Below are 57,671 nucleotides of genomic sequence, written 5' to 3'. Positions count from 1 at the left end.
TAAAGTGTTCAGGCTTAGTCCAATTTCTTTCAGCTGATTTTCGATGTTTTCTTTACCTGCATCACTTAAAGGGTAAGGAACAAAAACAAGAGTTCGTAACGTCTTGAGGACGTTATCAATTCTTATTTTTTCTTCGTCTCTTAAGCCTTTGTTCAGCATTTTTTTAGTTTTTGGTCTCAGTCTCTATGCCTGTTTTCGGTCTCAGTCCCAGTTTTCAGTTTGCTGTTGGGCAACTGAAAACTGGGACTGCTAAACTGAAAACTAGTTTCCGTATTCTTTAACTGCGTCGATAAACGCTTTAGCATGATCTACAGGGATGTTTGGTAAAATTCCGTGACCTAAATTTACGATATATTTGTCTTTTCCGAATTCATCGATCATTTCATGAACCATTTTTTTGATGGTTGGAATTGGAGAAAGCAATCTCGAAGGGTCAAAATTACCTTGCAAAGTAATATTTCCGCCTGATAAATAACGGGCATTTCTAGGAGTACAAGTCCAGTCTACACCAAGTGCTGAAGCTTTACTTTTACCCATTTCGCCTAAGGCAAACCAGCATCCTTTTCCAAAGACAATGACAGGAGTAACCTCTGCCAACGCATCAACAATCTGGTTGATGTACTTCCATGAGAATTCCTGATAGTCAACCGGAGAAAGCATTCCTCCCCAGGAATCAAAAATCTGAACGGCATTAACACCTGCTTTTACTTTTTCTTTTAAGTATAAAATCGTTGTATCTGTAATTTTTTGTAATAAAGTGTGTGCTGCAACAGGGTTTGAAAAGCAAAATCCTTTAGCGGTATCAAAGCTTTTAGAACCTTTTCCTTCAACTGCATAACAAAAGATAGTCCATGGCGAACCCGCGAAACCAATTAACGGTACTTCGTCGTTCAGCATTTCTTTAGTTAATTTAACAGCATCAAAGACATAGCCTAAAGTTTCATTTACATCCGGAACAAAAACCTGATTGACTTGTTCCATTGTACGGATTGGATCCGGAATAATTGGACCTAAATTGTCTTTCAATTCTACATGAATGCCCATTGCACGTGGAACCACTAAAATATCAGAGAATAAAATAGCAGCATCCGGAGCAATTCTGCGAATAGGCTGAACGGTAATTTCGGCAGCTAATTCAGGAGTTTCACATCTGGTGAAAAAATCATATTTATCACGTAAAGCTCTAAATTCCGGTAAATATCTTCCGGCCTGACGCATCATCCAAACTGGTGGACGTTGAACGGTTTCTCCTTTTAGTGCTTTTAAAAATAGGTCGTTTTTTAACATTGTTTCTTTGCTTTAGGCTTTAAGCTTTAGGCTTTAAGCGATGTTTGTTTTTTATTTTTTGTGTTTGCTTACGGCCTAAAGCTTACAGCATACAGCGATTATTTATATTCTTGTAAAACATCTTCAATTACATCCTCAACGGTAGGCTGATCTGCAATAACGATATTTTTGGTAATTTTTTCTAAAGCCTCCGCAGTAGTTTCACCAATGCAAAAGCAGATTTCTTTTTTAATCGTATTCTCTTTCAGATAACTTTGTACACCTGATGGACTGAAAAACAGAATGGCATCAACAGGAGTCTTTATTTTCTGAGGGGTCAAAGAAGTATTATAAACCTGAATTTCATTGAATTTTAATTCTGCTTCTTTTAAGGCTTTTGGTAAAGTTTCTCTTCGAAGGTTGCCACTAAAAAAAGTATAACTTTCGCTTCGGTATATTAAAGTGATAATTTCGGCTAAATCGGCAGCATACCCGGTGTAAGCTACTACATTAAATCCGTTTTCAGATAGGAGAATCTTGGTTTTTAAGCCAACGCAAAATACATTTTTACTTTTCAGTTCTTCTGATTTGGGATGGGAGAGAACACTATGAACAGCATTCTGACTTGTAAAAATCAAATTGTCGTTGAGGTCTTTTATTTCGAAAGGTTTATTTTCGGTTTGAATAAAATCAGCTTCAATAACTTCAAGATGTGCCCCTATTAAGGCTTGTCTTTGCTCAGTTGAAAGCTTTTTCGTAGATACTATTTGAATTGATTTACTCATTTATTTTTTCAAAGATTCTTTAATGACTTGCATCAATTCTGTCCCACCATTGTTTAGAATTTCCTGAGCAGCGAAGAATCCTAGTTTTTTCCACTCTCCAATTTCGACAGTCTTATTGATTTCCAGTTTTTGTTTTCCATCAACCGAAAGTAAAACACCCTGAAAGTGAAGTGTGTCCTCTTCTTCATTATAGCGAACCAAAGCTCCGATTGGTGCTGTACAGCCTCCTTCAAGAGTTCTTAAAAACTGACGTTCGATATGCGTACAAATTTCAGTTTCGATATCATTTAGTTGTGAAAGAGCTTCTAAAGTGTAGTTGTCATTTTCCATGGCGACAACTACCATAGCCCCTTGTGCCGGTGCGGGAATCATCCAGTCCAAATCGATATAATTTTCCGGTTTTAAGTTGATGCGCTCCAAACCTGCAGCGGCAAAAACTGCCCCATCCCAGTTGTTGTCTTTTAGCTTTTGCATGCGTGTATTTACATTTCCACGTAAATCAACAACAGTATGATTAGGATATTTATTGAACCATTGTGCCTGACGACGTAAACTTCCGGTTGCGATTGTACTTGGATTAGCAAAATCAGGATTTCCTTTATGAACGAGAATATCAAGTACATTGGCTCTTTCTAAAACTGCCGCCTGAACAATACCTTTTGGTAAAGCCGTAGGCACATCCTTCATCGAGTGAACGGCAATATCAACATCACCATTAATCATAGCAACATCTAAGGTTTTGGTGAAAATTCCGGTGATACCAAGTTCGTATAGTGGTTTGTCAAGGATAATATCGCCCGTAGATTTTACAGCAATAATCTCGGTTTTATACCCCAGATCGTTTAGTTTTTTCTCGACAGTGTGTGCTTGCCAAAGTGCCAGTTCGCTATCGCGGGTTCCAATTCTGATTGTTTTTTCTGCCATTTTTATTTTTTAACCATTTAGATATTAAGGTTCATTAAGCTTTGTGTTGATTTTTCAGAAAATTAAGTTATAAAGCTTAATTTTCTTATCATTTAATTCTAAGCGTTCCAACTTAATTAATTTAATATCTTAATGGTTTAATTATTTATATTAATCAATTAATCTTGCAAAATATTCGTTTACAAGTGGTTTCATTGATTCTGTTATATTTAGAGTATTGAAATTAATTAATAGTCCTTGAGGTCTTTGCAATAATTTCATATAAGTTAATAGTTGTGCTTCATGAATTGGTAATAGATTTTCTATTGCTTTCAGTTCAACAACTACACAATCATTAACAAGTAAATCTATTCTTAAATCAGATTCCAGTTCAAGATCATAATATTCTATTTTAACACTCAGCTGCTGTTTAACATCGTATCCATTTTGTTCTAATTCATATTTGAGGCACTTTTCATAAATGCTTTCTAAAAGTCCCGGGCCTAAGGCTTTATGCACTTTTATAGCAAAACCGGTAATTTCATAAGCCAATTGGGTAACCTCCTTTTTTGTCATAGAACTTTTTTTGTAAATCATTATGGTATTAAGCTGTACCCGAAATTAAAAACGTGACGTCCTTAATATTCTTTATTTTTTGAGTAAAAAACTTAATTCTCTTAATGCCTTAATGGTAAAAAAACTAAGATGCTTTTATTTTGAAGACTTTTTCGATCCATTCGATGCTTTCATCAACCATGGTATCGTCGTCTTTTAAGTGATTGGCAAAATGAGTAGTGATTTTCTGAATGATTCGGTTGCTGATAATCTCAGCCTGTTCCTCATTAAAATCAGCAATTTTTCTGCTTTGAAAATCTAATTCCGAGTTTTTAATCGCATTTAGTTTTTCTTTCAAAGCATTAATAGTAGGAGCAAATTTACGGCCTTTAGTCCAGGTTATAAATTCTTCTTTAACTTCCTCTATAATGGCTTCGGCAGCTGGAATATGCAGTTTTCTGTTTTCCAGCGTTTCGTCTGTCAATTGTGATAAATAATCCATGTGAATCAAGGTCACTCCCTCTAACTCCTCAACATTTTCATTAACGTTTTTCGGAATAGATAAATCCAGAATCAATAAAGGTTTTTTAAGATTCAGTATCGCTTTGTCAACGGTTGGATTTTGAGCTCCGGTTGCTACCACAACCACATCGGCTTTTTGAAGCTCAAGATGTAATTCGGAGTAATCTTTAACAATCAGATTCAATTTTCCAGCTAATTTTTCGGCCTTGTCTTTTGTACGGTTGATTAAGGTGATGTGCTCGTTTTTAGTGTGTTTTACTAAATTTTCGCAGGTATTTCTCCCTATTTTTCCCGTTCCGAAAAGCAGTATGTTTTTGTTTCCGATATCTTCTACATTTTTAAGAATGTATTGTACCGATGCAAAAGAAACCGAAGTGGCTCCTGAACTGATTTCTGTTTCGTTTTTGATTTTTTTACTCGCCTGAATTACGGCGTTTACCAGTCTTTCCAAAAAAGCATTGGCTAAACCCATTGATTTCGAATGGGTAAAACTGGTTTTGATTTGAGAGATAATTTCAAAATCACCTAAGATCTGGCTGTCTAAGCCGGTTCCTACGCGAAACATGTGATTGATCGCTTCCTGATTTTTATAAACGAATCCTACTTTTTGAAAAGCATCAACAGATCCGTTACTATTATCGCAAATTAACTTTATTAATTGAAAAGGATGTTCTGCAAAACCGTAGATCTCGGTTCTGTTGCAAGTCGAAGTGACAATTAAACTTTCTATTCCCTCTTTTTTAGCCTGTTCCAGCAAATGTGTTTTGGCAACTGCATCCAGACTAAATTGACCTCTGACCTCAGCATCAGCTTTTTTATAACTCAGACCAACTGAATAAAAATAAAGGTGTTTCGGTACGTTATTGTTTTCCATAAATTCACTTTCATAAAAGTGCAACAAAATTATCATTATAGTGTTTAGAAAAATAACGCTAAAAGTACTTTTTGTATCGCTACATGTTTTTTTGTTTCTAAACAGCTGTTTTTATGCAAAAAGAAGTATTTTTGTAGCAAAATCAAGTTGTTAGAAAAGGTTTGTTTAGAGTGATTCTAAATAACATTTTGCATTTAGGCTAATTTTTGTTTCAAAAAAATATCGCTATGAGTTCTCAGGAAATTATTAAAATCGAAGATGACTTTACGCTGATCCGTTTTCAAAACGACAGTTCAGAGCTCTTTTTGGGGCAGCACGAAGTGGGTAGTGGTCTGATACAGTTTCATTTCGGGATAAAAGGCAATGCTAAATTTTTGTTCAATCAGGGAACTTATGCTCTGGAATTAAAAGAAGAAAAATCGCTCCTTTTGTACAATCCACAAAAAGAATTACCATTGAATTTAGAACTTTCTCCAAATTCCTGGGTGATTTCGGTAATCGTATCCATCAAAAAATTTCACGCGTTGTTTTCTGCCGAAGCAGATTATATTACTTTTTTAAGTCCTGATAATAAGGACAAAAAATATTATAACGAAGGAAATATTAGTCCCTCTATGGCTATTGTGTTGAGTCAGCTGTTTCATTACAACCTGCATCCGTCTATAAAAAACCTTTATTATAAAGGAAAAGGATACGAATTGCTCAGTTTGTATTTTAACAGAACGGAAGACCCAAATGCAGAACAATGTCCATTCCTGATTGATGAAGATAATGTTTTGAAAATAAGAAGAGCCAAAGAAATTATTATTGCCAATATGGCTGAACCTCCGGGTTTGCAGGAACTGGCAGATGAAATTGGTCTGAACCTGAAGAAATTAAAAATGGGCTTCAAACAAATTTATGGTGATACGGTTTACGGATTTCTGTTTGATTACAAAATGGATTTTGCCAGAAAATTGCTTGATAGCGGTTCGTACAACGTGAACGAAGTTGGACTGAAAATTGGTTATAGCACTGGAAGCCACTTTATTGCGGCATTCAAAAAGAAGTTTGCTACAACTCCAAAAAAATATCTGATGTCGATAAATGCTAATGTTTAAGAGGTATTCAATAGTTTTATTACTTTTCGTAATTATATCTTGTAAGTCCAAAGAAGAAAAGACATTTTTTGATTTTGATAATGTTGAGTACTATTCATTAAATAAAAGTAAAGAGGAGGAGATAAGTAGAAACTCCAATATAGGTGTTAGAGATTCTATTTTTGAGAGTGTTTTTTATAAAGATTATCCAGATACATTAAATAGTTCTGTTTTTCTTAAAATGGTCAATTCTGATGGATTCTCTAGGTTTGAATTATCGGAAAAAGACGTTGAATATCTAAGAAATGATGTTTTTATAGAAAAAATCTCTTTAAAGATGTTTGAATTAAATAAAGCTTGTGCCCCCGAGTATAGAGATATTTTAGTTTTTAAAAAGAATAGCAAAATTTCAGGTATAGCTAAAATCTGTCTTTGGTGTGGTCATTTTTATTTTATCAGTTCTAAAAAAAATATTCAAACAGAAGAATTTGGAACAGAGAAAGATTATGAAGCTTTGAAAAAAATATTCAATACATATAAAAAAAAATAAAAATGAAGATGTTAGTTATTATATCAATTTTATAAATCTAAACATAATTAAAAAGTAACATTTATCATATTTCTAAAAAGTTTGAAGTTCTACTTTTGAAGAAATTTTTAAAACAAACATATTAAAAGCTTAAAGCCAAGCGCTTAAAGCCTAAAGCAAAAAAATAATGAAAGGCGTATTATTAGTAAACTTAGGATCTCCGGATAGTCCAACACCAAAAGATGTAAAACCATATTTAGACGAATTTTTAATGGATAAATACGTAATTGACGTTCCGTATTTATTGCGTGCCTTATTGGTTCGAGGTATTATTTTAAGAAAAAGACCGGAAGAATCAGCTCATGCTTATGCGAAAATATGGTGGGATGAAGGTTCTCCTTTGGTCGTGCTTTCTGAAAGAATGCAAAAAAAGGTTCAGCCTTTGGTAAATGTACCGGTTGCTTTAGCAATGCGTTACGGAAGTATGACCATCGAAAAAGGACTTCAAAAGTTGCACGATCAGGGGGTTACAGAGGTATTGCTTTTCCCTTTATACCCGCAATATGCGATGGCATCTACTTTGACTATTTTAGTTAAGGCAGAAGAAATTCGTAAGAAGAAATTTCCACAAATGACTTTTACAGATGTTCCTGCGTTTTACAATAAACCGGATTATATCAAGAATCTGGCTGATTCTATTCAGAAACATTTGGTTGGTTTTGATTATGATCATTTATTGTTCTCGTACCATGGAATCCCGGAACGTCATATTCGTAAAACCGATGTGACGAAATCACACTGTAAAATTGACGGATCTTGTTGCAATACACCTTCACCTGCGCATGATTTTTGTTACCGCCATCAATGTTATGAAACAACCAGACAAGTCGTGAAGTTATTAGGACTTCCTGAAGATAAGTATAGCTTAACATTTCAGTCACGTTTGGCAGGAGACAAATGGCTGGAGCCTTATACTGATGTTGAAATTGATAAGATGCCAGCAAAAGGAATCAAAAATTTGGCGGTTGTAACACCTGCTTTCGTTTCGGATTGTTTAGAAACTTTAGAGGAAATCGCAATGCGTGCCAAAGAAGATTTTGAAGCAAACGGAGGCGAAGAGTTTTTGGCAATACCTTGTTTGAATGACGATGACGAGTGGTGCCAAACGGTAGGTAACTGGATTAACGATTGGGCGAAATAATTTTGTTTCAGGTTTAAGGTTTCAAGTTATAATCAACTTTAGAAAAAACCTTAAACTTGAAACTTGAAACATATAATAATGGAATACTACAATTACTTAAAATCACTGCATCTTATTTTTGTGATTACCTGGTTTGCAGGATTATTTTATATTGTGCGTTTGTTTGTATATCAAATTGAAGCCAGTGAAAAACCGTCTCCCGAAAAAGAGATTTTACAGGCACAGTATAAAATAATGACCTACCGTTTATGGTACATTATTACATGGCCCTCAGCAATATTGGCAAGTATTTTTGCTTTTTGGATGCTGCTTTTTACAGATTTAGGTAATGCCTGGCTTAAAATGCCATGGATGCATGTAAAATTGTGTTTTGTATTTCTATTGTATCTCTATCATTTAAAATGTCATCAGATTTTTAAACAATTACAAAATGATGAGGTGAAATATTCCAATAACTTCATGCGTTTATGGAATGAAGGTGCTACCATTATACTATTTGCAGTAGTTTTTTTAGTAGTTTTAAAAAGTGCTATCAACTGGATTTTTGGTGTGATCGGAATTATTTTATTCTCAGTTTTGATCATGTTAGGATTTCGATTTTATAAAAGAATAAGAGAGAGAAAATAGTTTTTTAGTTTCAGGTTTCAAGTTTCAAGTTGCCAATCGCAAAGAAGCCTGAAACTTGAAACCTGAAACAAACAAAACAAAAACTATGTTTAACAACTTCAAAATGTCAATGCTTTCGCTTCGAACCAGGATTTTCCTGTCGATGATTGTATTGATTGTTGTGGCATCGTTTTTATTAGCGTCTATTTCCATTATTCAGTTTAAGAATGAAGCAAAAGAATACCATCAGGAACGTCTTGAGCGAAAAGAGAATGCAGTAAAAGAACACATCAATTATGTGCTCTCCACTACAACCTATCCTTTAAAAACGGCCAATCTGGATTTAATTTTTAAAGATAAAATACACGAACTGGCTCAGATTCATAAAATCGAAATCAACATTTACAGCCTTGACGGAAAATTGTTGAAATCTTCCAAAGAATCTTTCGCCGTTGATAAAGTTGCTCCGCCAATTCCTGAGTACATCCTGAAATTAGTGCGTTCTTCTATCGAAAAACGTTTTGTAGATATTAAAACGATTGATGGCGTTAAAAACAGATCATCTTATAGTTTGATTAAAGACGAAAAGTTCAAACCTCTTGGGATTCTAAACCTTCCTTATTTAGAAGATGACGGGTACTACGACAATGAGCTCAACACCTTTTTGATTCGGTTGAGTCAGGTATATTCCTTCATGTTGATTGTGGCTTTCGGATTGGCTTATTTTTTATCGACTTATATTACAAAATCACTAAAAACAATTTCTGATAAGTTAGAAGAAACAAACTTAGACCAGAAAAATGAGAAGATCGTTTTAGAAGCCAACAGTAAAGAAGTCAATTTCCTGATCAAGGCTTATAATGGAATGGTGGATAAACTGGAAACCAGTGCTATAAAATTAGCCCAAAGTGAACGTGAAGAGGCATGGCGTGAAATGGCAAAACAGGTAGCCCACGAAATTAAAAATCCACTTACACCGATGCGTTTAACGGTGCAGAGTTTTCAACGTAAGTTTGACCCGACTGCGCCGGATGTTAAGCAAAAACTAAATGATTATTCGGAGACCTTAATTCAGCAAATTGATACCATGACAGCAGTAGCTTCGGCATTCTCGAACTTTGCTTCGATGCCGGCACAACAAAACGAAACCCTAAATGTGGTTGAGGTTGTTGAGCTTGCGTTAGATATTTTCAATGAAGATTATATCGTTTTTGAAAGTGAAGAAGAAGAAATTATCTCCAAAATGGATCGTACACAATTGATACGGGTCATCACCAATCTGGTTAAAAACGCAACTCAGGCAATTCCGGAGAGTCAGTTTCATAAATCGATTGTAGTTACTGTAAAACGCATAGACGACGATGTAGAAATTGCAGTAAAAGACAACGGTGTCGGAATTCAGAAACAGGATATAAGCAGAATTTTCGAGCCAAAATTTACCACAAAAACAAGTGGAATGGGGCTTGGACTCGGAATTATCAAAAACATCATCGAAAATTACAAAGGAACAATTACCTTTGAATCAACTTATGGGAAAGGAACGACATTCAGAGTTTCTTTACCGATAACAAACTCATAAAATTAGCATCATGAACTACGAAAATATTTTAATCTCAATCGAAGAAAAAATTGCGACCGTAACCATCAATAGACCTACCAAATTAAATGCGTTAAATAAAGCTACGATCAGTGACTTAAGTAAAGCAGTGAAGCTGTTAGGCAAAAATGATGATGTTCGTGTTATCATTATCACCGGAAGCGGGGAGAAGGCATTTGTAGCCGGAGCTGATATTTCGGAATTTGCCAATTATACTATTGTCGAGGGGGCGCAATTGGCAGCAGAGGGACAGGAAACCTTATTTGATCTTATTGAGAGTTTGAAAAAACCTGTAATTGCGGCTGTAAATGGTTTTGCTCTTGGAGGAGGACTGGAATTGGCGATGTCTTGTCATTTCAGAGTAGCCTCAGACAATGCTAAAATGGGCTTGCCGGAAGTAACTTTAGGATTGATTCCGGGTTACGGAGGAACACAGCGTTTACCACAATTAGTAGGGAAAGGCCGTGCGATGGAAATGATCATGACCGCTGCTATGATTGGTGCAGAAGAGGCTAAGCAATATGGTTTAGTGAATCATGTAGTACCACAAGCAGAGCTTTTAGAGTTCACCAACGGAATCGCTCAGAAAATCATTAAAAATGCACCATTTGCAATCGCTAAAGCTATAAAAGCGATCAATGCAAACTATACTGATGGTAAAAATGGTTTTGACACCGAGATTAAATCATTCGGAAAATGTTTCGGAACTCAGGATTTCAAAGAAGGAACAACGGCATTTTTAGAAAAACGTAAAGCTGAATTTACAGGAAAATAAATTTTATCTTAACCGCAAAGGTCGCTAAGGATTATGCAAAGCACGCAAAGAAAATTTAAAATCTTTGCAAACCCTGCGTAAATCTTTGCGACCTTTGCGGTTAAATAATCACAACAATATGTCTTACGAACCAATATTTGCGCTCTTTTGTGAGCGTGTCAAAGAAAGTATTCAGGCGGGAACCTTCGCAAAATTGACTTTGGCGAAAACAATGGGCGATACCGAGATTAAAAACATCTATTTTCGCTTGGTTTTGAATGAGAATAATACCTTCTCTGTTTCTTTAACAACCAGATATAAAACCGAAGAAATTGAAAGCATTCATACTTTAGACGAAGCGTTATTGGTATTAGGAAGCTATATTAAAAATCCATTTTTAACTGCTCTTTTGTTTACCACAGACAATGACCTGACTTTTAAAGTGAACAAAAAGAACGCAGGAAGTATTATCGAACAGCCGCCAACGTTTAAAAATGCCTCTCCGGTAATGCTGGAAATGATTGAGAAGGGGATTGTTTAAATTTTTGGACGCTAATTTGTTTTAAAAATTAGGATAAACAATATTTGATATAACGCTCCTCCGGAGCTCATTCGCGGTTCGGGATAATTGTGCTATAAGTATTTTGCTCCGTTGGAGCTCGGTTTGTAATTTTATTTAATGAAATGACTTAAGTTTTATGACAATATATTTCTGACTGTAGGCAGATCCTTTTTTTTAGAAAAAGAAAAAACGAACAGTTCCGCAGGAACGGTATATTTATAGCAACGGATGAAATCCGTTGTAGGATTAGTACAAGAAATAAAGATCCGTAGGATCGGCATATATTTTTTTAAACAAAGAAACAAGCTATACGTGCATGCTTACGGAAAACCTTTGTAAATTCTTAGGAAAGTATTTTTAAACCAGTTTTACAAACAAATTAGAAGCAATTTTATTCGAAATAGACAATTCTTTTCCGTCCACCTTAATTTTGACTGACAGGTCAAACGATTCTTTCGATAAAAGGTCAATTTTAGAACCCAAAGCGATTCCTTGTTTGTCCAGATACTTTAAAAACTCTGAAGAAGTATCTTTTACGCCCACGCAAACCCCGGTTTGATATTCTGTTAATTCAGAAAGCAATTGTTTTTCGATCTTAACGATTCGTCCATTGGCATCGGGAATCGGGTCTCCATGCGGATCTTCGGTTGGATTTCCCAGAAAATCATCCAGGCGGTTAATCAGTTGTTCTGATTTGATGTGTTCCAGCTGTTCGGCGATATCATGAACTTCATCCCAGGAAAAGTTCAGTTTTTCTACTAAAAACACCTCCCATAAACGATGTTTTCTGACAATCATTTTGGCAGCCAGTTTTCCGTTTTCAGTCAAAGAAACACCCTGATATTTTTTATAGTTGACTAAATCTTTCTCCGCTAACTTTTTAAGCATATCGGTAACAGATGAAGCTTTGGTTTCCATCATTTCGGCAATAGCATTGGTGCTCACTTCAGCATCGTTTGAAGCCGTAAGGTGGTATATGGATTTAAGATAGTTTTCTTCTGAAAAAGTCATTTTTTTTTTGGAGGTTCTAAGGTTCTAAGGTTCTGAGTTGCTAAGTTAAAAGATTCCAAAGAAAACCTAAGAATCTTAGCGACTCAGAACCATAGTCACTTTATTTAACAATCAACAAAGGTATAGAAATTTTGTGTCTCAATTTGTCTACTGTTGTGCCAAACAGAATATCTTTTAGTCCGGTGTGGCCATGGGTTCCCATTACTAAAATGTCGAAATTACCAAGATTGATGATTTCGGGAATCACACTGTTTGGTTTTCCAAAGCCAAGTTCCGTTTCGATTTTGAAACCTTTTAGGGACAGCATCTCTTTGTATTCTAATAATAGTTTTTCGTCAATAGTCGTTTCATGATCGTCGATATTGCCTCCATACATCAAAGCTCCAACAGTTTCAACGATGTGAATTAAGGTGTATTGCGCGTCGATTCCGCCCAGTTCAAAGGCGTTGTTTAATGCGACTTCATCGGCCTTAGAAAAATCGACTGTAATCGCTATATTTTTCTTGCCGTAGCTTTCTTTTGGCGTATAAACTAGTTTTAAGTGATGTGGAGAATGATTCTCGATATTTGATTTTATTCTCGTCACAAAAGGCTTGAATACGATGTAAAGCAATAAGGCCAGAAATCCAAAAGCAAGCGGAACTACTGTCAACCAGAGAACCGTTGGATTATCGGAGTTTTGTAGCCAGGAAGTAATTTCGTCATATACCAGCTTTGCGTTCAGAGTTACTATAATTGAAGCAATAATCCATGCGGCGACCTGTGTCGTTCTTGAAATATGAAAACCTTTCATTTTGGTTTTATCGCTCACGAAATGAATCAGCGGAATAATTGCGAAACCAAGCTGTAAACTCAGTATAACCTGACTCAGAATCAATAATTTTCCTGTTACGCTTTCGCCGTAAATTAAAATGACTACAACGGCAGGCACGATGGCAATTAATCGGGTTAAAATTCTTCTCACCCATGGCTGGATGCGCAAGTTCAGGTAACCTTCCATTACAATCTGACCGGCTAAAGTTCCCGTAACGGTTGAGCTTTGTCCCGCAGCAATTAAGGCTACGGCAAATAAAATAGGAGCCCATTTAGTTCCCAGTAAAGGTTCTAGAAATTGGTGTGCATCCTGAATTTCAGCCACTTCAAACATTCCGTTTTTGTAAAAAGTAGCCGCTGCAAGAATTAGAATAGCTGCGTTTACAAAAAAGGCAAGATTTAAAGCGATAGTCGAATCTATAAAGTTGTATTTCAATGCCTGTTTGATTCCGGCCGGAGTTCTGTCGAATTTTCGGGTTTGTACTAATGATGAGTGCAGGTATAAATTGTGAGGCATCACCGTGGCACCAATAATCCCAATGGCAATGTACAAAGCGGCAGAACTTGGAATTGAAGGAACCAGACCGTAAATAACTTTATCCAGTTCAGGTTCTGCAAAAATCATTTCGAATATAAAAGAGAATCCAATGATCGCTACCAATACAATAATAAAAGCCTCCATTTTTCGGATTCCTTTGTTAATGAGGAACAACAATAAGAAAGTATCCAATACGGTGATCAAAACCCCTTCGATTAACGGAATGTCAAACAAAAGATTAATTCCGATCGCCATTCCCAGAACCTCAGCAAGGTCGCAGGCCGCAATAGCAATTTCGGCTAAAAAGTATAAAATGTAATTGATAGATCTGGAGTAAGTCTCGCGCGATGCCTGTGCCAAATCACGCTGAGTCACAATTCCCAGTCTTGCGCTCAGGCTTTGAAGGAGTAACGCCATCAAATTACTCATTAGTAAAACCCAAAGTAAAGAATACCCAAACTGACTTCCGCCGGCAATATCTGTCGCCCAGTTTCCGGGGTCCATATAACCGACACTTACCAGATAGGCCGGTCCTAAAAAGGCTAATATTTTTCTAAATCCTGTTTTTTTATGTTGTGTTGCAACCGATTGGTGTACTTCTTCTAAAGACTTGGTCATTGTAAAAATGTTGTTTGAACAAATATAGGGATAAATTATATCTGCACAACAATATTTTTAGACAAGTCTAAAACTTAATTGTTTGAATTCAAACAATTCGGGCACAATCCTGACAAGGTGAAGTTTATCTCATTGACTTTATAATTGTGCGGAATAATGTAGCTTGGTTTTACATTCTCCAGACAAGTGACCTCCAAACATTTTTCACAGCTAAAATGAGCGTGATTGTGAATGTGTACTCTTTGCGCATGATGGTGGCATTTGGCATATTTTACAGTCCCGTCTAAGTTAACGATTTTATGAACGATATCTTCATTGACTAATCGGTCTAATATTCTGTAAACGGTTACGCGATCGCACAAATCATCGATCTGTTTGTGAATTTCGGTATGTGACAAGGCTGTTTTAGATTTGTCAAAAATCTCTAAAACAGCTGTCTTTGCTGCTGTATTTCTTGTTGTTTTCATTTTTTTGAGCATTAAAAAAATTAACGCAACATTGTTGCGTTAAAAATAAAGTTATATATTTGCAACATAATTGCATTAAGCAAATGTACTGAAAATGAAGAAAACAACGACGCCTTTTTACGATATATTAGGAATTTCAAGTGCTGCCATTTGTCTGGTTCATTGTCTGATATTTCCGCTTCTTACGATTTTGCCTTTGGGCCTTAGTCACAATCCATTTATCGATTTGACCTTTGCCTCAATAGGTTTAATTGCAATCCTCAAAATTATTAAAAAATCAAGTCTTTTAGTTGCTACAACTTTGATTTTATCGATATCTCTGATTTGGATCAGCATTCTGAGTGAAATAATACTGGATATTCATTTGGATCTGATTTTTATTGGCGGTATCGGAATGATTATCGGACATCTTCTAAATTATAAAAATCACAAACATATCTAGCAATGAAAAAACTACCCGTAACCGTTTTAAGCGGATTTCTTGGCGCAGGAAAAACAACACTTCTTAATCATATTCTTCACAATAAAGAAAACTTAAAAGTCGCTGTGATCGTAAATGATATGAGTGAAGTTAATATTGATGCCCAACTGGTAAAGAAGGAACACACCTTATCAAGAACCGAAGAAAAATTAGTTGAGATGACGAATGGCTGTATTTGCTGCACTTTGCGGGAAGATTTAATGCTTGAAGTCGAAAAACTGGCCAAAGAAAACAGGTTTGACTACCTGCTTATTGAAAGTACAGGTATCAGTGAACCCATTCCGGTAGCGCAGACTTTCTCTTTTGTGAACGAAGAGGAAAATATTGACTTGTCCAGATTTAGTTACATCGATACAATGGTGACTGTTGTAGATAGTTTTAACTTTTTTAAAGATTTTGGTTCAGCCAAAACCTTGCAGGAGCAAAACTTATCCGATCTTGAAAATGACAATCGAACGATCGTAAACCTTCTGGTAGATCAGGTGGAATTTGCCAATGTTATCATCTTGAATAAAACAGATCTCGTTAGTATCAGATCATTAGAATTTTTGAGAGCTTCTATTCAAAAGCTGAATCCTGTGGCGAAAATAATCACTTCGGTTTCAGGTAACGTTGATCCAAACGAAATTATGAACACGGGATTATTCAATTATGAAGAAGCCGAAAATTCAGCGGGTTGGATTCGGGAATTAGAAGGTATTCATACACCTGAAACGGAAGAATATGGAATTAGTTCTTTTGTGTTTAGAGATCCCAGGCCCTTTCATCCCAATCGGTTGTGGAATTTTATTACATCAGAGTTTCCTGCCAACATTATTCGTAGTAAAGGGCTGTTATGGATGGCTTCCCGACCGGAGCAGGCCATAAACTGGAGTCAGGCCGGTGGATCAATGAAAGCTGAAGGAGCCGGGGTCTGGTGGGCGAGTATGCCATTAAGCGAACGAATGACCTTTAATAATTTTGTTGAATTTCAGGATGTTATAGAAGAACGGTGGACTTCTAATTTCGGTGACAGACTCAATGAACTTGTTTTTATTGGTCAGAAGATGAAAGAAATCGAAATTCTCAATGAACTTAAAAAGTGTCTTTGTACTGCAGATGAGATTATAGATTATCAGGACGGATTTTTCCCAAAGAAAGATCTTTTTCCAATACCGAGAACTTCTTAAAAATAGTATATAGTGAGAGATAATAATACATACGATGTTATAATTATTGGAGGCAGTTATAGCGGACTTTCGGCTGCAATGAGCCTGGGGCGTTCTTTACGACAGGTTTTGGTTATCGACAGTGGTTCACGCTGTAACCGACAGACACCTTATTCGTATAACTTCATCACACAAGATGGCGAAAGACCCGAAGTGATCTCGGCGAAAGCCTTGATTCAGGTTGATTTTTACGATACCGTTCATTTTTATAACGGATTAGCGATTGGTGCAATTAAAACGGAAGAAGGATTTGAAATCAAAACAGAATCCGGAAAATTATTCATTTCTAAAAAGTTACTGTTTGCTACCGGAATAAAAGATTTACTACCCAAAATTGACGGTTTTAGGGAATGCTGGGGAATTTCAATATTGCATTGTCCGTATTGTCACGGCTATGAAGTCAAAAAGGAAAAAACAGCGATTATCGCTAATGGTGATATGGGCTTTGAGTTTGCCAAACTAATTTCGAACTGGACAAATGACTTAAGAGTACTAACCAATGGGAAATCAATATTTACTGTAGCACAATCTAAAGTTTTAGAGCAACATAAAATTGAAATTATAGAAGATGAAATTGTTGGCGTAAAGCAGGAAAACGGAAATGTTGAACAGCTTCTTTTTAAAAATCAAAAAGCAATTGATGTCAAAGTTATTTATTTCAGACCACCTTTTGAGCAGCATTGTCCGCTTCCGGAAGCTTTAGGCTGTGAATTGACAGAACAGGGTTTGTTGAAAATTAATGCTTTTCAGAAAACAACAATTCCCGGAGTTTTCGCCAGTGGTGATTGTCATATTCAGGCGCGATCTGTTGCTATGGCTGTTTCTTCCGGATCTTTTGCCGGGGCTTCGATCAATAAAGAACTGATTGATGAATCGTTTTTAGGTTAAATCGAATAACCTCTTTATCTGAGTAAAACCGCTGCAAAACCTTGAATTGAAGTTAGATTAAAGTTTTTTGCTTCAGAAACACTATTTGTCAAATTTAATTTTTAGTTTTGTCTAAATTTAATTTTATAATAATGAAAAAACTATTTTTGATGCTGCTTTTCTTTGGTTTGCAGTTTTCATTTGCTCAGGAAACCAGTTCTGTTTCCGGAATTATTTCAGGTGATGGCCATCAATTACAGTTGGCAAGCGTACATTTATTGGGAACAAAATACAGATCGGTTACGGATAGTTTAGGATATTATAACTTCGAAAATGTACCGGTTGGAAATTATACGATTCAGGTTTCTCTGGTAGGTTTTCAGACTTCAAAAAAGAAAATCGACGTTACGAAGGATGCTCTTCAAAAGTATAATTTTGAATTGGACGATACAGACAATCAATTGAATGAGGTAGTAGTTTCGGGAACTTTAAAAGCAGTAAAACGATTAGAAAGCGCTGTTCCGGTTGAGGTTTATTCCCCTGTTTTTTTTAAGAAGAATCCAACTCCTAGTATTTACGATGCGCTTCAAAACATAAACGGGGTTCGGCCACAGCTAAATTGCGGGGTTTGTAATACGGGAGATATTCATATAAACGGTCTCGAAGGTCCATATACTTTGGTTTTGATTGATGGAATGCCAATTGTCAGCAGCCTTTCAACAGTTTATGGTTTGTCCGGAATTCCGAATTCTCTGGTAGAAAGAATAGAAATTGTAAAAGGCCCTGCTTCCTCTCTTTATGGGAGTGAGGCTGTGGGAGGATTAATCAATATTATTACCAAGAATCCAACAAATGCTCCGGTTTTTTCGGCAGATTATTTTACAACAACCTATTTAGAGAATAATCTCGATCTGGGAATGAAATTCAATGCCGGAAAAAAGGCGACTTCACTTTTAGGAGTCAATTATTTCAATTACAATCAGGTTATCGATAAAGACAACGATAATTTCACCGATGTGACGCTTTCCAAAAGGATTTCGGTTTTTAATAAATGGAGCTTTCAGCGAAACGAGAATCGTCTTTTTACCATAGCAGCTCGTGGGATGTATGAAGACCGTTGGGGAGGAGACGTTCGTTGGGAAAGAAAATATCGCGGAGGTGACGAAATTTACGGTGAAAGTATTTATACGAAAAGGGGAGAATTAATTGGAAGTTACCAATTGCCTTTTGAAGAAAAGCTGATGTTATCGTTCTCGGGAAATATACATTATCAGGACAGCCGTTACGGAACAACATCATACATCGCGAATCAGAAAATAGGGTTCCTGCAGTTAACCTGGGATAAAAAGATAGGCAGTAACGATTTCCTTGCCGGAATAGCTAGCCGATATTCCTATTACGACGACAATACACCGGCAACAAAAAATGCCGAAAAAACCTGGTTACCGGGAATTTTTGTTCAGGACGAGATAACATTTTCTCCAAAGAGTCAGGTTCTGTTAGGAGCACGATACGATTATAACTCTATTCACGGTTCTATTTTTACACCCCGATTTGCGTATCGTTTTAAAGCAAATGAAAATACAATTTTCAGATTAAACGCCGGAACAGGATTCAGAGTGGTGAATTTGTTTACAGAAGATCACGCGGCGCTGACGGGCTCACGAGATGTTGTGCTTAAAAGTGATTTAAAACCGGAAAAATCAGTAAACGTTAATTTGAATTACATTCAGAAAATAAACTTTGACAGCGGAGTTTTTGTCGGAATCGAAACAACCGCTTTTTACACCCGTTTTAGTAATAAAATCATTTCAGACTACGAAACCGATCCCAACAAGATCATTTACGACAATATTGATGGATATGCTCTCAGTCAGGGAATCAGTACCAATATTGATGTCAATTTTACAAATGGTTTAAAGTTCATTTTAGGGGCGACCGTTTTAGACAATAAAAATGTTCAGGACAAAATTTCACAGAGACCTTTCTTAACTGAAAGATTTACCGGAACCTGGAGTGTTTCTTATAAAATAGAACCCTGGAATTTAGTATTGGATTATACCGGAAACGTTTACAGTCCGATGAAACTGCCATTATTGAACGAGTATGATCCGAGAAATCCAAATTCGCCTTGGTACAGCATTCAGAATATTCAGTTTACGTTTACAGGCTGGAAGAATTTTGAGCTTTATGGCGGAATCAAAAATTTGCTGAACTTTAAGCCAAAACAAAATAATCCGTTTTTGATTTCGAGAACCAATGATCCTTTTGATAAAAATGTACAGTATGATTCGGCCGGAAAAGTATTGGTTACACCGGATAATCCATATGGTTTAACTTTTGATACCACTTATGTTTACGGACAAAATCAGACCATTCGGGGATTCTTAGGATTGCGATACAATTTTAGATAAATTTATAAGCCACAGATTGATAAAAGTTTTTTTCCCGCCAAGAATTCACGCTTTTTTAGAAAAAGATTTACAATTTAATTTGTGAATTCGTGGCAAATGAGAAATCCTGTGTAATCTGTGGCAAAAACTCAAACAATGAAAAAACTATTTCTCCTTATTTTCTTCTTCACAATAACTTCAACAGGTTTCTGCCAGTTAAAAAGCAGGACTTTTGAGGAGGTGGATAGCTTAGCACAATTTCAAAAACGAAAAATCATTGTTTTCATTCACACCGATTGGTGCCAATATTGCCAAAGAATGAAAAATACGACGTTTAAAAATCAGGAAGTGATTGAAAAACTCAATTCAGACTTCTACTTCGTCGATTTGAATGCGGAAGAAAAGAGAGCGATTACGTTTAACAAACACATTTTTAAATACAAACCTTCAGGAAATAATGTTGGCGTTCATGAACTGGCCTTGCAACTTGGTACCCTAAACGGACAGCTTGTATATCCGGTTTTATGTGTTTTGAATGAGCAGTATGAAATTATTGCTCAGTATAACAGTTACCTGAAACCTGCCGATTTTAACCTGCTTTTAGGAAAACTGCAAGAATAAAATTCCTTATTTTTGAAGATGCAATCCTCACAAATCAAACACTTCGATTACATTTTTACCGGAACGGGTTTAGCAGCTTTGATGACCGTTTACAAAATGGTATTGTCAGGGAATTTTGCCCATAAATCGATCCTATTACTGGATCAGGACGTGAAAAAGACCAATGACCGAACCTGGTGTTTTTGGGAGAAAGAAGATTCCGTCTGGAGTTCGATTGTTCTTAAAAAATGGGATTCGGCTTTGTTTGCTAATGAAAATTTCAAACGTGATTTAAACCTGAAACCCTATCAGTATAATCAAATTCGGGGGTTAGACTTTTATAATTTTGTTTTCAAAGAACTTTCCAAACATTCGAATATCACTTTTCTAACCGAGAAAGTAACCAATATCAACGAACTTGATACCCATGTTTTTGTAGGTTCAGAAGAGAACAGGTACACTTGTCATTATTTGCTGAATAGTATTTATGCCTCATCAGCTGCATTAAGTCAGACAAAGTATTCCGTTCTGCAACAGCATTTTGTGGGCTGGTATGTGAAAACCGAAAAAGAAGTCTTCAATCCGGAACAGGCTACTTTCATGGATTTTTCTGTGGAACAAAAGGGTAACACGAGATTTATGTATGTGCTGCCTGTTTCTAAAACCGAAGCATTGGTAGAATACACCTTATTTTCGGAGAAATTGCTTTCAACGGCGGAGTATGAAAACGAGATTCAAATTTATTTAGAAAAACTTGGCATTGAGCAATACGAAATCGTAGAGAAAGAACAGGGAAGTATCCCGATGACCTGTTATCCGTTCTGGAAAAAGAATACCAAAAGAGTTTTGAATATTGGAACGGTAGGAGGGTGGACCAAAGCCAGCACCGGGTATACTTTTAAAAATGCCGATAAAAAATCAGCTGATTTGGTGGGGTTTCTTCATACTTCAGATCCGATAAAAATGACTTCGTTTCATAAAAAAAGCCGATTCTGGTTTTACGATTTACTGCTTTTGGACATTCTGTACCGTCATAATGAATTGGGAAGCAGTATTTTTTCGTCTTTGTTCAAAAAAGGAGATCCGCAATTGATTTTTAAGTTTTTAGACGAAGAAACAAGTTTAAGCGAGGATGTTAAAGTTATTTTAAAGTGCCCTAAAATACCATTTTTAAGGGCTTTATTTGTAAGGGTTTTTTCTTACAAATTAATTTGATCCTTTGGAGAGTCTTCAAATAAGCTTTCTGGAAAGACGATTTTTTTGTTTGTTGTAGGATCCGATTTGTAATAAAAAATTAAATATAAATGTAAATGTAAATGTAAATGTAAATGATTGTTATGCGTAATCAAATAAATAAATGAAAATGAAATTACAACTGTTAACTTTTGGCTTGTGCTGCGTATTTGCAAATTTTGTTAGTGCTCAGAAATTGGAAATAGAGAATATTAAAAAAGAAGATTATATTGCAGATCTTGAATTGATGAAGGAGATTATAGAGAAACAACATCCGGATCCCTTTCGGTTTATAACTAAAGAGCAATGGGATAACAGTTTTAAAGCAAGTATTAAGAAAATTCAAAATGCACCCAATTATTTACAGTTTTTAACCAATCTTCCTAAGATTCGTGACGGTCATTTATCCGTGTCGGCACCCGAAGAGTTTTATGCCACTTACATTAAGGAAAAATTGGCCTATTTCCCTATTCCTTTAATTGCGGTTGGTAATCGTTTATTTGTCAATATTAAAGGAGCTGAAATTCCTTATTTAAGTGAAGTTACCACTATTAATGGTCAAACGGCTATAGCCATTATTCAAAAAATTTCGCAGCATATTCAAGGGGAAGGAGAAATAAAAACGGGAATTGAGGAGCAGATTTCAGACGATTTTTCTTCTAATTACTGTTTTTATGTTGAGCCTTATGCAGAAAAATTCAGCATAGAATATAAAGAACAATCCGATAAGGAAACGGCAAAATTGACTTTAAACGGCCGTAATTTTTATGAAATGTATTACAGAAGCTCGCAAAAGGTAAAACCAGTTAATAAAGCTGAAAATGCGGTTTCTATTGATTACCAGTTTTACAAAGCGCAGCTCACAGGTAAACTGACGATTAATACTTTTGACTTGCAGGAGAATGAAGCCTATCAGAAATTCAGTGATTTTTTTAAAAGAATAAACAAAGACGGGTATAAAAATGTAATTATTGATATTCGCGGCAATGGAGGAGGAGATCCAAAAATAGCGGCGATCCTGTACTCCTTTATTTCGAAAGGTAATTTTGAAAATAAGTTTAATTATAAAGCAAAATCAATTAAGTTAGTTCATCCGGAGAGTTTGGTAAGTTCTGACGGATCTCGTGCCAACGAAGGAGATATTCAGAATTATGAAAATTTCCTGTACCAAAGATTTAGTGCCAGTGGAGATATGTTTGTCGGAAATGAAAGGATAAAGGAAGGAGTACTCGAAAATTTTCCTGCAGATAAGGATGTGTTTTCAGGTAATGTTTATGTTGCTGTAGGAGGGAAGACTTTTTCGGCTGCTGTTTATTTTGCTAAACTGGTGCAGGATAACAAACGAGGTGTCATCATTGGAAAAGAAACAGGAGGGAATGCCAATAATACTTTTGCAGGTTACTTTATACATTATAAACTTCCTAAAACAAGAGCTGTTCTGAGATTTTCAATCACAGATCTTTATTTTGGGGATAATCCTCCAAAGGTAACTACGGGTATACTTCCGGAGATAAGTCTTTCTTTGGATCAGATACTTGGTTATTTACGACAGGAGAAAGACCCTGAAGTAACTTATGTGCTGGAAAAACTGATTAAAAACAAATAGCAATTGAACTATAACAAAACTTTATACCACAAATTAAGTAGTTGCGGGTAAACTTTGTAACTTTGCAAATCAAAAGTAAAATTTAAAAATAAGAAATATGTATCCACAAGAAATGGTAAAACCGATGGAGGCTGAATTAACAGCTGCTGGTTTTCAAGATTTACATAGTGCAGAAGCTGTAGATAATGCTATCAAAGCGGAAGGTACCACTTTAGTTGTTGTAAACTCTGTTTGTGGTTGTGCTGCAAGAAATGCACGTCCGGGAGCAAAAATGAGTTTAGAAGGCGCTAAAAAACCAGATCATTTAATTACAGTTTTCGCTGGTGTTGACAAAGAAGCTGTTGATGCTGCAAGACAACATATGTTCCCTTTCCCTCCATCATCGCCATCTATGGCTTTGTTCAAAAACGGAGAATTGGTTCACATGTTAGAGCGTCACCACATCGAAGGTCGTCCGGCTGAATTAATCGCTGAGAATTTAAGAGACGCTTTTAATGAGTTTTGTTAATTTTTAAGGGACTAAGGTTCTGAGTTGCTGAGAGACTAAGGTTTTAGTATAGGTTCAAAGTAACAGAGCTACAAAGAGTTATAAAAAAGCACTATGAAAATAGTGCTTTTTTTATTTTACACGGTTTTAAAACCTTAGTACCTTAGAATCTTAGCAACTCAGAACCTTTACGGGCTCCATCCCCCGCCAAGAGCTTTGTACAATTGCACCATTGAGCTTAATTGTCTTTCCGATAACTGTGACAAACTTAATTGCGCCTGAAACAAGTTGCTTTCGACATCTAAAACTTCCAGATACGAAACATAACCGCTGTCATATCTTTCGTAAGACAGTTTGTAGTTGATTAAAGCTGCATTAACCTGTCGGTTTCGGGCTTCCCATTCTTCTTTGTAGGTTTTGATATTCTGAATAGATTGTTCTACTTCATTAACAGCAGAAATGTACGTTTTTTGATAGGTCAATTTGAATTCTTCAGCCTGCTGTCTGTATATTTCGACCCTGCGTTTGTTTCTGCCAAAAGCAAATATGGGGCCTGCGACTCCCGCAGAGGCATTTTGAGAGTAGGAACTTCCTAAAAACAAATTGCTTAAATCGGCGCTGGCAAAACCTGCAATGGCTGCGAGATTGAAAGAAGGAAAGCGCATGGCCTGTGCGGTTCCGATTCTTTCGTTGGAAGCTTTGTATTTTAACTCTGCTGCTTTCACGTCAGGCCTGTTTTCCAGTAAGGCGGACGGAATTGACAACGGTATCTCACTTACAATTCGCAATTCGGTGTTGGATTTTCCTCGTGGAATTTGTGAGGGTAGTTGACCGGTAAGCAGAGAAATGATATTTTCCTGAACGGTTATTTGTCTTTTAATGTTTGGAATAGTGGCTTCGGCGATCGCCACCTGCTGTTCGATTTGTGCTTTGTCGACCTCAGAGATATAACCGCTTTTGAACCTTTGGTTTATAATTTCATAATATTTTTCCCGGGTAGAAAGGGTGTGCTGTGCGATCTCTAACTGATCGTCAAAATTTCGCAGCTGAAAATAAGCCGTAGCAATATCACTCACAATACTTGAAAGTACCACTTTACGGGCTTCCTCGGTAGCCAGGAGTTCGTTTTGTACCGCATTATTCTCATGGCGGTATCTTCCCCAAAAATCAATTTCCCAGGACATGTTTGCACCAACATTTGAAGGAGTCAGATTCTTCTCATTACTGTTTATGGTTGCTCCGTATTGAAAGGAAGGCAATAAACTTGTTTTCGAGTATCCTAGTTGTGCCCTAAGCTGATCGATTCTGGTAACCGCAATTTTTAAATCATAATTATTCTGAAGTCCCTTTGTAATCAGGCCTTTTAAAATATCATCATTGAATAAGTCAAACCATTTTAAGTTGACTACGGAGGCCAGACTGTCTAAATTCCGTTCGTTTTGATAAGAATCAGATTTTAACTGTTCCGGTTTGGTATACTTAGGCCCTACCATACAACCTACAGGCAATAAGGAGAGTAAAAGGATAATGGCTATTGTTTTATATTTCTTAATCATCATGGCCAGTGGTATTAGAGTCCTTATTATTTTCGGTTGCTACGGTTGAATCGTCTTTCTTTTTTCCGATGTTTTCAATCATGACAAATAGGCCGGGTACAATTAATACCCCCAAGACGGTGGCGATTAACATACCGCTAAATACGGCCATTCCCATTACAATACGCGCTTGAGAGCCCGCACCAGTAGCGGTTAATAGTGGAACAACACCCAGAATAAAAGCAAAGGCCGTCATAAGTATTGGACGAAAACGAAGTTTGGCTGCTACCATAGCCGATTCGTACAATGGTTTTCCTTTTTCGTATTCTTCTTTGGCAAATTCCACAATAAGAATAGCATTTTTGGCTACCAACCCAATTAAAAGCACTAACCCAATCTGAGCAAAGACATTGTTAACATAAGCGTCACTTCCGATTCTGGCCAAAAGCAATCCCAGAAAGGCTCCAAAAACAGCAAACGGTGCGCCCAGTAAAACACTGAACGGCAATTTCCAGCTTTCGTATTGTGCAGCAAGAATGAGAAACACAAATACGAGCGCCATGATAAATACAGAACTTCCGCCTGGTGAATGTTTTTCCTGATACGAAAGGTTGATGTAATCGTAACCCATATCTGCCGGCAGGGTTTGCTGGGCCACTTCTTCTAAAGCTTCCAAAGCCTGAGCACTACTGTAGCCATCATTCGGACTTCCTCCAATTTCGGCAGACCGGAACAGATTGAGACGATTGGTAAAATCAGGGCCCATAACCTTTGTGGCGGTTACCAATGTGGATATCGGAAGCATATCACCATCATTATTTTTGATATAAATCAGATTTAAGTCTTCGGGCTTTACTCTATTGACCGCTTCACCTTGTATGAAAACCTTGTATTGGCGTCCAAAACGATTAAAGTCATTGACATAACTTCCTCCTAAAAAGGCACCTAAAGCATCAGTAACTCTTGAAACCGGAACCCCCAGTTTCATGGCTTTGTCATTATCAATATCCAGTTTAATTTGTGGAGAACCGGCATTAAAAGTGGTGTAAATTCGTTTTATTTCCGGACGTTTCTGAGCCGCAGCTATAAAAGCCTGAGTTTGTTCTGCTAAATACTGCGGAGTATTACCGCCTTTGTCCTGCAGCATTAAACTAAAACCAGCAGAGGCACCCAGACCCTGAATGGCCGGAGGACCAAATCCGAAAACGGAAGCGGTAGTAATTTGAGTAGCGAATTTTTTGTTTAGACGGTCTACAAATTGTTTCGACGTTTCGTCTCTTTCTTCCCACGGCTTTAACGAGATGAAAATAAAGGCACTGTTGGGTTGATAAGAATTGGTAAGCATACTAAACCCGTTGATCGTGGTATACGATAATATGGATTTTTCGTCCTTCAAAAAGCTGTCCACTTTTCGTGATATTTCATCTGTACGTTGTAGTGAAGAGGCTGGAGGCAGTGACATATTAACTAATACATAGCCTTGATCTTCTTCAGGAATAAATCCTAACGGAATTTTTTTGCCTAATAGTACAACCGCCCCCATAATGACGGCCAGTAACACTACAATTCGCATTGATTTTTTGGCAAAGAAGGTGGCTCCTGTTAGATATTTTCCGGTAACTTTTTCGAAAATCCGATTAAAACCGGCAAAAAATTTGGCCAGCCATCCGCTTTGTTCTTCAACTGGTTTTGTGGGTTTTAATAACATGGCACATAAGGCAGGACTTAAAGACAGCGCGCTAATGGCTGAGAACGCTACCGATACCGCAATGGTTATGGCAAACTGCTGATAAAAACGACCCGTAATTCCGGGAGTCATGGCAACTGGTACAAAAACAGCAATCAAAATTAGGGCAATAGCGATTACCGGACCCGATACTTCGCGCATGGCCTGAATGGTGGCTTCCCGCGGACTTTTGCCTTTTTCGATATGATGAATAACGGCTTCTACCACAACAATCGCATCATCGACTACAATACCAATGGCTAATACTAATCCTAAGAGCGAAAGTGTGTTTATCGAAAATCCTAATAACGGAAAAACGGCAATGGTTCCCACTAAGGAAACGGGAACCGTTATTAAAGGAATTAAGGTGGCACGCCAGTTTTGCAGGAAAATAAACACCACCAGAATTACCAGTATAACCGCTTCAAAGAGTGTATGAACAATATCTTCCACTCCGGCAGTAATCGCGAGGGTAGTATCGAGTGATTCCTGATATTCGATGTCTTTTGGAAATTTTTCAGACAGGTCTTTCATGGCTTTTTTGGCCAGCTCAGCTACTTCGAGTGCATTACTGCCTGGCATTTGATAAACCGCCATTACAGCACTTGGAGAACTGTTTCGACGTGCAGACGAGCTGTAGTTTTCAGTTCCCAGTTCAATTCGGGAAATGTCACTCAGTAAAACCTGTGCACCGTCTTCTTTGCTGCGAACAACGATTTCTCCAAATTGTTTTTCGGTTACCAGACGATCCTGAAGAGTAACACCATAAGTGAATTCGGTACCCGGAGGTGCAGGTTCAGCCCCAAATTTTCCTCCGGGACTAATCATGTTTTGAGCATTTATCGCATTTTTTACATCATCAACCGTAACACCCAGTTTGCTCATGATATCAGCCTTTAACCAGATACGCATCGAATAGTTACTGCCTCCAAAAAGAGAAACTTCTCCAACCCCTTTTATACGAGCCAGTTGATCAACAATGTTGATACTGGCATAATTGTTTAAGAATTTAGCATCGTATTTCGGATTGTTTGAGGTAACAGTAAATAACATCATCGGAAACGACAAGGACTTTTTTACCACAACCCCCTGCTGTTTTACACTGGATGGCATAAAAGGTGTAGATTGATTTTGCCTGTTTTGAGTAAGCATATTGGCATTATCCAGATTCGTTCCCACATCAAAAGTTACTTCAATGGTACAGGCACCATCAGAAGTGTTGGTAGATTTCATGTAGAGCATATTTTCTACACCATTTACTTTTTGTTCAATAGGTGTAGCAACAGCTTGCTCAACATTCAGGGCATTAGCACCTGTAAAACTGGTATTGATTTTAACAACTGGCGGGTTAATATCGGGATATTGCGAAATAGGTGTTTTTTGTAATGCCAGTAACCCGAGTATCACAATAATAATACTCATTACAATAGCAACGATAGGTCTTCGAACGAAAAATTCTCCCATGATACGTGGTGTATAAGTTATTTAGTTGCTGCAGCTTGTGTTTGACCCAATTGCCATTGAATTACTTTTGGTGTGATAACACTTCCATTTTTTAATAATGAGGTACCTCCCATGGCTATTTTGTCTCCTGGTTTTAAGCCATCTTCAATAACATAACCATCTTTTACAGCCGGTCCCGGTTTTACGATTTGCATGTTGACTTTATTGTCTTTGCCTAATACATAAACCTGATAAATACCCTGTACTTCAATAACAGCGCGCTGTGGAATCACGATTGCATCTTTACGAACGTCTGTAAGCAATCCGATTTTTACATATTGTCCCGGTCGTAATAATTTATCAGGATTTGAAAACGCCGCTTCAAATGTTATGGCACCTGTAGAAGGATCAATCTGTCTGTCGGTAAAACTGACTTTACCCGTTTCAGGATAAGTCGAACCATCGGATAATTTTAGAGAAACTGTAGCACCGGAACCTTTTAAAGGAGAATTGGGTTTGCTGAATTCCCTAAACAAACGAAGAAATTCCTGCTCGCTCATCGTAAATCGAACCCTGACATCACCTAAATCAGAGATCGTATTTAGAACAGATAGCGCACCGGGTCTTACATAATCGCCTACTCTGACTTTTGATATTCCGATTAAACCTGAAATTGGTGCCAAGATTCGACAGTAGCCCAGTTCGATCTTTGAATTTTCCAGAGAGGCCTGCGAGGCTCTAATTTGCGCCTGAGAAGCACTATAGGCTGATTTAGCCGAAATTAATTCTCTTTGACTAACTGCATTTATTTTGGCTAGTGGCGCAATCATATCGAGATCGGCTTTGGTTTTCGCCAGACTCGCCTGTGATTTAGCTAATGACCCTTCAGCTTCGTCTACTTTGGCTTTATAAGGCAGTGGATCAATAGTATACAACACTTGCCCTTTGGTAACAAAACCCCCTTCTTTAAAATTTTGACTCATAATAATACCGTCAACACGAGGATTTATCTGAATGTCTGACTGACCATAGGTCTGTCCGGTGTATTCTGATTCTACATTTACATCCTGATTCAAAACACTGAGGATCGAAATTTCAAGAGGTTTGGGTGGTGGCGGAGTTTCTTTTTTACAGGCTGAAAGAAAGAAAAGTAACAGGATTGCAGAAGGGTAAATTTTGTTCATTTTTAATTTATATTAAGATATATTAATATTCAACTAACTAAAAACCAAATATGTGCATAGCTAAGTTAACATTTTTTTAGCAAAAAGTAAAAAAAGAATTTCTGCAGCTGTTCTGCTTACTTACGACGGTATTTGGATTAACCCTTTTACAGAAACAGGATGGGCTTTTGAATGATAAAATAACAAGCATCTATAAAATTGGGGCTTTTTTCTGATATGAAAAAATGAGATGAAATGTTAATTGAATTTTTAATCTAAAAATAAATGGTACTTTTGCACCAGATTTAAAAAAATCAAACCTATTCTTAACTTAAAACTGTTTATAGCATGCAACTGTATAACACTTTGAGCGCAGAAGAGAGAGCCATCATGATCGATGATGCAGGTCAACAGCGATTAACGCTGTCTTTCTATGCGTATGCCAAAATTGAAGATCCCAAAAAATTTCGCGACGATTTATTTATTGCCTGGAACAAACTTGATGCTCTGGGACGAATTTATGTGGCTAACGAAGGTATTAATGCTCAAATGAGTATTCCTGCCGAAAATTTGGAGGCTTTTAGAGCAACTCTGGAAGTATACGATTTCATGAAAGGCATTCGTTTGAACGAAGCTGTAGAACATGACGATCATTCCTTTTTAAAACTAACGATCAAAGTTCGTCACAAAATTGTTGCTGACGGTTTGAATGATGAAACTTTTGATGTAACCAATATTGGGGTGCACCTGAAAGCGAAAGAATTCAATGAAATTCTTGACGACCCAAATACTATAGTAGTTGATTTTAGAAATCACTACGAAAGTGAAGTAGGACACTTTAAAAATGCCATTACTCCCGATGTTGAAACTTTTAGAGAAAGTTTGCCAATCATCAACGAACAGCTTCAAAATCATAAAGAAGATAAAAACCTTGTAATGTATTGTACCGGAGGAATCCGTTGCGAAAAAGCAAGTGCCTATTTTAAGCACCAGGGTTTTAAAAATGTTTATCAATTAGAAGGAGGTATCATCAATTACGCCAAACAAATTGAGGAAGAAGGTCTGGAAAGCAAATTCATAGGTAAAAACTTTGTGTTTGATAATCGTTTAGGGGAGAGAATTACAGAAGATATTATTTCGCAATGTCACCAATGCGGAAAGCCATGTGACAATCATACCAATTGTGAAAACGATGGCTGTCATTTATTGTTCATTCAGTGTGATGAATGTAAAGCGGCAATGGAAAACTGCTGTTCAACAGAATGTCTGGAGGTAATACATATGCCGTTGGTAGATCAGGTGCGATTGAGAAGCGGAAAACAAGTTGGAAACAAAGTATTCCGAAAAGGAAAGTCAGAAAACTTAAAATTCAAACATTCGGGAGATTTGCCTAATACTGCTTTGGCTGCGGCAGAAAAACCTGTGGATATTCGTCAGAAAGTAAAAGTAAAAAAAGTACTTCTTGGAAAAGCGGAACATTATTATGTAAAAGCACAGGTAGCGCAATTTACGATTGAAAATCAGGAGTTAAACAGTGGTGATACAATCTTAATTTCAGGACCAACCACCGGTAATCAGGAATTGGTTTTAGAAAGACTGATTGTGAACGGAGCTGAAACTTCTACCGCTAAAATTGGTGATAAAGTTACTTTTGAAGTTCCTTTCCGTATCCGTTTGTCTGATAAATTATATAAAATCATAAACTAACAGCGAAAAGAGGTCTGTAAAATAAAGCAGCTTCAAATTGTTGTTTTTTAGAATAGTAAAACCCTATTTTGTCTAGCAGGCAGAATAGGGTTTTTGCATTATAATTAAAGGAGTTTCCAGCAAATATAGTCTCTTCTGCTTCTTTATCTGTAAAGCGTAAAATGACCGCGAAGTCTTCTATTGTCTTTTGGGGCATTTAGAATTATTTCGTACCAATAATCACCAGAAGGCAGTTCAGCACCATTGTATCTTCCGTCCCATTTCTGATCGTAATTTCTGGTTGTAATGGTGCGCCCGTATCGGTCAAAAATAGTATAGGTTAGGTTTTTGTTGTTGCCTAAGCAGCCCGGAGCCCATTCGTCGTTTATGCCGTCACCGTTTGGGGTGAAATAATTGAGGATGCAAATGTCGTTTTTAATAGCGTATTCAAAATATTTCGAAGTGGAGGCAGTACATCCATTTTCATCGGTAACGGTAACGGTATAGAGGCCGGATTCGGTAATGATAAATCTGTTGGATTGACCACTGAGACTTCCATTTAAAGAATATTCATATTTTGAAGTTCCTCCACTTGCTATAGCTACAATTTCATTTTGTTCGCCTTCTGTTAAGGTTAAAGTTAGTGGATTTGTCAGGTTACTTATTTTTACTTCAACATTCAGAAAGTCACTTTCTGTATTAGAAACGCTATCCTTTTGCTTAAGCTTATAAGTTGTGTCAGCGGTCAGGACAGGAGTTGTGAATACAGAACCTTCATAAAGTAGATTTGTCCCGGTAGCATCGTACCAGTAAAAAGTTGCATTAGGAACTCCTGTAGCGGTAAGGGTAGCGGTTGTTTTATAACATATTGTCGTGCCAGGTGCAACTGGAATTGCAATGTCTTTTTTAGGAATGTATTCAAAATACTTTGTAACGGTCGTACTGCATCCATTTGCATCTGTAACCGTAGCCGTATACGTGCCGGATTTATCAATGGTGAATTTGTTGGAGGGTCCATTAGAGCCTCCGTTTATGGAATATTGATATGCTGGTTTTCCTCCGCTTGCGTTTGCTGTGATCTCGTTTTGGCCATTTCCTGTTAGCGTTAAAGTTAGTGGGTTTGCCAGATTGTCTATTTTGACAGTAACATCTACAAAATTGCTTTCACAAGTAGAAACAGGATCTTTTTCTTTCAGCTTATAACTGGTATCAGTTGTCAGAACAGGAGTCGTAAATACAGGTCCTTCATAAAGCAGATTTTTCCCTGTAGCATCATACCAGTAAAAAGTTGCATTAGGAATTCCGGTTGCTGTAAGTGTGGCGGTTGTTCCGTTACATATTGTTTGGTCAGTTGCTGAGGGAGGAGCAATAGAGGCGGTAAAATTTACAGCATCCAGAAAATTACCAACTGTTGGGTCTCCGGTTGAAGTTGATATCGCTTCGAAAATAAAACGGATTTTGTTGAGACCTTTTGGAATCTGATAAGTGCCGGTGTATAATTTCCATGCCGTACCTGTTGAGGCTGTCATAATAGTAGTATAAGGACCTCCGGGAGGGCCTGCTTTTAGTGCCATTTTATCAACACCAAGTCTACCCATATGAGCAAACGAGTAATTAAAGTATGTTGTGGTTGAGGTATCATAGTCTTGATACAAACCTGAAAACTGATAGGCGTTAAGTTCTACAAATTGTCTTCCACTGTATGCGTATTTCCCCTCATTGCCATTAGCCCAAAACTCTATGATGTCATCAGTAGCTGTCGTTCTCCAACCAAGCAAAGAAGCTGGAAGTTGGTTTTGGTTGATAAATTCAAGACCTTGAGTGAAAGCAGGGTATTCAAAATCTGCGTTTATGGTTTGAACCGTACATTGACCATTTACTAAAGAAGACAATATAATTAGAGTAAAAACTACAATCGTTTTTACAAAATTAACCTTCTTTGTTGAATCCGTTTTTCGTTTTAGTAAATGGAATCCGTTGATAGAGGTATAAAAAGACATTTTTACCATAAGAGTGAATTGGAAGGGAGTAAAATGTTCTTTTTTTGCTTATTGCTAAAGCTTTATAACAAAACGAAAAAGGTTTACAGATTCTGGAGTACAAACGGTTACGTTTTACTATCCCTCCATTTTTAAGATTGAACGACTAGTGAAAATCTATTCAAAATTATTAAGACTCAATCGTAGATTTGGTGTACAATGAATACTTGGTAAATTTGAAGTAACAGTTGGAAGAGTTCAATGACATTTTGGACAATCCGAATATGATAGTAGTCAATTTTAGAAATAACTACGGGAGTGAGGTAGGATATTTTAAAAATGCAAGTACTCAAGATGTTGAAACTTTAAGAGAATGTTTGCCTGTAATCAACGATTAGCTCGAGAATCAAAACCTATTCTGATAAATTATATAAGATTCTAGATTAAGATCTGGATTGTTATTAAATAAAAAACAACAAACCCGACAGGTTTCAAAAACCTGTCGGGCTTAGTTTATAAGAAGAGAAAAGTTTTTTATGTATGCTTATTTGTATGCTGGTAAATAAGCATTACTCAATTACAAAACCGGGTTCCACCAGGATATAATCCATCTTTGTATCAGGAACTAGAAAGAGGATATAATTACTGAGATATTCTGCCAATTCATAATCATTTAGCTTTTGAGTTTTATCTTTATTGTAAAATCGGGAGGAATGGACGAATTTTTCAATGGAAAGGACTTTTTCTGGCTTTACAGGATTTGAGGTTTGGACTTTTCGTAAAAAAAAGGTGCCGGAAGTAGAGGCGTTACCACTGTCGCTTAGATAAAAATGATCCGGAATTTGAGCATACGTCCTGATATATTTTTTATCCAGCTTAAAATAGAGCGTATCTTTTACTTTATTTACGATAGCATTTTCTCCTTTTCCCATAGGATAATAAGAATTGTATTCCAAATATCGGGGTTCTATAAATTCGTCACCGTGAACAAAGTAAATTTTGTATTTGTTTGTTAGTGAATCTCTCAGTTTCCATTTGTCTACTATTTTGTTGTATTTCCCGTCAAGATAAAACTTTCTGTTTTCAATGTAATCTTTTATAGACAGCACTTTTCTGGGTTTTAGATTTTTTGTCAAATAACCATTCCCAATAAAGTAGATGTACCCGTTTGTTTGAGTATGTTTTATTTGCTCCTTGTGTGCCTCTACCGCTTCAGGATAAGTTCTGTTTGAAAGGTTAGGAGTAATTGTTGGTGATATGCTGTAATAGGGATCTATATTGAAGAATAAGGTGTCCTTTGTTCTTATCTGAGCCTTGATATAGCTAACGCTAAAGAAGAATATCAGGGCAAATACAATATATTTTTTCATATTTAACAGAGTTTTGTACGGTTAGTTAGGACAAGGTGCCGGTTTGGTTAACATGTTGGCTCTTCTTGCCATATTTTCTATTTCAGCTTTTTTGGCAGGAGAAAGATCGTTCCAGGCCTTAACGTTATTTTCTTTTAAACCTCCCCAGGCCATAGCTTCGTAAAAAGCATCACTAGGTTGTTCTCCATAATAATCTGTGTATTTATTGTAGTCACTGCCAAGTATGTTTTTATGAAAATCTTTTAATGCATTTTTCATGCTTTCAAGATATAAAGCAGCCATTGCACCATGTTGATTGCTGTAAGCGTCATAAGTATTTTTGAAATTAAGGGCTTCGATACCACCGTTTGTTGTGGTGTTTAATTTTCTAAAGATGTCGGCATGGATGTATTCATGCATAATCGTTCTGGCAGCGTCAAGTGCAGAATGAGCATTTATGCGGGAGCTGCTTATTTCTATTTCGATGACATTATTTTTGGGCGGATGAGTCGCTCCATTGACTTCACTGGTAACCCCGTCTTTGGTAACAAATACTTGATTTTTAGATCCGATTTTAATGTCAAATTCCGATTTTCCTTTAAAATTAGCTAATAAATCCTGTATAAACGAATCTCCTTTTTGGTCCAGTAAATCATTCAGACACTTTTCTTTTCCGGTAAGTTGGTTTGTTATGTTCAACGGATTTGAAGATGAACCGCCTCCACCACTTCCAAAGCTGCCTCCGCCGATTGGCACTATTGGAGGATTTACAGGATTTGTAATAGGGTTGGGCCAAGGATTACCGCCAGGACCAGTTACAACTACTTCGTTTAGTTTGATCGCGCCTTCATCTCCATGGCAGTTATTGCAAACACCCGCTCCGCTTGATTTCGAAAAGAGATTATTACCATTGGCTATCCCTTGCTTATAATTATCTTTTCTCGTATCCATGGTCTCTAAGTTAGTAATTCTTAATTCACCGGTAAACGATTCCAGTATTTTATGTGTCGCTATTTTTTGCAGATCCTCTATTTCTTGTGAATCTTTGAAATCAAAGCTCCATAGTTTTCCGGTAATATTATAATCATTAATGTCCAGAATAATTTTTTCTAAAAGATAAGAGTTGGAAGATTTTACCGGAATTATGGCAATAAAAGAGTTTTCTGTGCTTTGCTGATAGAGGGTTGCGGAATTCCAAAGTACCTCTTTTTCACTGATAGTGTGTTTTGAGTTCAACCATTCCTTTGAGCGGGTAAGTAATGCTGATTCCTGTTTTTCAATACTGGCGTAATCATTTTCGGTAGAACAGCTGAAGATTAGAAGGCATAATAGAACAATCGTTAACAGATTGTAAAGGTGTTTTTTCATGAAGTTATTTTTATTAAAACTGAATAAATTTAGAGCAAAAATATTTAGAAGATTTTTTATAAGAAAAAATATATGATTTGATATTTAAAGGATAAAATTGTACGGAAAAGCCTCTAAAAATGACGCGAAATGAGTTAGAAAAGATGGATTTTAGAAGCCAAAAAATGCGTTTTTGATTAAAAATGAGACATTTGTTCATTTATCATCCCTTTAGTTTTAAACGATAAAAAGCAAACTAAAAAAAATACTATCTTTACCGATCGAACGTTTATGAACTTAAGTCGCGTTTTTGCGACACTACATATATAATTATGGCATGTACAAGTTGTTCAACCTCAGATGGTGGCGCACCAAAAGGTTGTAAAAATAATGGGACTTGCGGCACCGATAGCTGCAATAAATTGACGGTTTTTGACTGGCTCGCAAACATGAGTCCGTCTAATGGAGAGGCGATTTTTGATTGTGTTGAGGTTCGTTTTAAAAACGGACGCAAAGAATTTTTTAGAAATTCAGAAAAATTAACGTTAAGTATAGGTGATATTGTAGCCACTGTTGCTTCACCGGGACATGATATTGGAATTGTAACCTTGACAGGCGAATTGGTAAAAATTCAAATGAAGAAAAAAGGAGTAAATCCTGAAAGTAATGAAGTTCCTAAAATTTACAGAAAAGCGTCTCAGAAAGATATTGATATCTGGTCTGTAGCACGTGATCGTGAAGAACCCATGAAAGTTCGTGCACGTGAATTGGCGATTCAGCATAAACTGGAAATGAAAATTTCGGATATTGAATTTCAGGGAGACGGATCAAAAGCGACGTTTTATTACACGGCAAACGACAGAGTCGATTTTAGACTTTTGATTAAAGATTTTGCCAAAGAATTCAGTACCAGAGTCGAAATGAAACAAGTTGGTTTCCGTCAGGAGGCAGCCCGTTTGGGAGGAATTGGTTCTTGCGGACGTGAACTTTGCTGTTCCACCTGGTTAACCGATTTTAGAAGTGTGAATACTTCGGCAGCACGTTACCAACAGCTTTCACTAAATCCGCAAAAATTGGCCGGACAATGTGGAAAACTGAAATGCTGTCTGAACTATGAGCTAGATACTTACATGGATGCGCTAAAAGACTTTCCGGATTACGATACTAAATTGGTAACCGAAAAAGGAGATGCGATTTGCCAGAAACAAGATATTTTTAAAGGTCTGATGTGGTTTGCATATACCAATAATTTTGCGAACTGGCATGTTTTAAAAATCGATCAGGTAAAAGAAATTATTGCCGAAAACAAACAAAAGAACAAAGTTTCTTCACTGGAAGATTTTGCTATTGAGGTAACTTCAGAACCTGAAAAAGACTTTAACAATGCAATGGGGCAGGAGAGTTTAACCCGTTTCGATCAGCCAAAAAGAAAGAAAAAGCCAAATCGCAAACGCAAACCAAATGCTGAGAATGCAGCTGTGGCAGCTCCGAACAAACCGCAGCAAGCTAATAATAATAACAATACAAACAAGCCGGCCGGTGGTAATCCGAATAAATCGAATAAACCACAAATCAAGAAGAATCAATCGAATAAGCCCAAAAATTCGAACGATAAAAAGCCAGCCGAGCCAAGAAAACCTATAATTATTACTAAAAATGAGAATAAAAAGTAGTGGAATTCTTCTTTTGTCAGCAATACTCCTTTTTTCGTGCGATAAAAAAAGAGTATTTGACGAATACAAATCTGTTGGAAGTGCCTGGAACAAAGACAGTATTGTAACCTTTGATTTGCCGGTTTTAGATTCTACAAAAAGATACAACCTGTTTGTAAATTTGAGAGACAACAACAATTATCCGTTTAATAATTTGTTTTTGATTGTAGCTATCGAAACACCAAGCGGTTTTACCAAAGTGGATACTCTGGAATATCAAATGGCAAATCCCGACGGTAGCCTGATGGGGAATGGCTTTACAGACATTAAAGAAAGTAAGCTGTTTTACAAAGAAAACGTAAAGTTTAGAGGAAAATACAAAGTACATATCAAACAAGCGGTCAGAGAATCGGGTAAAATTCCGGGAGTTCAGGCCTTAGAAGGTATTACAGACGTTGGTTTTAGAATAGAACAAAAAGATTAGAAAAATAGTTATGGCTGCTAAGAAAAACAATCAATCCAATAGCGTTAAAGATATTAATTACTACAAAAAGAAGTTCTGGAGAATTTTTGCCTATAGTTTATTAGGAGTTCTTGCCTTCTTTTTATTTGCCTCATGGGGGTTATTCGGTTCAATGCCTTCTTTTGAAGATTTGGAGAATCCGGACTCTAATTTGGCCACCGAAATCATTTCGTCTGACGGAGTGGTAATCGGTAAATATTTCAAAACCAACAGGTCACAGCTTAAATATTCAGATTTGCCAAAAAATCTGGTAGATGCTTTGGTGGCAACTGAAGATGCCCGTTTTTACGAACATTCCGGAATTGATGGTAGAGGTACTTTACGTGCTGCTTTTTCTTTGGGGACAAATGGAGGAGCCAGTACCATAACACAGCAGTTGGCAAAACAGTTATTTCATCGTGGTGGATCAAGTTTTTTGCCTTTTAGAATAGTGCAAAAGATAAAAGAATGGATCATTGCTATTCGTTTGGAAAGACAATATACCAAAAATGAGATTTTAGCGATGTACTGCAACGTTTATGATTTCGGAAATTATGCTGTTGGGGTAAGTTCGGCAGCTCAGACTTATTTTTCCAAAGACCCTAAAGACTTAACAATTGACGAATCGGCAATTTTAGTTGGAATGTTTAACAATTCATCTCTTTATAACCCTTTGCGTAACCCTGTTGGGGTAAAAAACCGTCGTGATGTTGTACTGGGACAAATGGTAAAAGCCAAGATGATAACCCAGGCGCAAAAAGAGAAATATCAGGCACTTCCAATCGCTTTAAAATTTAAATTAGAAAGCCACCGTGAAGGAACCGCTACGTATTTTAGAGAGTACCTTCGTGATTACATGAAAAAATGGGTAGCTGAAAATAAAAAACCGGACGGTACTGAATACGACATTTACAAAGACGGTCTGAAAATTTACACTACCATCGATTCAAGAATGCAGTTGCACGCAGAAGAGGCAGTTTCGGAACATATGAAAAATATGCAGGAGCAATTTTTTATTGAGATGAAAACCAATAAAAATGCACCATTCTTAAATATTACTCAGGCGGAAACAGACCGTATCATGATGCAGGCGATGAAAAATTCGACGCGTTGGGCCCTTATGAAAGAAATGGACAAAAGCGACGAAGACATTATTGCTTCGTTTAAAGTGAAAACAAAGATGCGCGTATTTACCTGGAAAGGAGAGCGCGATACTGTAATGACACCACTTGATTCTATTCGTTATTTCAAACACTTCCTGCAATCTGGTTTAATGGCGATGGAACCTCAAACGGGAAACATTAAAGCATGGGTAGGTGGAATTAATTATAAATATTTCCAGTACGATCACGTAGGACAGGGAGCAAGACAGGTAGGATCTACGTTCAAACCGTTTGTTTATGCAACCGCTATCGAACAATTGAATATGTCTCCTTGCGACTCTATTCTGGACGGACCTTTTATGATTCACAAAGGGCGTCACAATGTTACTGCTGACTGGGAACCAAGAAACTCTGATAACAGATATCGCGGAATGGTAACGTTAAAACAAGGTCTTGCCAATTCGATCAATACCGTATCGGCTAAGTTAATTGACCGAACAGGTCCTGAAGCGGTAGTAGAGTTAACACACAAATTAGGGGTGAAAACTGAAATCCCTGCTCAGCCTTCTATTGCGCTTGGAGCGGTAGATATTACGGTTGAAGATATGGTAGCTGCATACAGTACATTTGCCAATCAGGGAGTATATGTAAAACCGCAATTTTTAAGCCGTATTGAGAACAAAAGCGGAGAGGTGATCTATGAACCTATTCCGGAATCTCATGACGTTTTAAACAAAGATATTGCCTTCGCCGTAATTAAATTATTGGAAGGAGTTACCGAAACCGGTTCAGGTGCACGTTTGCGTACAGAAGGAGGAGGAAGTGGTGACAATCGCTGGACAGGATATCCGTATGTATTCAGAAACCCGATTGCAGGTAAAACAGGAACCACTCAAAACCAGTCTGACGGTTGGTTTATGGGAATGGTACCAAATCTGGTAACAGGTGTCTGGGTAGGTTGTGAAGACCGTTCAGCACGTTTTAAAAGCTTGACGTACGGACAAGGAGCTACAGCAGCATTACCTATTTGGGGGTACTTCATGAAATTGTGTTACGCCGACCCGGGATTACAGGTTTCAAAATCGGAGTTTGAGCGTCCGGCAAACCTTTCGATAAAAGTAGATTGCTACAGCAGACCGGCAGTGGTAAAAGATACGACACAAACAGAACAAAATACAGACGAATTCGAACTGTAGGTTCAGTTCTCCTAGCATAATAAATCCTTTTGTAATCTTCTGAAACAGAAAGAATACAAAAGGATTTCTTTTTATAATGAGGTAGTCTGCCACTCAACAGGCATGCGGTCAGCTCGTTTTCAAAGAATAAAATCAGTCATTTTATTTTTTACGAAATCGTTATATTTCAATCTAAAAATCTTATTTTTATCAAAAATATACAGTAATAAAGACAGTTTGTTATGATTACAAAAAAAGTAAATAACGTTCAGGAAGCTATCGAAGGAATTGAAAGCGGAATGACTATAATGTTCGGAGGTTTCGGTTTATGCGGAATTCCTGAAAATACAATTGCAGCACTGGTAAATACTTCCATTTCAGATTTAACCTGTATTTCGAATAATGCGGGAGTAGATGATTTTGGTTTGGGATTGCTTTTGCAAAAGAAGCAAATTAAAAAAATGATTTCTTCTTATGTGGGAGAAAATGCTGAGTTTGAGCGTCAGATGCTTTCAGGAGAACTGGAAGTCGAATTGACTCCGCAAGGTACTTTAGCTGAACGTTGTCGTGCGGCACAAGCCGGAATTCCTGCATTCTTTACACCTGCAGGTTACGGAACTGAAGTTGCTGAAGGCAAAGAAGTACGTGAGTTCAATGGAAAGATGCACATCATGGAACTGGCTTTCAAAGCTGAGTTTGCTATTGTTAAAGCCTGGAAAGGTGATGAAGCAGGAAACCTGATTTTTAAAGGAACAGCCAGAAATTTTAATGCTTGTATGGCAGGTGCGGGTAAAATTACCATCGCCGAAGTGGAAGAATTAGTTCCCGTAGGAACATTAGATCCAAATCAAATACACATTCCGGGAATTATGGTGCAGCGCATTTTTCAGGGAGAAAAGTTTGAGAAAAGAATCGAGCAGAGAACGGTAAGACAACGAGCATAATTAGAAAATTAGAAAATGTGATAATTAGATGATTATTTGGATTGTGTGACTATTTTGCATTATCTAATTATCTAATTTCCAAATTGACACATTAGAACTATGTTGACAAAAGAAGATATTGCAAGACGTATTGCAAAAGAAGTAAAAGACCGCTATTTTGTGAATCTTGGAATTGGTATTCCAACTCTGGTAGCAAATTATGTGAGAGAAGATATTGCTGTGGAGTTTCAAAGTGAGAACGGTGTTCTCGGTATGGGACCTTTTCCTTTTGCAGGAGAAGAAGATGCAGATATTATCAATGCCGGAAAGCAAACCATTACAACACTTCCGGGAGCCAGTTTCTTTGATTCGGCTTTTAGTTTTGGAATGATCCGAAGCCAAAAAGTAGATTTGACTATTTTAGGTGCTATGGAGGTTTCTGAAAATGGTGATATTGCCAATTGGAAAATTCCGGGTAAGATGGTAAAAGGAATGGGCGGTGCGATGGATTTGGTAGCTTCTGCCGAAAACATTATCGTTGCCATGATGCACGTTAATAAAGCAGGAGAATCGAAAATACTGAAAAAATGCTCTTTACCCTTAACAGGTGTGGGCTGCGTTAAAAAAGTAGTTACCGAGCTTGCAGTTCTCGAAGTAACCGATAAAGGTTTTAAGCTCTTAGAAAGAGCACCAGGAATTTCTGTTGAACACATCATCGCATCAACCGAAGCAGATTTGATCATTGAAGGTGAAATTCCGGAAATGGATATAAGATAATTCTGTAATTAAGACAAATTCGCATGAAGGCTAGCTTTTAAAAGGGCTGGCCTTTTTTGTAGGAAAAAATTAAAGAGAAGTGACCTTGTTTGGTTTTTCCTAAAAGCCCTGTATTTATTGACTTTTATGAGTTAATGTATTAATTATCAGTATAATAATCATTTTTTGGGTCTGTTTTTTGTGAAATCATTATAGTTTGTTAAATAAAAGTGAATTTAAAGTAAAAAATGTTGCATTTAATCGATTAACGGCAAATTTAATCGATTAATTAACCGAAATGAAATACTTTTAACTTAAAATAAAGTATTTACTTACGTTTAATATTTTATTTGTAATCCATTTAACCAAACTAAATACCACATTATTATGAACAGAAAATTACCAAAATGCATGGCATCAGCCGTTGTTATTCTTACATTTTCAGTATCAGGATTTGCCCAAAACACAGATAAACGGGTAAGTCAGAAAAATGTATCAGAAAATGGACAACCAAGCTTAATCACTTTTAGTGATAAATCTACTTACAGAGGAACAGATTACAACACTGTTTTTAGAGAACAATTGGGTTTGAAAGACAACCAATCCTTTTCGAAAATTAAGATCGAATCTGACAGAGAAGGTTTTACACATGAAAAATTTCAATTGTACGAACAAGGCATTAAAGTAGAATTTGCCAATTACACCCTACATTCCAAAGACGGAAAATTAGTTTCAATGAACGGAGAGTTTTATGCCCTTCAAAATGTAAAAACAACTCCAAAACTATCCAGTAAAGCAGCTTTCGACAGAGCGGTTGCTTATACAGGAGCCAAACAATACCTATGGGAAAACCCGCAAGATGCTGCAGCAATGAACTATGAGAAGCCAAAAGGCGAATTGGTTTTATTGCCGGCCATGGAAGAGCAGGGTGAAACCAGAAAGTCAGATAAGGTGAGATTGGCTTATAAATTTGATATTTATGCCACCAATCCGGTAAGCCGCGGTGATTTGTATATCGATGCAGAAACCGGTAAAGTCCTGTTTTATAACGCAACCATAAAACATCTTGGTGAATACAGCCACGGAAATAAACTAAAAACTGCCAAAGCAGTAAATCAAAAAGAGGAGACAAATTCCAAAAAAGCTTTTGTTGCAGCCAATGCCGCGACACGTTACAGCGGGACGCAGGTGATACAAACGACCTTAAGCGGAGCGTCCTATATACTTGCCGATGCCACAAGAGGTTTAGGAATCAACACCTACAATATGAAAAAGGGAACCAGTTATACCGCTGCCGTAAATTTTACAGATGCTGATAATAACTGGACCGCTGCTGAGTATAACAATGCGAACAAAGACAATGGAGCTTTGGATGCGCATTGGGGAGCTGAAAAAACATACGATTACTGGTCAACAGTACACGGTAGAAACAGCTTTGACAATGCCGGTGCTATCATAAAAAGCTACGTACATTACAGCAATGCTTATGACAATGCTTATTGGAATGGAAGTGTAATGACTTATGGTGACGGAAGCGGAACTTATTTTGATATCTTAACAGCAATTGATGTTGCTGGACACGAAATAGGACATGCTGTTTGTACCTATACAGCAAATCTGGCTTATCAAAAAGAATCCGGAGCTTTAAATGAAGCGTTCTCTGATATTTGGGGAGCCTGTATTGAATATGCCGCAGCACCAACAAAATCTCCGTGGTTAATAGGTGAAGATATCGAAAGAAGATCCGGACACCTTGCCTTACGTTCTATGAGTGATCCAAATTCTGAAGGCCAGCCGGATACTTATGGCGGAACCTATTGGATCAATCCAAATTGTACACCAACAAGCAGTAACGATTATTGCGGTGTTCATACCAACTCTGGTGTATTGAACCATTGGTTTTACATTTTGTCTGTTGGTAAATCGGGGACAAACGATATTGGAAATGCCTATAACGTAACCGGAATTACCATTGATAAAGCAGCAAAAATCGCGTACCGTCTGGAAAGCGTGTATTTAACAGCAAACTCTACTTTTGCCAATGCAAGAACTTCAGGAATACAATCGGCTATTGATTTGTATGGTGCGGGTTCACCTGAAGTTATTGCAACCACCAATGCATTTTATGCCGTAGGTGTTGGGGCAGCTTATGTAGGATCAAACGATACCGTTGCACCATCAGCTCCAACAAATCTTGCTGCTTCCGGAACAACAGGTTCTACAACTAATTTGACATGGACGGCTTCAACAGATAACGTAGGAGTTACCGGATATGATATTTACCAGGGAACAACTCTTAAAGGTTCGTCTACGACAACCAATTATACAGTAACTGGTTTGACAGCGTTGACAACCTATAGCTTTAGTGTAAAAGCTAAAGATGCGGCAGGAAATGTTTCAGCAGCAAGTAATGCTGTAAGTGTTACGACTACAGCTGCATCTTTAAACTACTGTAACTCTCAGGGGAATAGTACTGTAGACGAGAGAATTGGAAAAGTGGTATTCGGTACCATCAACAATACTTCAACAGGAACAACCGGTTATGAAAACTATACCGCTATCTCGACAAATGCTGCGAGAGGAACAGCTTATACGGTAACAATCACTCCGGTTTGGACTTCTACTATTTACAGCGAAGGATATGCCGTTTTTATCGATTACAACCAAGATGGAGACTTTACAGATGCTGGTGAAACAGTTTGGACAAAAGCAACCTCTACAGCGGCTACAGCAACTGGAACCATTACAATTCCGGCTACAGCGACACTTGGTACAACAAGACTTAGAGTTTCGATGAAATACAACGGAATACCAACTTCTTGTGAGTCATTTTCTTATGGACAAGTAGAAGATTATTCGATCAATATTACAGCTTCAGGAGCTATTGTAAATCAGGAAATTGCAGCAGGATTAGCGGAAACTAATGAAACGGCAAGATTTGCATTGTATCCAAATCCGGTTGCTGATGAATTGAATGTTTCATTGGCAGATAATACTGGATATACTTTCAGAATCACCAATACATTGGGTCAGCAAGTGAGTTCTGGTGAGCTTTCCGGAAATCCGATTGATGTGAGAACTTTAAAAACAGGACTTTATGTTATCGAACTAAATAACGGTACCAAAAGAATCGTTAAGAAATTCGCTAAAAAATAAAATTGTAGTTTTAAAACAGAAAGCCCCGCAAATTGCGGGGCTTTTTTATGGAGTTCTCAGATGTAATTTTTGTATGTCACGGTTAGACAGCTTTTTGTAAGTTTGTTTGTTCAGTAATGCTAAAAAAAATCATGATGAAATTATACCTATTCCTTTTTTTGTACGGCATCAGTTTTAGTGGCTTTTCTCAGAATAACGTGCTGGTTTTTCAATCTGATTTTGGGTTGAAAGACGGAGCAGTATCTGCAATGAAAGGTGTGGCAATGGGAGTTTCAACAGACTTGAAAATATTTGATCTGACCCACGAAATTCCGGCGTTTAATATTTGGGAGGCCGCTTACCGTTTGTCACAAACTGCACAATACTATCCTGCAGGAACTGTATTTGTATCTGTTTGCGATCCTGGAGTGGGAACCGCAAGACATTCTGTGGTTTTGCTTACCAAATCAGGACATTATTTTGTAACTCCTGATAACGGAACGTTGACATTAATTGCAGAACAACTGGGGATTCAGGAAATTCGTGAAATAGATGAAGTAAAAAACCGCCGCCGAAATTCAAATGAATCGTATACTTTTCATGGACGCGATGTATATGCTTTTACCGGAGCACGTTTAGCCTCAAGAACCATTACATTTGAAGAAGTGGGTTCTAAGCTGCCTAACGAAGTTGTGAAAATTGATTATCAGAAACCGATTTTTGAAAATGGAAGTATTAAAGGAGGTATTCCCGTTTTGGATATTCAGTATGGTAACGTCTGGACCAATATTGATAAGAAGACCGCCGAAAATTTAGATTTGAAAGCAGGAGACATTGTGAAAGTTCAGATTTTTAATGACACTAAAAAAGTATATCAAGGGAAACTGAAATTAGTCCATACATTTGGTGAGGCTGAAATAGGGACTGATGTTTGTTACTTCAACAGTCTTTTAAATTTCTCACTCGCAGTCAATCAGGGGAATTTCTCGGAAAAGTATAAAGTGTATAGCGGGGCTCATTGGAGTATTTTGCTAAGCAGATAAAAACAAAAACCGCCCAATTAGGCGGTTTTTTGATTTTATAAATCTTGCTCTCCGGCAATTTTAGAAGAAATACTTCTTTATCCGTTAAGTTTATTGTAAATTAAATGAAGCTCCTAAACTAAAAGTTGCCTGATTGTTTAAATGATCAAATACATCGTTGTTGTTTCCATATTTTGCAATTGGAAACCCAATTTCTGTGAAAACGCCAAATCCGTCCGTAAAGAAATAACGTCCGCCAACATGACCTCCAAAGTTGCGCAGTCCTAAACTTAAACCAGGGTAAACATCCAATTGTTTAACCCCAATAACACTGCTTAGGTTAGCATTAATTCTGGCTTTAGCATCAAAACGATCACTAAACTTCGGTTTTAAATCCGTGTATGGAGTTGGATTGTTGTGATAGAAACCATTAAAGTTGTCTACTCCTAATAGATAATTGGCTACAAAGCCAAAAGAGAAATTTTCTCCAAGACCAAAATCTACAGAACCCTGAATTCCGGAACCACCATCTTGTAAGTTAGCTCCAACATTCACTCTAACATCTCCTTTACCTTTAAAAGCCTCTTGTGCTTGTGTGAATCCAAATGATACTAAAAACAAAAGTGTAATTACCTTTTTCATAAATATAAATTTTAATTATTTGTAAAGTGCAAAAATAGCCTTTTTAGGAGTTAATTCCTGCCTTTTTCAGAAGAATACAGTTCATTTAACGGTTCGCTCTGCCAGAATTCTTTCGTATCGACGTCCAAAATAGTCAACGGGCCCTTAAAAGCAGCACCGGTATCAACGTTCCAGACATTCGCTTTTTGTACGGGAGTTGTTTCACCAATTCGGGTCACAGGAGTATGTCCGATATAGATTTCTTTATACAACGTAAAACGCTTAGGATAAAGTGCATCACCGACTTTTAAATTAGGATCTAGCGAAAGAGCCGTCTCCCAGAGTGTTCTGTCCCAATAGAATAATTTTGGAAAATATTCATATTTGATGCCGTTCAGATTGGTAAAACCTGCATGAACAAATAAACGGTTTTGATCGTCAAGGTAATAATCTTCCAATGATTCGAGGAAAGCAATATGTGTCTGTTTTTCTTCCGCAGTGAGTTTTTCATAGGCCAGAACAGTTGCTTCTCCACCGTGTTTGAACCATAAAGTTTCGTCAACGTCGTCAGTTTTGCTTTTAAACCAGGACAAAAGCAGTTCGTCGTGATTTCCTCTAATGCAAATACAGTTCTGTTTGCTCTTTAAGTCCATTAAATATTCAATTACTTGTGGAGACTGACTCCATCCGTCAACATAATCGCCTAAAAAAATAAGAGTATCTTGTGTGGTAACTTGGGCTTTTTTCATCACTTGTTCAAGCGCGAGTAATCCGCCGTGTATGTCGCCTATAACAAATGTTCGCATTTTAATCCTTTAATGTAGAATTACAAAAATAACGAAAAGGATTCGTTTGAGACTATTAACTTAAGAATCTTTACGAATAGCTATATGTAAAAGGTGAAATGTGAAATGTAAAACGTGAAGTTTGGGATTTGGAATTTGAGATTTGGAATGAATTTTAAGGGAGGATTTGAGAGGATATTTTTATGATTATTTTCGACGCTTTTTGTGTCTTTCCTCTTTAAATTTGTAGTATGTCTGAAACCCCAACATATCGAAAAATCATTCACATTGATATGGATGCTTTTTATGCTTCGGTAGAGCAGATGGATAATCCCGCTTTACGCGGAAAACCCGTTGCTGTGGGTGGATCGGAGAATAGAGGAGTGGTTTCGGCAGCAAGTTACGAAGCGCGAAAATTTGGGGTACGAAGTGCCATAAGTGGTGTTTTGGCCAAAAAATATTGTCCGGAAATTATTTTTGTACGTCCGCGTTTTGACCGTTACAAAGAGATCTCAAATAAAATTCATAAAATATTTCATGAATATACCGATCTGGTGGAGCCTCTTTCGCTGGATGAAGCTTATCTTGATGTGACACAAAACAAGAAAGGGAATCCAAGTGCCAGTCTGCTCGCACAGGAAATCAGACTCCGAATTCTGAATGAGGTTGGACTCACGGCTTCTGCGGGAATTTCGATTAATAAGTTTGTGGCGAAAATTGCCTCGGATGTTAACAAACCAAACGGACAGAAAACGGTTAATCCGGACGAGGTTTTGAGCTTTTTGGAAGAACTGCCCATTCGGAAGTTTTATGGGGTTGGAAAAGTAACCACCGAAAAGATGTATCAATTAGGAATTTTTACAGGAGCTGATCTTAAGAGCAAAGAAGTAGAGTTTTTGGAGAAACATTTCGGAAAATCGGGGGCTTTTTATTACAATGTGGTTCGCGGAATTCATAATAGTGAAGTAAAAGCGTCTCGTGTAACGAAATCAGTTGCGGCGGAACACACCTTCGATGTCAACTTATCCTCTGAAATTTTTATGCTCGAACAGCTTGAAAAGATTGCGGCATCTTTAGAAAGGCGGTTAAAGAAATATAATATCTCGGGCAAAACCGTGACGCTTAAAATCAAATACAGTGATTTTACGCAACAAACACGCAGTAAGACGCTGCCATACTTTATTTCCGATAAAAGTTTGATTTTAGAGACCGTTGAGGAGCTTTTGTATCAGGAACGAATGAAAGATTCGGTTCGGCTATTGGGGATTTCCTTGAACAATCTAAATACAGAAGAAAAAAAGGCAGTAGTAGTCCAGCTTAAATTTTCCTTCTAATTGGATTAAGGAATAATTAAATCCTGTAATTTATTCTTTTGTGATGAATTTTCTTTCTACCTTTGAGAGAAAGGGCACATTAATATTGAATCATTCGCAATGAAAACGAACAAATTTGAAGAAGTCTCTCATCGTAATTCAGTCCCAATTATGGCTTGGGATTTTCATTGTGAACATTTAAAAGAGCTGAAAGCGATTCTTACCGATGTAAAAAAAGTTAATAAAATTTCGAGTCAGTTTATCTGGGATGCTAAAAATCTGGAAATTGAAGAACGAATGAAGAATGAAGTAGTCCTGGTTACCGATTTAGACTTGAAAATAGTTTTTGCTTCAAATGGAATCAGAAAAATGACAGGTTACAAGGAAGAAGAAGTTTTGGGTAAAACTCCTAAAATGTTTCAGGGACCAGCGACTTCAAAAACTGTACTTAAAGAAATTAAAGAAGCTATTCAGCAACGAATTCCTTTCGAAAAAACACTTGAAAACTATAGAAAAGACGGCAGAACCTATAAATGTAAAATCAATGCGCGTCCCGTTTTTAATTTAAAGGGGCAATTGTCTCATTTTATTGCTTTCGAAAGTGAAGAGTTGGAATAAGGGACTAAGGCTCTAAGGTACTGAGGTGCAAAGAGTAATAGTTAGTAAAAAATAAAACCGCCCTAAGGCGGTTTTTATCATTTTAAACACTTAGAATCTTAGTGCCTCAGTATCTAAGAACCTTAGTTTAAAGATTTTCAAAAAAATCATTCCCTTTATCATCTGTAATGATAAAAGCCGGGAAATCTTTAACGGTAATTTTACGAACCGCTTCCATTCCTAATTCTTCAAAATCTACCACTTCAACTTTTAAGATGTTGTCTTGTGCTAAAATAGCGGCAGGACCTCCAATAGAGCCTAGATAGAATCCACCATATTTCTGGCAGGCATCTGTTACCTGTTTGGTACGGTTTCCTTTGGCCAGCATGATCATACTGCCTCCATGTTTTTGAAATTCATCTACATAAACGTCCATACGTCCCGCAGTTGTCGGTCCAAAACTTCCTGAAGCCATTCCTTCAGGCGTTTTTGCAGGTCCGGCGTAATAAACAGGGTGATTTTTAAAGTATTCTGGCATTGGTTTACCAGCTTCCAGTAATTCCATGATTTTGGCATGTGCAATATCACGGGCTACAATTACAGTTCCGTTAAGTTTTAGACGGGTTTTAATTGGATATTGAGATAATTTGGCTAAAATATCGGCCATCGGCTGATCTAAATCAATTTCAACAGGAGCTTCTAAGTGTGGAGCTGTTTCCGGTAAAAATTGCTTTGGATTTACTTCCAATTGCTCAACGAAGATTCCGTCTTTGGTAATCTTTCCTTTGATATTTCTGTCTGCTGAACAAGAAACTCCCAATCCAACCGGACAAGAAGCTGCGTGACGAGGCAAACGAATTACACGAACATCATGCGTGAAATATTTTCCGCCAAACTGAGCACCAATCTCACTTTCCTGACAGATTTTCTGAACACGCTCTTCCCATTCTAAATCACGAAACGCCTGACCGGCCATATTTCCTGAAGTAGGAAGGTTGTCATAGTAACCGGCAGATGCTTTTTTAACAGCGCTTAGATTCGCTTCAGCAGAAGTTCCTCCAATTACTAAAGCCAAGTGATACGGAGGACAAGCCGATGTTCCTAAATCTTTAATTTTCGTACGAATGAAAGCATCCATAGATTTATCATTCAGTAAAGATTTCGTTTGCTGGTACAAGTAGGTTTTATTCGCAGATCCACCACCTTTTGCCATGAATAAAAACTCGTACGAAGCTCCTTTTTTAGCATAGATATCAATTTGTGCCGGAAGATTTGATCCTGAATTTTTTTCTTCAAACATCGAAATCGGAACAATTTGAGAATAACGAAGATTACGTTTTTGATAGGTATTGAAAATTCCTTTGCTTAACCATTCAGCATCATCAACACCGGTAAAAATGCTTTCTCCTTTTTTTGCCATTACGATAGCCGTTCCGGTATCCTGACAGCTTGGTAACTGACCTTCGGCAGCAACGGATGCATTTTGTAACAAGTTGTAAGCCACAAAACGATCGTTATCTGTAGCTTCCGGATCGTCAAGTATATTTCTTAATTTTTGTAAATGGGTCGTTCGTAACATGAACGAAACATCGGTAAGAGCTTCTTCAGCTAATAATTCTAATCCTTTTGGATCAACGGTTAAAACTTCACGTTGTCCAAATTGCTCCACCTTTACAAAATCAGAGGTGATTTTGCGGTATTGCGTATCATCCTTCAAAATAGGATAAGGGTCTTGGTATATAAAATCAATCATTGTTTTGTTTTTTACAAAGTTAGAAATTATTTACCTAAGAAAGAATTTGAATAAGGCCTGTTTTTGATCCTTTATTTTTGACTGTGGAAGTCATCAAAACTCATTTTCTTCTCAAAATAAGCATGATCTTCTTTGGTAAGCAGTTTTTTTTTCCACTGATTTCCAATCAAGCGAAAAACAGTTGAATCGGAATATTTAACTGTTCCCATATTCTCGTCATTGTCATCAGGTTCGAAGAAAACAGTTTTGCAATAGAAGGAATCCGGATCCGTTTTTGCAGAAGGATTTCCGAATTCAACCCAGCCGCCCCAGCCACTGTCGGACATGCTGGACCACTCGTGAACCAATTGTACGTTTTTATTTTTCAGATAGTATAAGTAATTGTTCTGATTATAACCGCAAGCAGGATATCCAAAACTAATGTGTATAAACGGAGAGTTTTTAGCCGTGGCTGGAGTCAATCCAAAAGAAGCTCCCCATTCAGAACCTTTTTCGATTCCTTTAATAGAGATTTTTGAAGAAACCGTTTTGGTTTTATTTTGATAAAAATCAAGTTGGTAATTTCCGGTTATGATACTGTCTTTATCTGTCTTTTGGTCGATAAGATGTGCAAGAATATAGTTTTTTGCTGAATTCTCTCCCTCATCGATAATCGTTATGGTATCTGTTTTTAAGAATTTTTCTTTGGCAGAAGTTAGGGTTTCGGTCTTATTTTTAGAGGTTGTGTTAGTTATTTGCGATTCTGGTTTTGGTTTTTGGCAGGCGATTACAAGTGATAGAAGAAAAAGGTATTGTGGTTTCATGGTTTGTTATTTTTTTGACTTTGATTAAATGGTTTTTATTTTAATATGTTTCTTTAATCAACGGATTAAAATCCGTTGCTATAAAATAGTTCATTCTTACGGAATTTGTAACCTTTGAGAAAGAGCCTTTGGCTCGACCAATATTGTAGGGCCGGATTTTAATCCGGTCAAAAATATGCGGTAACGAAATTTAAAGATCCATCAGATCGGTTTATATTTTTAGGTTTTGTAAAAGATCTCATTTTAATATGTTTCTTAATCAACGGATTGAAATCCATTGCTACAAAATATTTCATTTCTACGGAATTTAAAGATCCGTAGGATCGGCTCATATAAGATCATTAAATAGGTATTTTTCATCATAAGAAACCTGAAATCTCTCTAAAAGTGTAAAATATTCTTCTTTGAAAGATTGCTTTTTGTGATGTTCTTCCTGATTTAGGATGTATTTGTATACCGCATCAATATGAGATTGGCTATAGGAGTAAACACCATAACCTTCCTGCCATTCGAACCTGGATTTTGTCAGCTTATGATCATTGATGTATTTCGATGATTTTTCTTTTACGGTTTTCATTAGTTCAGAAATAGAAACGTTTGGTTTTAAATCCAGAAAGCAATGAACATGATTTTCGGTACCATTTACAATTATGGTTTTGCAGCCCGTTTCGTTTATCAGATTACCGAGAATGCTTAACAACTTCGATTTCCATTCGCTATTTATAAGCGCTTCTCTATATTTGACAGCAAAAACGGCCTGTATATAAACTTGATGATAGGTATTTGCCACTCGTGTATTTTGTATTATTGAAACAGCAATAGTACAAAATATTTATACACATCAATAAAATATATAAGAAAATTACTATTTTTATTTGATGTTAAAAAAACCAGCTTGCCACAAAAATTGCAGCGATTACACAAATAAAGTCAACCAATAACATGGTGGTAAGAGCATAGCGGGTGTTTTTGATATTTACAGATCCGAAGTAAACCGCAATTACATAAAAAGTAGTTTCGGCACTACATTGGAAAATACTGCTCAAACGTCCGGTAAGGGAATCTGCTCCGAAAGTACTCATCGAGTCCAGTAAGAATCCTCTGGAACCTCCTGAGCTAAAAGGTCTAAGTAAGGCAACCGGTAATGCATTTATGATTTCGGAACTTACTCCAATGCTGCTAAAGATAAATCCGATTCCATTGCTGATAATTTCAAATAAGCCACTATTTCTAAAAAGAGAGATGGCAACTAGCATTCCTAAAACATAAGGGAAAATTTTAACTCCGGTTTTCAAACCATTGTTAGCCCCTTCTACAAAAGTATCGAACATTGTAGTGTCCTGCGCTACAAATTTCTTCTCATGAATGAATGAGAAAATCAGTGTAACGCCAATGATTCCTATTAACATCAATCCTGAAAGATTAGAAGTGAAATAGTTTTTTCCAATTAAGTCTAAGTGATTAACGTAGAACAATAATCCTATGATCGCAGCAATAATGGCCATTAATGCAAGTACCAATGAAGCGCTTTTGAAATTTATTTTTTGTCTGATTCCCACGATCAGGAATGCTGCGACAGTTCCAATTAGTGAAGTGATGATACACGGAAGCATAACATCCGCCGGATTGGCTGCGTTTGCTGCGGCGCGATATCCAATAATTGACGTTGGAATCAGGGTCAAACCAGATGCATGCAGACACATAAACATGATTTGGGCGTCACTTGCCTTGTCTTTTTCTACATTCAGTTCCTGTAAGCTCTCCATTGCTTTTAGTCCAAATGGTGTGGCAGCAGAATCTAAACCAAGGAAGTTTGCAGCAAAATTTAAGGTCATATAGGATATCGACGGGTGGTTTTTAGGAACCGTAGGGAATACTTTGGTAAACATCGGACTTAGGAATCTGGCCAGTTTTTCGGAAGCTCCGGAAACGATTAAAAGTTCCATCAATCCGCAAAAAAAGGCTAAGTAGGCAATTAATGGAATGATAATGTCGATCAAAGTGCTTTTACAGGTTGGCAGTAAACCGTCTGATTTTTGGACACCACTATAAATTTTTACCGTTTTGTTCTTGTAAACATAAGTAGTATCAGGATTGGTTAAGTCCCTGTTTACAATCATGGTTTTATCTTCTTTTAAGTCGATGCTGTCTCGCACAAAAGCAGGAATCTGCTCCAGATATTTTTCAGAAACCAGAATTGGGTCATCTTTTTGTCCGTTCAAAATAAAATCGAGCGTGTAACTGTTACCGGTAAACAAACTCACTACCACAAATAAAATTGAAGACACAAAAATAGCTAACCAAAATCTGCTCAATACCATAATTATATTTTTTTGTAAATGTAATTATTTAACCCTAGAATGCGCAAGGATTTTTAAAGAGGAAACAAGAAGTATTTGATCGAACCAGTATCGATTGGTGAAATTTCGAATTATTCGATTTGAATTTTGGTTCCTAAGTAATTTTCAAAAGGTTTAATGCCTTCAAACAGAACTACTTTTTTGTGACTTTCAGTCTCGTTAAAAAATTGGGTTTCTATTCTGGCGTGATCTTTTTTGATGGTGCGTTTCCAGGTTCCGATGACTTTGCTGTTTTCCAGAATTATGGGTTTGAAAATACCGTTGTTGGTAAAAGCCTTTGGTTGATGTTCGGGTGAGATGGAGGCTTCGCGGGATTTATACGAAATTAAGATTTCGTCGAAGGCCGGAAGAAAATGGATGCTTTCGCGAAAATTATCCTCAGTGGAAATATCATTTTTGAACCAAAACTTCTGATCCTCAATGATAATAGAGTTTAATTGCAATTCAATTGCATTAATGATTTTTTTACAGCTGGTAGGAGAGAAACCTGACCACCAGGAAAAGTCAAGAAGAGTAGCAGGGCCATGACTTTCAAAGTATCGAAGGGCTAATTTTATTAAACCTTCTTCTTCGGTTAGTTTGCCTTTTGGTTTAGCAACTCTTTCTTCAAGTAAAGCATACGTCATTTGTTTTCCTTTCATTCTTCCGTTACAAACCAAACCATCAAGTTCGGCATACATCATAATGGCACTGCTTAAATGATCAGGACTGGGAGTTTTAGTCATACTAAGTTCCTGTATGATTTCTTCACGGGTAAGATGATTGTTTCCTGCGAGTATTTTTTGGATAGCGGCATTAGTCTGATCTAATTTCTTAGTATCATAACCGTATTTTTTTACGTATGATGTTACAATGCGTTTGACTTGCGGTCCGGAAAGATCCAACATCCAGTAAATATCATCAGCGGAAACAAAATGCCAAGTAGGTCTTAAAATATGAGTTCGGATAATTTGTGCGGAATCAATAGTTTCTTCGATCACTTTTTCTGAAGCATCGCAACGGGATCCAATTGCCCATTTTGCCATTGCGTAATCCTGAGCCTGCATGGCACCTAAATGCTGTACAATTTCTCGTGGCGTACTATCAGTTGGTTTATGAAGTTTTTGAGAGATGAGTCTGAGCTGTGCTATTGTTGAATCCATCGTTTAAAGTGGTATTACACATGAATTATTTCATCGTCTATTAATAAATCTTCACGACGTAAGCGAAGGAAAATCTGTGCTACAGCTATGGTGTCTTTTTCACAATAGGTTACAATTCGGTCAATGTCTTTTTCGACATAAAAAACATGTGCGACCTGACTGCCGTCGATATCGCCTTTTGGTGAGGGAACCCCCAGAATTTTGGTCAATAGCTTCAAAGAAGTAAAGTGCTTGTAATCGCCAAACTTCCATAATTCTAAAGTATCTAAATGAGCCACTTCCCAAGGCTTTTTTCCAAATAAATTAAGTTTGTCCGGAATCGCAATCTGGTTGATGATCATGCGTCGTGCAATGAACGGAATGTCAAATTCTTTGGCATTGTGTCCGCACAACAAATGTTGTGGTTTATTGAAATGATTGTTGATGAGATTATTGAAGTCACGCAGGATTTTCTTTTCCTCTCCAAAAAAAGAGGTCACTCTAAAATTCCTAACATCGCCTTTGATCGTAAAATAACCAACCGAAATGCAGACAATCTTACCGAATTCAGCCCAGATTCCGGCACGCTCATAAAATTCCTCAGGAGTAAAATCGTCTTTGCGTTGGTATTGTGTCTTATGATCCCAAAGAGACTGCATTTCTTCGTCAAGCGAATTGAAATTTTCTTCTTCCGGTACAGTTTCAATATCAAGGAAAAGAATGTTGTTAAGGTTTATTTTTTCAATCATTATGGAGACGTCTTATATTTTTAGGCATTTAGATTTATAAAAGTACGCAAATGATTTTAAAAATAAGAAATAGCTTATGTTTTTAAGATTTAGATACTTTTTTGCCTTTAGCTTTCGTAAAGGTATGATTTGTTCAAAAACTAAAATAAACTCTGTTGTGTACTGGGATTTTCATGTTCCAGTAGCCATTTCTTGCGGGAAAGACCACCGGCGTAACCTGTTAAAGAACCATTGGTACCAATAACACGGTGACAGGGAACCACAATCCACAGTGGATTTTTACCATTTGCTGATGCAACAGCCCGAATAGCTTTTACATCACCCAGTTTCTTGGTCTGATCCATATAGCTGATGGTTTTGCCATATGGGATTTCCAATAGTGATTTCCATACTTTTTGCTGGAAGTCAGTTCCTTTTGGATTTAGTTTTAAATTGAAGTCGGTTCTTTTACCTTCAAAATACTCCTGAAGTTGTGAAACGGCCTCTTTCAGGACCTTTGGAATAGTTTGCGAAACGACATTGTCGCCAACATCGGAAACAGAGACAATAGCAATACCGTCTTCATCTCCAACGATCTTAGTGATTCCTAATGGTGAATTGACATAAACTGTTTCCATAGTTTTAAACGTAAAGTTTTACTGCAAAGGAGCAAAGGTTTATCGCAAAGTTCGCAAAGTTTTTTTAAATGATATAAGTTAGGAAGGTAATTTAAGTTTTTTATGTTTTGGTAAACAATTGTCATTCTGAGTGAAATCGAAGGCATGTGAAAGGGGGCTTCGACTTCGCTCAGCCCGACAAGGAATTTTAATAATCTTCTGGCGTAAATGAATAATTTAAAACCAATTCAATTTTTTCACTTGAAATAATCTTTTGAATCTTTGATTTTTCAGCTTTGAATTTCGGTGGAATCAGATTGTGTTCTTTTGCTTTTTGAGTGTAGTATTCTTCTCTCGTTGGATGAAAAGGTGCGACAGCATTAAAAACCTCATTCCATTTGGACTGATTTAGGATGGCTTCGATGATACCTATACAATCATTTTGATGGATTAGATTTACCGGTGCATCAGGGTTTTCAAGATTTTCTTTTCCTGCCAGAAATTTTACCGGATGACGATCTTTTCCGATTAAACCGCCAAAACGCAATATTGTGGTTGCAAAGTTCTGATTTTTTTGAAGTAAAGCTTCCGCTAAAAGCAATTGTTTACCGCTTTCGGTTTCCGGATTTGGAAGTGTTTCTTCGGTGATCGTAGTATTATCGTTTCCGTAAACTGCAGTGGAACTTACAAAAAGCACTTTTTTTACCGTTGATTTTTTTATAAAGGGAATTAGATTCTCTATTTTTCGAACAAATGCCATTTCAGAAGAAATCGAAGCATCGGACTTATTTTCTCTTAATTTGGGCGGAATATCGATAATTAAGATTTCACTTTCGTTTAAGAAATCGGTTGTGCTATCGGAAACACTTCCACTTTCAAGCGCAACCAGAAAAGGGTTTATCCCCGATTCTTTTAAAATAGA

The 57,671-nt window shown here is 37.0% G+C and carries 51 protein-coding genes (2 of these 51 cut by a window edge); 26 read left to right on the top strand and 25 right to left on the bottom strand.

Annotation, left to right across the window (positions count from 1 at the left end; translation table 11 throughout):
- The 6 genes from ACAM30_RS07915 to hemA all read right to left on the bottom strand — a co-directional run.
- On the bottom strand, positions 1-159 hold the 5' end (the start) of the coding sequence (locus ACAM30_RS07915) for a hypothetical protein (RefSeq protein WP_369617999.1). It extends 222 nt beyond the left edge of the window; 159 of the gene's 381 nt are visible here — the first part of the coding sequence; its start codon is at positions 157-159; the stop codon falls past the left edge of the window.
- A 102-nt stretch (positions 160-261) separates the two neighbouring features.
- The gene (gene hemE, locus ACAM30_RS07910) at positions 262-1,287 is read right to left on the bottom strand and encodes a uroporphyrinogen decarboxylase (RefSeq protein ID WP_369617998.1); all 1,026 of its coding nucleotides are present in this window, start codon (positions 1,285-1,287) and stop codon (positions 262-264) included.
- 98 nt (positions 1,288-1,385) lie between these two features.
- Positions 1,386-2,051, bottom strand: coding sequence for a uroporphyrinogen-III synthase (locus tag ACAM30_RS07905; protein WP_369617997.1), 666 nt, complete (start codon positions 2,049-2,051; stop codon positions 1,386-1,388).
- Positions 2,052-2,975, bottom strand: coding sequence for a hydroxymethylbilane synthase (gene hemC / locus ACAM30_RS07900; protein WP_369617996.1), 924 nt, complete (start codon positions 2,973-2,975; stop codon positions 2,052-2,054).
- 150 nt (positions 2,976-3,125) lie between these two features.
- Positions 3,126-3,530: a GxxExxY protein gene (locus ACAM30_RS07895; protein ID WP_369617995.1), complete on the bottom strand. Its 405-nt coding sequence runs from the start codon at positions 3,528-3,530 to the stop codon at positions 3,126-3,128.
- A 124-nt stretch (positions 3,531-3,654) separates the two neighbouring features.
- Positions 3,655-4,905: a glutamyl-tRNA reductase gene (gene hemA / locus ACAM30_RS07890; protein ID WP_017495823.1), complete on the bottom strand. Its 1,251-nt coding sequence runs from the start codon at positions 4,903-4,905 to the stop codon at positions 3,655-3,657.
- Between the two features lie 227 nt (positions 4,906-5,132).
- Here hemA and ACAM30_RS07885 point away from each other — a divergent pair, with 227 nt between their 5' ends.
- The 7 genes from ACAM30_RS07885 to ACAM30_RS07855 all read left to right on the top strand — a co-directional run bounded on the left by ACAM30_RS07885 (position 5,133) and on the right by ACAM30_RS07855 (position 11,212).
- Positions 5,133-6,005, top strand: a complete 873-nt coding sequence (locus ACAM30_RS07885; RefSeq protein ID WP_017495824.1) for an AraC family transcriptional regulator — start codon at positions 5,133-5,135, stop codon at positions 6,003-6,005.
- Positions 5,998-6,534 carry a hypothetical protein gene (locus ACAM30_RS07880; protein WP_369617994.1) on the top strand — a complete coding sequence of 179 codons (537 nt, stop codon included), beginning with the start codon at positions 5,998-6,000 and terminating at the stop codon, positions 6,532-6,534. Before ACAM30_RS07885 ends, ACAM30_RS07880 begins: the two co-directional genes overlap by 8 nt.
- 166 nt (positions 6,535-6,700) lie before the next feature.
- The gene (gene hemH, locus ACAM30_RS07875) at positions 6,701-7,714 is read left to right on the top strand and encodes a ferrochelatase (RefSeq protein ID WP_369617993.1); all 1,014 of its coding nucleotides are present in this window, start codon (positions 6,701-6,703) and stop codon (positions 7,712-7,714) included.
- 78 nt (positions 7,715-7,792) lie between these two features.
- Positions 7,793-8,341, top strand: a complete 549-nt coding sequence (locus ACAM30_RS07870; protein ID WP_369617992.1) for a CopD family protein — start codon at positions 7,793-7,795, stop codon at positions 8,339-8,341.
- A 142-nt stretch (positions 8,342-8,483) separates the two neighbouring features.
- On the top strand, positions 8,484-9,899 hold the full coding sequence (locus ACAM30_RS07865; protein ID WP_369618647.1) for a PAS domain-containing sensor histidine kinase: 1,416 nt from the start codon (positions 8,484-8,486) through the stop codon (positions 9,897-9,899).
- A 10-nt stretch (positions 9,900-9,909) separates the two neighbouring features.
- The gene (locus tag ACAM30_RS07860) at positions 9,910-10,692 is read left to right on the top strand and encodes an enoyl-CoA hydratase/isomerase family protein (RefSeq protein ID WP_369617991.1); all 783 of its coding nucleotides are present in this window, start codon (positions 9,910-9,912) and stop codon (positions 10,690-10,692) included.
- Between the two features lie 118 nt (positions 10,693-10,810).
- Positions 10,811-11,212 (top strand): hypothetical protein, encoded by a 402-nt coding sequence (locus ACAM30_RS07855; protein ID WP_369617990.1) that lies wholly within the window; start codon positions 10,811-10,813, stop codon positions 11,210-11,212.
- A gap of 378 nt (positions 11,213-11,590) precedes the next feature.
- On the opposite strand, the gene ACAM30_RS07850 is transcribed toward ACAM30_RS07855, so the two are convergent.
- The 3 genes from ACAM30_RS07850 to ACAM30_RS07840 form a co-directional block, all read right to left on the bottom strand.
- Complete coding sequence (locus ACAM30_RS07850; protein ID WP_369617989.1) at positions 11,591-12,244, bottom strand: metal-dependent transcriptional regulator; 654 nt, start codon at positions 12,242-12,244, stop codon at positions 11,591-11,593.
- A gap of 100 nt (positions 12,245-12,344) precedes the next feature.
- On the bottom strand, positions 12,345-14,213 hold the full coding sequence (locus tag ACAM30_RS07845) for an Nramp family divalent metal transporter (RefSeq protein WP_369617988.1): 1,869 nt from the start codon (positions 14,211-14,213) through the stop codon (positions 12,345-12,347).
- A gap of 74 nt (positions 14,214-14,287) precedes the next feature.
- On the bottom strand, positions 14,288-14,680 hold the full coding sequence (locus tag ACAM30_RS07840; RefSeq protein WP_017495834.1) for a Fur family transcriptional regulator: 393 nt from the start codon (positions 14,678-14,680) through the stop codon (positions 14,288-14,290).
- Positions 14,681-14,774: 94 nt separating this feature from the next.
- Between ACAM30_RS07840 and ACAM30_RS07835 the strand changes: the two genes are divergently transcribed.
- The 8 genes from ACAM30_RS07835 to ACAM30_RS07800 all read left to right on the top strand — a co-directional run bounded on the left by ACAM30_RS07835 (position 14,775) and on the right by ACAM30_RS07800 (position 23,576).
- Positions 14,775-15,122, top strand: coding sequence for a MerC family mercury resistance protein (locus tag ACAM30_RS07835; protein ID WP_369617987.1), 348 nt, complete (start codon positions 14,775-14,777; stop codon positions 15,120-15,122).
- 2 nt (positions 15,123-15,124) lie between these two features.
- Positions 15,125-16,330, top strand: a complete 1,206-nt coding sequence (locus ACAM30_RS07830; RefSeq protein ID WP_369617986.1) for a GTP-binding protein — start codon at positions 15,125-15,127, stop codon at positions 16,328-16,330.
- Positions 16,331-16,342: 12 nt separating this feature from the next.
- On the top strand, positions 16,343-17,257 hold the full coding sequence (locus tag ACAM30_RS07825) for an NAD(P)/FAD-dependent oxidoreductase (protein WP_369617985.1): 915 nt from the start codon (positions 16,343-16,345) through the stop codon (positions 17,255-17,257).
- Between the two features lie 131 nt (positions 17,258-17,388).
- Positions 17,389-19,650 carry a TonB-dependent receptor gene (locus tag ACAM30_RS07820; RefSeq protein ID WP_369617984.1) on the top strand — a complete coding sequence of 754 codons (2,262 nt, stop codon included), beginning with the start codon at positions 17,389-17,391 and terminating at the stop codon, positions 19,648-19,650.
- A gap of 135 nt (positions 19,651-19,785) precedes the next feature.
- Positions 19,786-20,250 (top strand): thioredoxin family protein, encoded by a 465-nt coding sequence (locus tag ACAM30_RS07815; RefSeq protein WP_369617983.1) that lies wholly within the window; start codon positions 19,786-19,788, stop codon positions 20,248-20,250.
- A gap of 18 nt (positions 20,251-20,268) precedes the next feature.
- A complete protein-coding gene (locus ACAM30_RS07810; RefSeq protein WP_369618646.1) occupies positions 20,269-21,444 on the top strand; it encodes a lycopene cyclase family protein in 1,176 nt (391 codons plus the stop codon).
- A gap of 148 nt (positions 21,445-21,592) precedes the next feature.
- Positions 21,593-23,068: a S41 family peptidase gene (locus ACAM30_RS07805; RefSeq protein ID WP_369617982.1), complete on the top strand. Its 1,476-nt coding sequence runs from the start codon at positions 21,593-21,595 to the stop codon at positions 23,066-23,068.
- A 97-nt stretch (positions 23,069-23,165) separates the two neighbouring features.
- Entirely contained in the window at positions 23,166-23,576 is a 411-nt protein-coding gene (locus ACAM30_RS07800) for a BrxA/BrxB family bacilliredoxin (RefSeq protein ID WP_264531723.1), read from the top strand.
- Positions 23,577-23,743: 167 nt separating this feature from the next.
- Here ACAM30_RS07800 and ACAM30_RS07795 read toward each other — a convergent pair whose 3' ends face one another.
- From ACAM30_RS07795 to ACAM30_RS07785, 3 genes are read right to left on the bottom strand one after another with little or no spacing between them, the layout of a single operon-like run.
- On the bottom strand, positions 23,744-25,114 hold the full coding sequence (locus ACAM30_RS07795) for an efflux transporter outer membrane subunit (RefSeq protein ID WP_369617981.1): 1,371 nt from the start codon (positions 25,112-25,114) through the stop codon (positions 23,744-23,746).
- Positions 25,104-28,280: an efflux RND transporter permease subunit gene (locus tag ACAM30_RS07790; protein WP_369617980.1), complete on the bottom strand. Its 3,177-nt coding sequence runs from the start codon at positions 28,278-28,280 to the stop codon at positions 25,104-25,106. The genes ACAM30_RS07795 and ACAM30_RS07790 overlap by 11 nt, the downstream gene beginning before the upstream one ends.
- Positions 28,281-28,297: 17 nt before the next feature.
- A complete protein-coding gene (locus tag ACAM30_RS07785) occupies positions 28,298-29,443 on the bottom strand; it encodes an efflux RND transporter periplasmic adaptor subunit (protein WP_369617979.1) in 1,146 nt (381 codons plus the stop codon).
- A 327-nt stretch (positions 29,444-29,770) separates the two neighbouring features.
- On the opposite strand from ACAM30_RS07785, the gene ACAM30_RS07780 reads away from it, so the two are divergent.
- Complete coding sequence (locus ACAM30_RS07780; protein ID WP_369617978.1) at positions 29,771-31,129, top strand: rhodanese-related sulfurtransferase; 1,359 nt, start codon at positions 29,771-29,773, stop codon at positions 31,127-31,129.
- 143 nt (positions 31,130-31,272) lie between these two features.
- Here ACAM30_RS07780 and ACAM30_RS07775 read toward each other — a convergent pair whose 3' ends face one another.
- A complete protein-coding gene (locus tag ACAM30_RS07775; RefSeq protein WP_369617977.1) occupies positions 31,273-33,108 on the bottom strand; it encodes a T9SS type B sorting domain-containing protein in 1,836 nt (611 codons plus the stop codon).
- A gap of 227 nt (positions 33,109-33,335) precedes the next feature.
- Between ACAM30_RS07775 and ACAM30_RS07770 the strand changes: the two genes are divergently transcribed.
- On the top strand, positions 33,336-33,485 hold the full coding sequence (locus tag ACAM30_RS07770) for a hypothetical protein (RefSeq protein WP_369617976.1): 150 nt from the start codon (positions 33,336-33,338) through the stop codon (positions 33,483-33,485).
- A gap of 171 nt (positions 33,486-33,656) precedes the next feature.
- On the opposite strand, the gene ACAM30_RS07765 is transcribed toward ACAM30_RS07770, so the two are convergent.
- Positions 33,657-34,457: a hypothetical protein gene (locus tag ACAM30_RS07765; RefSeq protein ID WP_369617975.1), complete on the bottom strand. Its 801-nt coding sequence runs from the start codon at positions 34,455-34,457 to the stop codon at positions 33,657-33,659.
- Positions 34,458-34,478: 21 nt separating this feature from the next.
- On the bottom strand, positions 34,479-35,804 hold the full coding sequence (locus tag ACAM30_RS07760) for a hypothetical protein (RefSeq protein ID WP_369617974.1): 1,326 nt from the start codon (positions 35,802-35,804) through the stop codon (positions 34,479-34,481).
- A gap of 311 nt (positions 35,805-36,115) precedes the next feature.
- Here ACAM30_RS07760 and ACAM30_RS07755 point away from each other — a divergent pair, with 311 nt between their 5' ends.
- The 7 genes from ACAM30_RS07755 (at position 36,116) to ACAM30_RS07725 (ending at position 46,072) form a co-directional block, all read left to right on the top strand.
- Positions 36,116-37,456: a stage 0 sporulation family protein gene (locus ACAM30_RS07755; RefSeq protein WP_369617973.1), complete on the top strand. Its 1,341-nt coding sequence runs from the start codon at positions 36,116-36,118 to the stop codon at positions 37,454-37,456.
- On the top strand, positions 37,440-37,919 hold the full coding sequence (locus tag ACAM30_RS07750; protein ID WP_264531714.1) for a gliding motility lipoprotein GldH: 480 nt from the start codon (positions 37,440-37,442) through the stop codon (positions 37,917-37,919). Before ACAM30_RS07755 ends, ACAM30_RS07750 begins: the two co-directional genes overlap by 17 nt.
- A gap of 10 nt (positions 37,920-37,929) precedes the next feature.
- Positions 37,930-40,236, top strand: a complete 2,307-nt coding sequence (locus ACAM30_RS07745; RefSeq protein ID WP_369617972.1) for a penicillin-binding protein 1A — start codon at positions 37,930-37,932, stop codon at positions 40,234-40,236.
- A gap of 221 nt (positions 40,237-40,457) precedes the next feature.
- Positions 40,458-41,159 carry a CoA transferase subunit A gene (locus tag ACAM30_RS07740; RefSeq protein ID WP_369617971.1) on the top strand — a complete coding sequence of 234 codons (702 nt, stop codon included), beginning with the start codon at positions 40,458-40,460 and terminating at the stop codon, positions 41,157-41,159.
- A gap of 99 nt (positions 41,160-41,258) precedes the next feature.
- Positions 41,259-41,915 (top strand): CoA transferase subunit B, encoded by a 657-nt coding sequence (locus ACAM30_RS07735; protein WP_369617970.1) that lies wholly within the window; start codon positions 41,259-41,261, stop codon positions 41,913-41,915.
- A 366-nt stretch (positions 41,916-42,281) separates the two neighbouring features.
- Complete coding sequence (locus ACAM30_RS07730) at positions 42,282-45,050, top strand: M4 family metallopeptidase (RefSeq protein ID WP_369617969.1); 2,769 nt, start codon at positions 42,282-42,284, stop codon at positions 45,048-45,050.
- A gap of 131 nt (positions 45,051-45,181) precedes the next feature.
- On the top strand, positions 45,182-46,072 hold the full coding sequence (locus ACAM30_RS07725; protein WP_369617968.1) for an S-adenosyl-l-methionine hydroxide adenosyltransferase family protein: 891 nt from the start codon (positions 45,182-45,184) through the stop codon (positions 46,070-46,072).
- Positions 46,073-46,162: 90 nt separating this feature from the next.
- On the opposite strand, the gene ACAM30_RS07720 is transcribed toward ACAM30_RS07725, so the two are convergent.
- Together ACAM30_RS07720 and ACAM30_RS07715 are read right to left on the bottom strand one after the other, a co-directional pair.
- Positions 46,163-46,693 (bottom strand): DUF6646 family protein, encoded by a 531-nt coding sequence (locus ACAM30_RS07720; RefSeq protein WP_369617967.1) that lies wholly within the window; start codon positions 46,691-46,693, stop codon positions 46,163-46,165.
- 50 nt (positions 46,694-46,743) lie between these two features.
- A complete protein-coding gene (locus tag ACAM30_RS07715; RefSeq protein WP_369617966.1) occupies positions 46,744-47,478 on the bottom strand; it encodes a metallophosphoesterase family protein in 735 nt (244 codons plus the stop codon).
- Between the two features lie 230 nt (positions 47,479-47,708).
- Here ACAM30_RS07715 and dinB point away from each other — a divergent pair, with 230 nt between their 5' ends.
- Positions 47,709-48,791, top strand: coding sequence for a DNA polymerase IV (gene dinB / locus ACAM30_RS07710; RefSeq protein ID WP_369617965.1), 1,083 nt, complete (start codon positions 47,709-47,711; stop codon positions 48,789-48,791).
- 99 nt (positions 48,792-48,890) lie between these two features.
- On the top strand, positions 48,891-49,388 hold the full coding sequence (locus ACAM30_RS07705; RefSeq protein WP_369617964.1) for a PAS domain-containing protein: 498 nt from the start codon (positions 48,891-48,893) through the stop codon (positions 49,386-49,388).
- A gap of 127 nt (positions 49,389-49,515) precedes the next feature.
- Here ACAM30_RS07705 and ACAM30_RS07700 read toward each other — a convergent pair whose 3' ends face one another.
- The 8 genes from ACAM30_RS07700 to ACAM30_RS07665 all read right to left on the bottom strand — a co-directional run.
- Positions 49,516-51,120, bottom strand: coding sequence for a fumarate hydratase (locus tag ACAM30_RS07700; protein ID WP_369617963.1), 1,605 nt, complete (start codon positions 51,118-51,120; stop codon positions 49,516-49,518).
- A gap of 71 nt (positions 51,121-51,191) precedes the next feature.
- On the bottom strand, positions 51,192-51,923 hold the full coding sequence (locus ACAM30_RS07695; RefSeq protein ID WP_369617962.1) for a hypothetical protein: 732 nt from the start codon (positions 51,921-51,923) through the stop codon (positions 51,192-51,194).
- Positions 51,924-52,251: 328 nt separating this feature from the next.
- Entirely contained in the window at positions 52,252-52,713 is a 462-nt protein-coding gene (gene tnpA / locus ACAM30_RS07690; RefSeq protein ID WP_369617961.1) for an IS200/IS605 family transposase, read from the bottom strand.
- Positions 52,714-52,804: 91 nt separating this feature from the next.
- Positions 52,805-54,244, bottom strand: coding sequence for a nucleoside recognition domain-containing protein (locus tag ACAM30_RS07685; RefSeq protein WP_369617960.1), 1,440 nt, complete (start codon positions 54,242-54,244; stop codon positions 52,805-52,807).
- A gap of 110 nt (positions 54,245-54,354) precedes the next feature.
- Positions 54,355-55,425: a winged helix DNA-binding domain-containing protein gene (locus ACAM30_RS07680; protein WP_369617959.1), complete on the bottom strand. Its 1,071-nt coding sequence runs from the start codon at positions 55,423-55,425 to the stop codon at positions 54,355-54,357.
- Positions 55,426-55,439: 14 nt separating this feature from the next.
- Positions 55,440-56,153, bottom strand: coding sequence for a 3'-5' exonuclease (locus tag ACAM30_RS07675; RefSeq protein ID WP_369617958.1), 714 nt, complete (start codon positions 56,151-56,153; stop codon positions 55,440-55,442).
- Between the two features lie 140 nt (positions 56,154-56,293).
- Entirely contained in the window at positions 56,294-56,770 is a 477-nt protein-coding gene (locus tag ACAM30_RS07670) for a methylated-DNA--[protein]-cysteine S-methyltransferase (protein WP_369617957.1), read from the bottom strand.
- A gap of 187 nt (positions 56,771-56,957) precedes the next feature.
- Positions 56,958-57,671, bottom strand: the 3' portion of a protein-coding gene (locus ACAM30_RS07665; protein WP_369617956.1) for an NAD-dependent epimerase/dehydratase family protein. Its footprint extends 111 nt past the window's final position; 714 of the gene's 825 nt are visible here — the last part of the coding sequence; its start codon lies off the right edge, out of view — the gene reads right to left on this strand; it ends in the stop codon at positions 56,958-56,960.

It is taken from the genome of Flavobacterium sp. CFS9 (assembly GCF_041154745.1).
Taxonomy (GTDB): domain Bacteria; phylum Bacteroidota; class Bacteroidia; order Flavobacteriales; family Flavobacteriaceae; genus Flavobacterium.
Note: the sequence above shows the minus strand (reverse complement) of the source record. Positions and strands in the feature narration are given on the sequence as shown.

Bases quoted from the DNA above. Each gene is read 5' to 3' on its own strand.
- hemE (WP_369617998.1), bottom strand. From the start codon at position 1,287: ATGTTAAAAAACGACCTATTTTTAAAAGCACTAAAAGGAGAAACCGTT.
- ACAM30_RS07905 (WP_369617997.1), bottom strand. From the start codon at position 2,051: ATGAGTAAATCAATTCAAATAGTATCTACGAAAAAGCTTTCAACTGAG.
- hemC (WP_369617996.1), bottom strand. From the start codon at position 2,975: ATGGCAGAAAAAACAATCAGAATTGGAACCCGCGATAGCGAACTGGCA.
- ACAM30_RS07895 (WP_369617995.1), bottom strand. From the start codon at position 3,530: ATGACAAAAAAGGAGGTTACCCAATTGGCTTATGAAATTACCGGTTTT.
- hemA (WP_017495823.1), bottom strand. From the start codon at position 4,905: ATGGAAAACAATAACGTACCGAAACACCTTTATTTTTATTCAGTTGGT.
- ACAM30_RS07885 (WP_017495824.1), top strand. From the start codon at position 5,133: ATGAGTTCTCAGGAAATTATTAAAATCGAAGATGACTTTACGCTGATC.
- ACAM30_RS07880 (WP_369617994.1), top strand. From the start codon at position 5,998: ATGTTTAAGAGGTATTCAATAGTTTTATTACTTTTCGTAATTATATCT.
- hemH (WP_369617993.1), top strand. From the start codon at position 6,701: ATGAAAGGCGTATTATTAGTAAACTTAGGATCTCCGGATAGTCCAACA.
- ACAM30_RS07870 (WP_369617992.1), top strand. From the start codon at position 7,793: ATGGAATACTACAATTACTTAAAATCACTGCATCTTATTTTTGTGATT.
- ACAM30_RS07865 (WP_369618647.1), top strand. From the start codon at position 8,484: ATGATTGTATTGATTGTTGTGGCATCGTTTTTATTAGCGTCTATTTCC.
- ACAM30_RS07860 (WP_369617991.1), top strand. From the start codon at position 9,910: ATGAACTACGAAAATATTTTAATCTCAATCGAAGAAAAAATTGCGACC.
- ACAM30_RS07855 (WP_369617990.1), top strand. From the start codon at position 10,811: ATGTCTTACGAACCAATATTTGCGCTCTTTTGTGAGCGTGTCAAAGAA.
- ACAM30_RS07850 (WP_369617989.1), bottom strand. From the start codon at position 12,244: ATGACTTTTTCAGAAGAAAACTATCTTAAATCCATATACCACCTTACG.
- ACAM30_RS07845 (WP_369617988.1), bottom strand. From the start codon at position 14,213: ATGACCAAGTCTTTAGAAGAAGTACACCAATCGGTTGCAACACAACAT.
- ACAM30_RS07840 (WP_017495834.1), bottom strand. From the start codon at position 14,680: ATGAAAACAACAAGAAATACAGCAGCAAAGACAGCTGTTTTAGAGATT.
- ACAM30_RS07835 (WP_369617987.1), top strand. From the start codon at position 14,775: ATGAAGAAAACAACGACGCCTTTTTACGATATATTAGGAATTTCAAGT.
- ACAM30_RS07830 (WP_369617986.1), top strand. From the start codon at position 15,125: ATGAAAAAACTACCCGTAACCGTTTTAAGCGGATTTCTTGGCGCAGGA.
- ACAM30_RS07820 (WP_369617984.1), top strand. From the start codon at position 17,389: ATGAAAAAACTATTTTTGATGCTGCTTTTCTTTGGTTTGCAGTTTTCA.
- ACAM30_RS07815 (WP_369617983.1), top strand. From the start codon at position 19,786: ATGAAAAAACTATTTCTCCTTATTTTCTTCTTCACAATAACTTCAACA.
- ACAM30_RS07810 (WP_369618646.1), top strand. From the start codon at position 20,269: ATGCAATCCTCACAAATCAAACACTTCGATTACATTTTTACCGGAACG.
- ACAM30_RS07805 (WP_369617982.1), top strand. From the start codon at position 21,593: ATGAAATTACAACTGTTAACTTTTGGCTTGTGCTGCGTATTTGCAAAT.
- ACAM30_RS07800 (WP_264531723.1), top strand. From the start codon at position 23,166: ATGTATCCACAAGAAATGGTAAAACCGATGGAGGCTGAATTAACAGCT.
- ACAM30_RS07795 (WP_369617981.1), bottom strand. From the start codon at position 25,114: ATGATGATTAAGAAATATAAAACAATAGCCATTATCCTTTTACTCTCC.
- ACAM30_RS07790 (WP_369617980.1), bottom strand. From the start codon at position 28,280: ATGGGAGAATTTTTCGTTCGAAGACCTATCGTTGCTATTGTAATGAGT.
- ACAM30_RS07785 (WP_369617979.1), bottom strand. From the start codon at position 29,443: ATGAACAAAATTTACCCTTCTGCAATCCTGTTACTTTTCTTTCTTTCA.
- ACAM30_RS07780 (WP_369617978.1), top strand. From the start codon at position 29,771: ATGCAACTGTATAACACTTTGAGCGCAGAAGAGAGAGCCATCATGATC.
- ACAM30_RS07775 (WP_369617977.1), bottom strand. From the start codon at position 33,108: ATGTCTTTTTATACCTCTATCAACGGATTCCATTTACTAAAACGAAAA.
- ACAM30_RS07765 (WP_369617975.1), bottom strand. From the start codon at position 34,457: ATGAAAAAATATATTGTATTTGCCCTGATATTCTTCTTTAGCGTTAGC.
- ACAM30_RS07760 (WP_369617974.1), bottom strand. From the start codon at position 35,804: ATGAAAAAACACCTTTACAATCTGTTAACGATTGTTCTATTATGCCTT.
- ACAM30_RS07755 (WP_369617973.1), top strand. From the start codon at position 36,116: ATGGCATGTACAAGTTGTTCAACCTCAGATGGTGGCGCACCAAAAGGT.
- ACAM30_RS07750 (WP_264531714.1), top strand. From the start codon at position 37,440: ATGAGAATAAAAAGTAGTGGAATTCTTCTTTTGTCAGCAATACTCCTT.
- ACAM30_RS07745 (WP_369617972.1), top strand. From the start codon at position 37,930: ATGGCTGCTAAGAAAAACAATCAATCCAATAGCGTTAAAGATATTAAT.
- ACAM30_RS07740 (WP_369617971.1), top strand. From the start codon at position 40,458: ATGATTACAAAAAAAGTAAATAACGTTCAGGAAGCTATCGAAGGAATT.
- ACAM30_RS07735 (WP_369617970.1), top strand. From the start codon at position 41,259: ATGTTGACAAAAGAAGATATTGCAAGACGTATTGCAAAAGAAGTAAAA.
- ACAM30_RS07730 (WP_369617969.1), top strand. From the start codon at position 42,282: ATGAACAGAAAATTACCAAAATGCATGGCATCAGCCGTTGTTATTCTT.
- ACAM30_RS07725 (WP_369617968.1), top strand. From the start codon at position 45,182: ATGATGAAATTATACCTATTCCTTTTTTTGTACGGCATCAGTTTTAGT.
- ACAM30_RS07720 (WP_369617967.1), bottom strand. From the start codon at position 46,693: ATGAAAAAGGTAATTACACTTTTGTTTTTAGTATCATTTGGATTCACA.
- ACAM30_RS07715 (WP_369617966.1), bottom strand. From the start codon at position 47,478: ATGCGAACATTTGTTATAGGCGACATACACGGCGGATTACTCGCGCTT.
- dinB (WP_369617965.1), top strand. From the start codon at position 47,709: ATGTCTGAAACCCCAACATATCGAAAAATCATTCACATTGATATGGAT.
- ACAM30_RS07705 (WP_369617964.1), top strand. From the start codon at position 48,891: ATGAAAACGAACAAATTTGAAGAAGTCTCTCATCGTAATTCAGTCCCA.
- ACAM30_RS07700 (WP_369617963.1), bottom strand. From the start codon at position 51,120: ATGATTGATTTTATATACCAAGACCCTTATCCTATTTTGAAGGATGAT.
- ACAM30_RS07695 (WP_369617962.1), bottom strand. From the start codon at position 51,923: ATGAAACCACAATACCTTTTTCTTCTATCACTTGTAATCGCCTGCCAA.
- ACAM30_RS07685 (WP_369617960.1), bottom strand. From the start codon at position 54,244: ATGGTATTGAGCAGATTTTGGTTAGCTATTTTTGTGTCTTCAATTTTA.
- ACAM30_RS07680 (WP_369617959.1), bottom strand. From the start codon at position 55,425: ATGGATTCAACAATAGCACAGCTCAGACTCATCTCTCAAAAACTTCAT.
- ACAM30_RS07675 (WP_369617958.1), bottom strand. From the start codon at position 56,153: ATGATTGAAAAAATAAACCTTAACAACATTCTTTTCCTTGATATTGAA.
- ACAM30_RS07670 (WP_369617957.1), bottom strand. From the start codon at position 56,770: ATGGAAACAGTTTATGTCAATTCACCATTAGGAATCACTAAGATCGTT.